A 57,671-nucleotide genomic window follows, 5' to 3' on the forward strand; every position below is an offset into this window, starting at 1 on the left:
TACCTGACGCTGACGGCCAGGAAGTCCGCGGATCAGACGCGCTACGTGGCCGATTATGACCTGACCTGGCTGGACGACAGCGGCCGGGCGCACGGGATGTTTACGATTGCCGGTGGCCTGACGGACACGATCGTCGCCGGTCTGCAAGACGTGGCCGCCAATGCCGCCACCGGCTGGGACGGCCGCAGCCTGACCAAGCAAGGCGCGGGCGCGCTGATCCTGACGGGCGAAAACGCCTACTCCGGCGGTACCACGATTGCCGCCGGCACGCTTCAGATCGGCGACGGCGGCACGCGCGGCGCCGTGACGGGCGCGATCGACAACCAGGGCGCGCTGGTCTTCGACCGCAGCGACGACATCATTCATGCGGGCAGAATCTCCGGCGCGGGCGCGGTCACCAAGAAGGGAAGCAACACGCTGACGCTGACCGGCGATAACGCCTACACCGGCCTGACCACCATCGCGGGCGGCGCGCTGCGGGTGGGCGCGGGCGGCGCCAGCGGCGCGCTGGCCGGCGACATCGCCTTCACCGGCGCTGGCGACCTGATCTTCGACCGCAGCGATGCGTCGCAGTACGCGGGCGCGATTACCGGCGCGGCCCGGCTTGCCAAGAACGGCGCCGGCACGCTGATCCTGTCCGGCGACAACGTCCATACCGGCGGCACCCGGATCACGGGCGGCACGCTCCAGTTGGGCGACGGCGGCGCCACCGGCTCGGTGACGGGCGATATCGTCAACAACGGCGCGCTGGTCTTCGACCGTGGCGACGCGGCGACGTACGGCGGCATGATTTACGGCGCGGGCGCGGTGGCCAAGAACGGCGCCGGCGAGCTGACGCTGACCGGCGCCAATGCTTACAACGGCGACACCACGGTCGCCGCCGGGACGCTGAAGTTCGGCGATGGCAAGCAAGCGGCCAACACGCTGGGCGGCGGCTTGAGCGTGGCCGGCGCGGCCACGCTGGGCATCCATGCGCCGGCCGTCGTCAATCTGGCCGGCACCGCCACCTTCGAGGATGGCTCGGCACTGTCCATGCGCGACCCGCTCAGAAGCGGGGCGCCGTTTGGCAACATGACGGCCGCCAAGATGGTTATCGGCAAGAACGTCACCCTGGATCTGTCCGGCATCGCCGACAGACCCAACCAGAGCAAGGTGCTGTTCAGCGCGGACGGCGGCATTGAGGGCGACTTTGCCCGCCTGGTCTCGGACGGATACGAAAGGCCGGTCGATTATCTGATGCTGACCGCCAAGAAGTCCGCCGACCAAAAGCGCTATCTGGCCAATTACGGCCTGAGCTGGCTGGTCGATAACGGTCAGGCGCACGGCACCTTCACGATCGGCGACGGCCAGCAGGATACGGTCGCCATGACGCTGATGAACGTAAAGCCCGTCAACAAGTGGGATGGCAGGAGCCTGACCAAGCAAGGGACGGGCACGCTGATCCTGACCGGCGACCACATCTATACCGGTGACACCACGATCGCCGCCGGCACGCTGGCGCTGGGCGATGGCGGCGCAACCGGTTCGGTAAGAGGCAATATCGTCAACCGCGGCGCGCTGGTCTTGAACCGCAGCGATGACATAACGCTGCCGGGCACAATCTCCGGCTCGGGCACGGTGACCAAGAAAGGGAGCAACACGCTGACGCTGACCGGGGACAATGCCTACACCGGCCTGACCACCATTGAGGGCGGCGCGCTGCGCGTGGGCACGGGCGGCGCCAGCGGCGCCCTGGCCGGCGACATCGCCTTTACCGGCGCCGGCGATCTGATCTTCGACCGCAGCGATGCATCCCAATATGCGGGTGCGATTTCCGGCGCGGCCCGGCTTGCCAAGAACGGCGCCGGCACGCTGATCCTGTCCGGCGACAACGCCCATACCGGCGGCACGCTGATCTCGGGCGGCACGCTCCAGTTGGGCGACGGCGGCGTCACCGGCTCGGTGAAGGGCGATATCGTCAACAACGGCGTGCTGGCCTTCAACCGCAGCGATAACGTGACGTACGGGAACCTGATCTCCGGCACGGGCTCGCTCATCAAGCGAGGCAGTAACACCCTGACCCTGACCCGCGCCAATACCTACAGCGGCGACACCCTCATCGAAGCCGGCACGCTCAAGACCGGCGTGGCCGATGCGTTCGCGAAAGCCTCCGGCCTGACGATCGCCAGCGGTGCGCGCCTGAATCTGGGTGGCTTCAACCAGACCATCGCCCAACTGGACAATCGCGGCGTCATTCTGTTCAACGATCTGGGCGCGCCCGCGAAGCTCGGCGGCCTGACCGTGACCGGCAGCATGAAGCACAGCGGCATGCTGGTGCTGAACACCTGCGCCGACTGCGCCGGCCAGGTCCTTACCCTGAGCGGCGACTGGGTCGGCGACGGCGGAACCCTGGGCTTCGGCGTGGTGCTGGGAGGCGATGACAGCAAGGCCGACAGACTGGTCATCGGCGGCGCGGCGAGCGGCACCACCTACGTTGCGGTGACCAACGAGGGCGGCTCCGGCGCGCAAACGGTGGAGGGGATCGAACTGATCCGCACGGCCGGCTCCACGGACGATGCCTTCGTGCAGCAAGACCGCATCGTGGCCGGCGCCTATGAATATCACCTGCAAAAAGGCAGTGCGACCGGGAACAATGAAAACGTTTGGTATCTGACCAGTTTGATTGCGCTGCCTGAAATCCCGCAGGTGGATCCCGTGCCCGACGTTCCCGACAACCCGGCTCCCCCGGCCGGCGACGGTGAAGCCGCGCCTGATGTCGGCGACACCACCAAGCCTGGAGGCGATGTTCCCGCGACCGGCGATGCACCGGTGACTGGCGCCGTTACGGGTGGCGATGTTGCGAAGCCTGATGCTGGCGATACCACCAAGCCTGGTGGTGATATCCCTGCGACTGGCGATGTCCCGGTAACTGGCGGCGGCACGGGTGGCGATGTCGCAAAGCCTGATGCTGGCGACACCACCAAGCCTGGTGGCGATGTTCCCGTGACCGGCACCACTCCTGACGTGGGCGGCGGCACGGCCGGCGATGCTGCCAAGCCTGACGCTGGCGACACCACCAAGCCTGGAGGCGATGTCCCTGCGACTGGCGATGCACCGGTAACTGGCGGCGGCACGGGTGGCGATGCTGCGAAGCCTGATATTGGCGACACCAGCAAGCCCGGTGCTGATGTCCCTGTGACTGGCGATGCACCGGTAACTGGCGGCGTTGCGGGTGGCGATGCTGCCAAGCCTGACGTTGGCGACACCACCAAGCCCGGTGGTGATATCCCTGCGACCGGCGATGCACCGGTTACTGGCGGCGTTACGGGTGGCGATGTTGCCAAGCCTGACGTTGGCGACACCACCAAGCCCGGTGGCGATGTTCCCGCGACCGGCGACACCCCGGTTACTGGCGGCGGTACGGGTGGCGATGTTACGAAGCCTGATGCTGGCGATACCACCAAGCCTGGAGGCGATGTCCCTGCGACCGGCGATGCCCCGGTGACTGGCGGCGGCACGGCCGGCGATGTTGCCAAGCCTGATGCTGGCAACACCACCAAGCCTGATGCTGGCGGCACCACCAAGCCGGGAGGCGATGTCCCTGCGACTGGCGATGCCCCGGTAACTGGCGGCGGTACGGGTGGCGATGTTGCCAAGCCTGATGCTGGCGACACCACCAAGCCCGGTGGCGATGTTCCCGCGACCGGCGACACCCCGGTTACTGGCGGCGGTACGGGTGGCGATGTTACGAAGCCTGATGCTGGCGATACCACCAAGCCTGGTGGTGATATCCCTGCGACTGGCGATGTCCCGGTAACTGGCGGCGGCACGGGTGGCGATGTCGCAAAGCCTGACGCTGGCGACACGACCAAGCCTGGAGGCGATGTCCCTGCGACTGGCGATGCCCCGGTTACTGGCGGCGTTACGGGTGGCGAAGTTACGAAGCCTGACGCTGGCGACACGACCAAGCCCGGTGACGATGTTCCCGCGACCGGCACCACTCCTGACGTGGGCGGCGGCACGGCCGGCGATGCTGCCAAGCCTGACGCTGGCGACACGACCAAGCCTGGAGGCGATGTCCCTGCGACCGGCGATGCACCGGTTACTGGCGGCGTTACGGGTGGCGTTACGGGTGGCGATGCTGCCAAGCCTGACGTTGGCGACACCACCAAGCCTGGTGGTGATGTTCCCGCGACCGGAGACACCCCGGTTACTGGCGGCGTTACGGGTGGCGATGCTACGAAGCCTGATGCTGGCGACACCACCAAGCCTGGTGGTGATATCCCTGCGACCGGCGATGTCCCGGTTACTGGCGGCGGCACGGCCGGCGATGTTGCGAAGCCTGATGCTGGCGACACCACCAAGCCTGGTGGCGATGTCCCTGCGACTGGCGATGCCCCGGTAACTGGCGGCGGCACGGCTGGCGATGCTGCCAAGCCTGACGTTGGCGACACCACCAAGCCTGGAGGCGATGTCCCTGTGACTGGCGATGCACCGGTAACTGGCGGCGGCACGGCCGGCGATGTTGCCAAGCCTGACGCTGGCGACACCACCAAGCCTGGTGGTGATATCCCTGCGACTGGCGATGCCCCGGTAACTGGCGGCGTTACGGGTGGCGATGTTGCCAAGCCTAATGCTGGCGACACCCCGGTTACTGGCGGCGGCACGACCGGCGATGCTGCCAAGCCTGACGTTGGCGACACCACCAAGCCTGGAGGCGATGTTCCCGCGACCGGCGACGTCCCGGTGACTGGCGGCGGCACGGCCGGCGATGTTGCCAAGCCTGATGCCAGCGATACCCCAAAGCCCGAAGGCGACATGCCCGCGACCGGCGGCGCGCCGGTTGCCGGTGGCGGCAGCCCAGGCGCGGTGCATGTCTACCGTCCGGAAATCGGCAGCTACGCGACGAATCTGGCGGCGGCGAGCACGTTGTTCAACACCAGCCTGAGCGATCGTGAAAGCGCTGAATCCGTCGACCCGGTGACGGGCGCGCGCAGCCAGACTTGGGCCAGAGCGGCGGGCGGGCGCAGCCACGGAAAGATGGCGGACGGGCAGAATGGGTACGTGGCCGACCGCAGCGTGCTCCAGTTGGGCGGTTCCGTGGCGGGCGGCAGCTTCAGCGGTACTGACGCCTGGCGCCTGGGGGTGATGGGCGGCTACGGCAGCCAGCGCAGCAAGACCCGCAGCGCCTTGTCGGGCTATCAGTCCCGCGGCGACGTTGCAGGCTATAGCGCGGGTCTGTATGGCTCCTGGCGCCAGGATGCGCAAACGCGCAGCGGCTTGTACGTGGACGGCTGGGCGCTCTATAACCGGTTCGACAACACGGTCAAGGGCGATGGGTTGGCGAAGGAGACGTACAAGAGTCAGGGCATCACCGCGTCCGTGGAGTCGGGTTTCCTGTTCGAAGTCGACTCATACACGACAGACGGCGGCAGGGAAAACCGCTTTTACATCCGACCCCAGGCGCAGGTGCTGTGGTCCGGGGTCAAAGCCGACGGCCACACGGAAAGGGGCGGCACGAAGGTGCAAGGCGTGGGCGGCAACAACGTTCAGACCCGTCTGGGCGCGCGGTTCTCGCTGGTCAGCAGCCCTGCATCCCAGCGCGTGGGTGGCGCCGAGGGCTTCCTGGAGGTGAACTGGCTGCACACGCCCAAGGCATATGGCGTGACCATGGACGACACCCAAGCCTTGATCCAGGGGAGCAAGAACGTGGTGGAACTGAAGGCGGGCGTGGAAGGCAATCTGAGCGAGCGCCTGAGCGTATCGGCGAACGTGACGCGGCAGCAGGGCAGCCAGGGGTTCCAGGATACGCAGGGCTCGCTGAACGTGAAATTGCGCTTCTGAGTCCCTTTTGCGGGGAGCATGACGTCAGCCCCGGACGATTCGCGTGCGGATTATCAACCGCATGCGGGCCGCCCGGGGCCGCACTGCGCCAAGGCGTAATTACCTGCCCTTAATCATCTGCCCGTATTCGCCTGCCCGTATTCGCCTGCCATGTGCCGAACGGCGCGGGATTTTCCCGCATCGTGCCTAGCACGATATTTTCAGGTATTCCGGCCGCTATCCGTGACTTGAAGTTGCAATAAAGACATTTTCCCCAGGGCGTCCAAAGATCCCCCGGGCGGGTACTCATTTCTTGCGGCTTGATTAATCGAAGATAAGAAAACGACTTTATATATTTGCTAACAAGACAAACAATCTCAGTTATTTCCAGTTGTATGGAAAAAGAGATTATTTGAGGGATTTCCCCACGTTTATTACGAGCACGCCGACTTATTTCCACAGCAACGAAAACTTTTAGAAAAAAATTTGCCGTGAGCGCGGCCTACGATTCGTTGGCTCGCTGCCCATAAGTATGACGGGGTATCGAGTTGTAATTAATTCTGAGCAACGCGTCCACCCCAGGCGGGAATAAGCCATTTGATCGCGGCATCGATTCTTGGTTCCTGGGCGTCGGTTTCTAGTGTCTTCGACATGACGAAAACAGTGAGGTCCCCCTTGGTAAAGAGAATCGCAGTGTGCGGTCTTGGATATGTCGGCCTGCCCGTGGCCGTGGCATTTTCCAGGCGTTTTGATGTCGTCGGCTTCGATGTGGACAAGCGACGGATCACGAGCCTTAAACAGGGAGAGGACTGGACCGGCGAGATCGAGCGCGATGCCTTGCTGGCTTCGCCCATGCAGTTCACCGATCAGGTCAGCGAGCTGCAAGGGTGCGATTTCTTCGTCGTCGCGGTGCCGACGCCGGTCGACGAGAAAAACAACCCCGATTTTTCCCTGCTGGTGCGCGCCTGCCGTTCGATCGGCCCGGTGCTGCGTCCTGGCTGCATCGTGGTCTTCGAATCCACGGTGCATCCCGGCGCGACCGAGGAAATCTGCGGACCGGAGCTGGAAAAGGCCTCGGGCCTGCGCTGCGGCGTCGATTTCAAGCTTGGCTACAGCCCCGAACGGATCAATCCGGGCGACCGCGAGCATCCGCTGGAGAAGATCGTCAAGATCGTGTCCGGCCAGGACGAGGAATCGCTGGAGGTCATCGCCGGCGTCTATGAGCAGATCATCGACGCGGGCGTGCATCGCGCCTCCTCCATCAAGGTGGCCGAGGCCGCCAAGGTGCTGGAGAACACGCAGCGCGACATCAACATCGCGCTGATGAACGAGATGTCGAAGATCTGCGACCTGGTCGGCATCCGCACCGCCGAAGTGCTTGCGGCCGCCGGCACCAAGTGGAACTTCCTCAAGTTCACGCCCGGGCTGGTCGGCGGCCACTGCATCGGCGTGGATCCGTACTACCTGACATCCAAGGCCCAGGAGCTGGGCTACCACCCGGAAGTGATCCTGTCGGGCCGCCGCATCAACGACGGCATGGCCAGCCACGTGGCCTCGCGGGTGGTGCAGACGCTGGCCCGCAATGGCCGGCTGAACGCTTCGACCCGGGTCGGCATCCTGGGCATGACGTTCAAGGAAAACGTGCCCGACATCCGCAATTCGAAGGTGGTCGACCTGTACCGCGCCCTTGGCGAGTACGGCATTACCCCGGTGGCCTGCGACCCGATGGTCGACGCCGAGCAGATGCGGCATGAGTACGGCATCAGCCTGGTCAATCGAGAGGAGTTCCGCGACATGGATGTGCTGATCCTGGCGGTGCCGCACCGCGAAACCATGGACACCCTCTGGGAAGACCTGCCGCAATTGGTCAAGGCCGACGGCATGGTCTGCGACCTGAAGTCCGTGCTGGACAGCCGCCGGCTGCCGTCCGGCCTCTTGTACTGGACGCTCTGAGTCCAGGCCCGCAACCCATCAAACACAGGAGAGGCCCGGAATGACCGCCTTTACCATTGCCCCGATTGGAACCTGCCGCATCCACACGCCGTTGCGTGATGCCGTGGGCCGCTATCCGATCAAGCAGCAGCTTGGTCGCAATTACGGTTTCGTCCACACCAGCGCCGAGGCGCTGCAGCAGGCCCGCTTCATGTTCGGCCAGACCGAGATTCCCGCCGACGTGCAGCGCGTGATCTTCCGTCCGTCCAATGGCGAGCAGGCCCGGCGCGGCGTGCACAAGCCGGCCGACCTGTACATGGTCGAACTGTCGTCGCGCAAGCTGCTGACCGTTGACGGCTATCCCATCCAGTCCAACTACCTGGTGCGCTACTTCAGCGAATTCTTCGCCGACCGCGCGCGCACTCGCACGTTCTGGTCCCAGGCCAGCGACGAGCGGCTGGCCGAGCGCCGCGCGTGGCTGGACCAGGACGCCGTCTTCAAGAGCCTATCGACGGATAACCGCGACCTGCTCGCGCGCATCGTCAAGCGCGAACAGACGGACGACGAGATCGCGCAGCAGATGCAGGCGCTGGTCGACCTGCTGGGCCGCGACAAGGTGGTGTTCGTCACGCACGTCAACGCCATGACGCCCGACAACGTGCCGATCGAGCAACGGGCGCAACTGATCGCCGCCGTGACCGCCAGCGCGCAGCAGATCGGCGTGCCTTGCTACGACCCGACGCCGCTGATGAACAAGATTGGCCAGGCCGATGCGCTGGAAGACGGCGGGCTGGACCTGACGCACTACACCCCGCTGTTCGCCGAGCGCCTGTACACCGAGTGGTTCAAGACCTTCGTGCGTCCGCGCATGAGCGCCTCCACGCCGCAGGCGGCCGTGCCCAAGCTGGGCGCCGAGGAAAGCGCCGAGCGCATCGAGAAGCTCTGGGACGCGGGCGAACTGCGCGAGGCCTCGCGCCGCCTGCGCGACGTGCTGCGCCGCCATCCGGGCCTGCCCGACCACACGCTGCTGTTCGCCCGCATCCAGGAGGAACTGGGCGACTACGAAGGTTCGCTGGCGCTGCTGGAGGGCGCGGACGGCGCGCTGGCCACGGGCAGCAAGGCCGAGCAGATCCTGATGCGCAACCATTTCAAGCTGGGCCGCCACGAAGTCGCGCACTCGCTGGCCGCCGGCCTGCTGGGCGACGAGATCGAGACGCCGGAAATCGTGCGCATCGCGGCGATTTCCGCCGGCCACCTGGGGTTCGTGGACGAGGCGCTGGGCAACTGGAAGCAGCTGTTCCGTATTTCCTCGCCGCAGGACGCGACCGCGACCGAGGCGGCCGACACGGTGCTGTCGCTGCTGCAGGCGGGCAGCGACATGGACGCCGCCTTGCGCTGGGTGCATGAAGTGCGCGAGGCGATTCCGTCGCATGGCCGCAGCTTCGCGATGCTGTGGCGCGACCGGCTGATCGCGGGAGACCGCGCGGGTCTGCGCGCGCTGGCCGCCGAATCGCCGGCGCTCAAGGACTTCGAGGCGCTTGAACTGGTCAAGGAAGCGACCTGGCGCGGCTGCATCATGGCCGCGGCCGCGCTGGCCGTGTCGTGCAAGCTGGCCGACAGCGAGCAGGAGGATATTTCCGGCTGGCTGCGCACGCAGTCCGCGGCCTGGGCCGAGGAGGGCGCGCAGGCGCTGGAGGAAGGCCGCCTGCGCGACGCCGCCGAGCGCATCTGCGCGCACCGCCTGCTCAATCCCGACGCCCTGGCCGGCGTGCGCGCGCAGCGCGCCTTCGAACGCGCCATGCGCCTGGGCGTGCGGGCCGCGCTGGTGGCGGGCAACCACAAGGAAGTGATCGACCTGACCGACATCGCGCTCGATACCCAGGTCGAGTTCCCCGAGCTGCATGCCATGCGGGGACGCGCGGCGGACGCGCTGGGCGACAAGCAGACCGCCATGCGGCATCTGGAGCAGGCCGCGGCGAACGAATCCGCGCCGTTCAGCACGCAATTGCATTTCGCGCGCGTGGCGTTCAATGGCGGCTGGTTCGGCGAGGCCATCGATGCCTACAAGATGGTCCTGGCCCATGCGTCGGCGGACCAGAGCGCCAGGGACGAGGCCGAGCGCCAGCTCGGGCGACTCGGACCGCGCGCTATTCGCGGCGCCCGGGAAATCCTGTCCGGCGGCGATCCCAAGGCGGCCTGGAACCTGCTGGAGCGTGTCGCGCAGTCGTGGCCGGGGATGCCGGAGGTCGATCACGAGAAGCGCCGCATCCTGGCCGTGATGTACGCGGAGGCGCGCGCGCTGGAGTCGTCCAGCACCACCGAGCGCCTGGCGCTGGGCGAGCGGATTCTGCAACTGGTGCCCGACGATCCCATCGGCCTGCGCCTGGCCGCGGTCGGCGCCATGCGCCTGCATCGCTTCGAACAGGCCTTGCCTTACTGGCGCGCGTTGCAGGAGCGTTCCGACAACCCGGCCCAGTACGACCACTACATCGAGCGCTGCCAGGTGTGGATCGACAAGGCCAACCGCAGGAAGGCCGCATGAATCCGCCCCTGATCACCGAGCGCAAGAGCGCCGCGTCGCCGGACCTGCAGGCGGTCCAGGCGCGGCTGGAGGAAATCGTGGCGGCATCGGCGCGCGTCCAGGTGGCGCAGGCCAACCTGGCCGACGCGCAGGCGCTGGCGCGCGGCCACATGGCCGATTCCAAGGTCCGCTTCCTGCTGCTGCGATTGAAGGAGGCGGCGGGCCTGAACGAAGGGATGTCCGAACAGTGGGCCACGCTGTTGCGCGAATGCCCCGATGACCTGGAAATCGTGCGTTATCGCGCGACGCGCCTGGTCAAGGAGCGCCACGTCGAGGAAGCGCTTGCCCTGGTCGAGCGGCATCTGCCAGAGTCCACGGACAACCCCACCCGGCTGTTCGCCCGCGCCAAGCTGCTCAGCGACATCCGCGCGCATGAGCAGTCGGACGAGCTGTTCCGCCGGCTGATCCTGCAGCATACGGACCGCAACATCCGCGTCGAGTTCGCCAAGCGCCTGCGCAAGCGCGGCCTGTTGGCGGACGCGTTTGACGTGATCGCGCCCGTGGCCAAGCACCTGGCGCCGGGCAGCAAGGCGGCCGAGCTGGCCAATGGCCTGGCCAGCGACTACGCCTTTTACCAGCGCCTGGAGCCCGAGAGCGCGCTGGCGGGCAAAGACATCCGGATCGTGTCGATGAAGCACGCGATCCTGCACTTCCGCCATCGAAAGATCCCGGAATATTCTCCCGAGAAACCGGTGTCGGTCGCCCTGGTGACGGGCAGCCTGGGGCCCGGCGGGGCCGAGCGCCAGTTGACGCGCCTGGCCGGAGAGCTGGCCCGCATGGCGGACAAGCCCGAAGCCGGGGTGGCCGATGCGCCGTTGAAGCCCGAGAAAGTCGAAGTGCTGGTCAAACAGCACACCGAGCCGGCCGGTTCCACCAAGAAGCAGGGCCTGGACTTCTTCCTGTCGGTGCTGGTCAAGGCGCGGATTCCGGTCACGGAGATCAACAAGCTGCCCGCGATTTCGGTAGCCCACCAATCCGTGCCGGACGGCAGCCTGAGCCGGTTGCTGGAGCAGTTGCCGCCGCCGGTGCACTATGGCGTGACGCGCCTGGCGCCCGTGCTGCGCGCCAGCACCTTCGACGTGGTGAGCCTGTGGCAGGACGGCACCTGCCTGTTCGGCGCCCTGGCGGCGCTGCTGGCCGGCGCGCCGACCATCCATCTGGTGTTCCGCGGCTTGCCGCCGAACATCCGCAAGGATCGCTTCCGCGAAGAGTATCCCGAGCTGTACCAGGCCCTGGCCCAGGTGCCCGGCGTGCATTTTGTCAGCAACAGCCGCAAGGCCGCCGAGGCCTACGCGGAGTGGCTCGGCATTCCCATCGTGCGCTTCCACGTGCTGTACAACGGCGTGCCGGACCTGACCACCGACGCCGCCGAGGCGGACCAGGAGAAGTGGCGCGCCTTCGAGGAGAGCACGGCCGATGCCACGGAAACCATCGGCGGCGTGTTCCGCCTGGAGCCGGACAAGCGGCCGCAACTGTGGATCAAGCTGGCGGCGCTTTACCTGAAACAGCGGCCGCGGGCGCGCTTTGTCATCGTCGGCGACGGCCGGCTGCACGAGAACATCGTGGCGCTGGCGGAAGAACTGCGGGTGATGGACCGGCTGCTGCTGGTCGGCTTGTCGAACCACGTGGGCTACTGGTATTCGCGGATGGACGCCAAGGTCCTGCTGTCGCGCTACGAGGGCTTGCCCAACGTGTTGATCGAGGCTCAGCTGCTGGGCGTGCCCGTCGTGTCGACCCCGGCCGGCGGGGCGGGGGAGTGCTTCGAGGAAGACCAGACGGGCCACCTGCTGGGCGATGTGGAGCATCCTGACTTGCACGAGGCCTGCGACAAAGTGGTGTCGATCGTCGACCGGGTGCGCGCCGACGAGAGCCTGAGGGCGCAGAGCCGCCAGCGGGCGCAGACCCTGTTCTCGCTGGACGCCATGCTGGCCAAGTTCCTGAGCCTGTGCATGCCGCTCATGCCCGTGTCGGAGAACGACGAACGCATGGATATGCCGCCGATGCGCCTGATGCAGGCCTGAGCCCGCGTCCGACCCTGGTATTGAAGATAAAGGAAACTATGCAAATGAATGTCCCGGCCGCGGGCCCGCGCCGCCTGGCGGCGCCGGCCCTGCTGCTGATTACCGTGCTTATGCTCAGCGGCTGCCAGTTGCCGCGCTCCGGCCCCATGCTGAGCGAGATGACCGGCGCGCACGACGACAAGGACGTGATCGTGATGCCTGCCTCGCGCGAGCTTGCGCGCGCGAGCCGGGTGCCCGAGGTCGCCGATTTTCCGGTGCGCTACCGCGACCTGACCCAGGCCGGCTTCGACAGCCTGGTGCCGGGCGACGGCATCAACGTGAAGGTGTGGGAGCGTGGCGGGCTGGGCGTGTTCGCGGCGGATCCGTCCGGCGTGAGCGACCTGGGCAACCAGGAACTGGACCGCAATGGCAACGTCTCCTTTCCCATCCTCGGCAAGTTCCAGGCCGGCGGCATGACGCTGGGGCAACTGCATGACGCCATCGTGGCGCGCCTGAGCCGGCTGGTGGCGGGCGCCGACGTGAGCGTGACGCGGGTGGCGGATGCCCGCGGCCAGATGGTGACGGTGCAGGGCAACCTGACCAAGCCGGGCATGTATCCGATCACACAGACCTCCCAGCGGCTCAGCAGCGCGCTGGCGCAGGCGGCGCCGGTGCAGACCAATCCCGAGCAGCTCGTCATCAGCCTGCGGCGCGACAACCAGATTGCCTCGGTGCGCCTGTCGGACATCTACCGCAACCAGAACAACGACATCCTGCTGCGCGCCGGCGACGTCATTACCGCGTACGAATCGCGCGAGTTCCTGACGGTGCTGGGCGCGGCCGGCAACCAGGGCCGCGTGGCCATCAGCAAGCGCAACTACAGCGTGCTGGACGCGCTGGCCGATGCCCGGGGTCTGGATGACAAGACGGCCGATCCGCGTTCGGTTTTCCTGTTCACGCCCGCGCAGGCCGGCGCGGAGGGCAAGCCGGACCTGCTGCCCGTGGTGTACCAGTTCGACCTGACGCGTCCGGAGCAGGTGGCGCTGGCTCGCGAATTCAGCGTGCACGAGGGCCAGGCGATCTATATCTCGGACGCGCCGTTCACGCAGGTGCAGAAGGTGCTGTCCGCGTTCCGCGTGACCATGAGCGCCGGCTTCAGCGCCACGCGAGCCATCGATTCCGATTCGGGCGGGTCCAGTTCCTCCAGCGGCGTCAGCCAGTAGCGCGTCGATGAGCAACGAGGATCGGATCAAGGGGTGGCGCGCGCGGAGAAAGGACAGCAGCTACGCGGTGGGATCGGGCGTCGATGCCTGGCGCCTGGACCCCGCCGCGCTGTTCGAGGCCAAGGCCGAGCCGGCCGTGCTGTTCAAGCCTTTGCTGGCGCGCCTGCAGGGCGAACCGCATGACTCGGTGGCCGCGCGGCGGGCGGTATACGAGGCCGTGCAGGCCGAGCTGGACGCGGAGATCGCGCGCGCCGGGGTCGACGAGACGCTGGCGGATTTCTCCCGGCGGCGCCTGCGCATCATCGTGCGGCTGCTGGAGCAGGACATTCGCGCGGGCGTCGAGGTGTTCGCGCCCGGCTACATGCCCGCGCGGCTGGTGGCGGAAGACCGGCGCCTGGCCCAGGCGCATGCGCGGCGCGAGGAGCGGCGCAGGCAGGACGAGGCGCGCGACGCGCGACGCCACGCCTCGCGCAACGATATCGCGCTGGAAATGGAATTGCCGCCGGGGGAGGCCGGCGACCTGGCGATCCTGCGCGACCGTGTGCGGGGGTTGCATGCCGGGCACCATCCGCGCATGGCCGGCCGTGGCTGGCCGGGCGGACGCACGCTGCTGGCGCTGTTCGTCTACCAGCTGAACGTGATGCATGGCGAGAGCCGGATCGCCCTGTTGTGGGCGTTGGTGGGGCCGGTGGTGCTGCTGACGCTGATTTCGTCGCTGTACATCCTGATGGGCACGCACTACATCCTGGGGATGGACGTGCAGACCTTCTCGCTCTTGGGCGCGACGACCTGGATCATGTTCCGGCAGATCATCTTCCGCAGCAGCACGGCCTACGTATCGGCGCGCGGCCTGCTGAACTTCCAGGGCGTTTCGCCCTTGATGTGCGCGCTGGTGCAGGCGGTGCTGTATGTGTCGGTGTACCTGGTGGTGTTCGTGGTGCTGATCAGCGCCGGCCATGCGCTGGACCTGATCACGCTGCCCAGGAGCTGGCCGGGCTTCATGCTGTACGTGGTGTTGATGGCGTGCTGCGCCGCGGCGATGGGCCTGCTGTTCGGCGCGATCGCGACGTTCTGGCACTTCTTCCTGCGGCTGGCGCCGGTGATCGAGCGCTTTCTGCAGATTTTCTCGGGCGTCTTTTTCGTGTCGGAGCAGTTGCCCGAGCAATTGCGGCCCTGGATGCTGTGGCTGCCGTTCGCGCATGGCATGCAGCTGCTGCGCTCGGCCTACTTCGACGCCTACACGTCGCAGGACGCGAGCCTGGGGTATTTCCTGACCAGCATGGTGTTCCTGATGGTGGTGGCCCTGGCGGCGGAACGGCTGGCCCGTCCCAACATCCAGCCGATGTGAGCAATGACAATGATTCATCTGAACGGCGTGACGGACACCCCCCTGGCCTTTGGCCATCGGCAGGCGTTGCTGGCCCACGCGCAACTCGACATTCCGGTTGGTCGCTACGCCTTGCTTTCGCCCACGCCGGAGCTGCATCGCCAGATCATCGACCTGCTGTGCGGCCTGCGTCCGCCGCGCCAGGGCTTCGTCCACCATGACGGCAACGTCTCCTGGGCGATCGGCCGGCAGGGCTTCATCCGTGGCAAGGCCAACGGCCTGAGCATGATCGAACTGGTGAGCCAGATGTACGAGATCGACGCCGACGCCACCTATGAACTGGTGGCCGACCTGGTCAGTGATCCCAAGAGCCTGAGCCGGCCGATGGAGCATTGGCCGCTGTATGCAAGGCAGGAGTTTTCGTTCGCGCTGGCGCTGGCGCCGGCGTTCGACGTTTACGTGATCGAAGGGGCCATTCCCTTCGAACCCTGCCGTTTCACCCGTCTCTGGCTGGCGCTGTTCGAAGAACGGCTGGTCGGCAGGACGCTCATTCTTTCCAGTTATCGCCAGAATCAATTGGCGGACTATTGCCTGAAGGGCCTGATTTATGAACGAAGCGCACTCCGCATCGAAGACGACCTCGACCAGTGCATCCAGAAGTTCCCTCCGCGACGATCACGAAGCGAATCCGGAACAGGCGACGACGTTTTCGGCGGATTCGACGAGGGCCAGCTCGGCTTCTGAGAGCGGTTCCGAGATCGAGCGCCGGCGCCGCGAACGCGAGGCGGCCTTGGCCGAGCGCCGTCGCCGGCGCTGGGTCAATGCGCTGATCGTGATCGCCCCGGTCGCGCTGGCGCTGGTGTACGTGCTGTGCGTCGCCACACCGCGCTACGAGGCGGAATCGCGCTTTTTCGTGCAGTCGGGGTCGGGCCAGCAGGGCGGCGGCGCCATGGCGGCCAGCCTGCTCACCACGGGAAACTCGGGCGGCATGCTCGGCGGCTTCGTCGACGGCTGGGCGGTCAGTGACTTCCTGCGGTCGCGCGACAGCATGCGGCAGCTGGACAAGAAGGTCGGCCTGCGGCGCTACCTGCTCAACAACGGGCTGGACCCGGCGAACCGTCTGTCGGAGGATTCCAGCGAGGATGACCTGTATCGCGCCTATCGGGCCTCGGTCCAGGTTTCCTTCAATGCGCTGGAGCAGATCGACGTGCTGCGGGTGCGGGCCTATTCGCCCGAAGACGCGGAAACCCTGTCCAGGGCCTTGATCGGCCTGGCCGAAGACTTCGTCAGTTCCATGAACGAAAAAGGCGTGGCGGACAAGCTGAAGGTCAGCGAGGAATCGGTCAGGCAGGCCGAGCAGAAGGCGCTGAGCGCCCGCGAAGCGCTGACCGCCTGGCGTACCACGCATGGCAACATCGACCCGACCGCGACGGTGGCCATGCTGCTGAATCTGTCGAGCCAGCTGGAAGCGGAGTTGAGCACCGCCCAGATCAACCTGGACAAGATCCGCGCGTTGAACAACAAGGATCACTTCATGCTCAAGCCGGCCGAAACGCAGGTCGTGGCCCTGAAAAAACGGCTCGCCGCCGTGCGCCAGCGCCTGAGCGGCGAGGGCAACACGGAAGCGAAGCAACTCAAGTCATACGAGGCGCTGCGCAATACCCAGGCCTTCGCCGATTCGAATCTGACGCTGGCGCAGCAGTCTTACCAGCAGGCCGTGACGGACGCCCTGCGCCTGCAGCGTTACTTGTCCATCATCGCCCAGCCGGTCTCCACCGACCGGCCCAGCAGCCCGCGCACGGGGGTGTTGCTGCTGCAGGCGCTGGCGCTGGGCTTCGTGCTCATGTTCGTGCTGCGCGCGGCGATGGCTTTGTTGCGAGGATTGCGCCATGGTTGATACGACGATAGAACGCCCCGGCGCCGCCGCGGCGCCGACGCGGACCGCCACCGCCGCGAGCGATGCCACCAGCCGCCTGCGCGGGGTCATCAAGCGGATCCTGGAGGCCGACGACCCGTTGGAGGCGATGGCCGAGTTGGGGCCGGCGCTGGCCAGGGTGGAAGAGGGCTGGCGCGATGCGCGCCGCTTGCTGGTGTCGCCATTCGTGCGGGTGGGGCGGCTGGAGCCGGCGATTGCCGCGCTGGAATGCCTGGTGGCGGCCTACCCGGCGCGCACCGACGACCGCCGCCTGCTGGCCAGCCTGCTGGGCCGCACCGAGCAGTGGGAGCGGGCCATCGCCCAGGCGGACGCGGCCGCCGCCATCGCGCCGGATTCCGCGGCGCTGCAGGCCGCGCGGATACAACTGCGCGTGCAGGCCGGTCGCATCGCCGAGGCCGCCGCCGTCGCGCGCCAGACCGCTGCCGTGTCGCGCGTCGATCCCGGCGAAGCGCACTGGTGGATGCTGGCGTATTCACGCAATGGCGACGCCGCCGAGGCGGCCGGCGTTGCCTTGGCCCTGGACGGGGCTGGCCTGCCGAACGCGCGCGTGGCGACAGTGGCCGTGCGCGCGCTGCTCGACGACGACCGGGTCGAGGCGGCGATCCAGCTGGGCAATGCGGCCCTGGACGCGGGACATGACGCGCCGGCGCTGCGCGCTTCGCTGGGACTGGCGCACCTGCGCCGCGCCACCGAGGACGACCGCAAGCAGCATGCCCTGGCACATTTCGAGGCGGGCCTGAAGGCAGCGCCCGCCGACGTACGGCTGTTGACCCTGCATGGCGAAACGCTGCTGCGCGCCGGCCGCTACAAGGAGGCCGAGGCGCCGTTGCGGCAGGCCGTGGAACTGGCCCCGGAGCTGGAGCAGACGCGCGCCCTGTATGCGCGCGCGCTGCGCTACACGCTGCGGTACGAGGAGGCCGCCGACCAATTGCTGCGGCTGGTCGAGAAATCGCCCGACAAGCGGCTCTGGCAGCGCGCGGCCATCGGCGCGCTGTCGCAGGCGGGCCGCAAGCAGGAAGCCGAGGCCCTGTTCGAACGCTACGTCGCGCAGCGCGGCCAGGCGCTGCCGGCGACGTTCCAGCAAGCCCTGGAGCAGCTGGAGCAGAAGCTGGACAGCGCGCCGATCCCGCAGGCGCGCCTGGACTGGGCCTGGTCGCTGCGCGGCGACGCCACGGCCGACCGCGAGCAATGGGAGCGGCGCGCGCGCTGGGGGCATCTGGTCGATCATCTGCTGTTCGACTGGCTCGAATGCCGCGAGGACAGTGTCGAGGAAGCCATGCAGATGCTGGGCGAGCTGGACACCGGCGAACGTTTCTTCGCGCCGCTGCTGGCGGCCGGCCGGGGCGTGGTGGTCGCCACGGCGCACGTGGGGCCCATGTATGCCGGCCTGATGGCGCTGGAATTGCTGGGCATTCCGTCGCGCTGGCTGGCGACCGCGCCCAGCATTGCCCAGAGCAGCTATGCCGCCGCCCTGATTTCCACCGCCGACCAGACCGAGGCGCAGGTCGCCAAGGCCTGCATGCGCGCGCTGGCGTCGGGCAACGTGCTGTGCCTGGCCGTGGACGGCGCCGCCAATCCGGCCGCGCCGCGCGTGGATTTCGAAGGGCAGTCCGTGACCTATTCCAGCTTCGCGGCGCACCTGGCGCATCGCCAGGGCGTGCCCTCGGTGTTCTACACGCCGCGCTGGGAAGACGGCCGCGTCGCCTACACGCTGGAGATGCTGCCCGCGGTCGAACCCGGGGAGGACGCCGACGCGTATGCGCGGCGTTGGCAGGAAGCGTATTTCAAGCACCTGCGGGCGCACGTGGCCGGTCCGCCGGAGAACCTGCGCCTGAGCGGCGGCATCTGGCGCCATGTGCAGTCCGCGGATCGGTCCGCGCAGCGGTAGGGAGTGAATGGGCATGAAAGCAGGAATGAATGCAACGGAAGGCGCGGCGGGCAGGGCGCCGCGGCGCGGGCGCGGCCGGCTGGGCGCGCTTGCCTGGTTGCCTGTGTCGGGCATGCTCGTGGCGGCCATGCTGTATGGCGGCGCGGCCACCGCCAGTGAGTCCTGCGCCAGTCCGGACGAACGCTGCCCCTTCGTTTCCGAACTGCTGCAGCAGCGCGAAGGCTATGGCGCCCAGGCCACGGGCGGCCTGGGCGGCCGCTTCATCGAGGTGACCTCCGACCAGGATTCCGGCCCCGGCACACTGCGCGCCGCGCTGGCGCAAGCCAAGAAGGGGCCGACCTGGATCCGCTTCGCCTCGGACATGACGATCGTGCTGGACTCGCAGCTGCGCGTGCCGTCGAACACGACGATTGACGGTCGCGGCAAGCACGTAGCGCTGATCGATGACGGGCTGGGCGTGTATGGCAGCACGAATGTCATCCTCACGCACCTGACCATCGACGGCCGCCTGAACCGGTTGACGCAGGCCGTGAACATCGCCAACAACAGCCGCGACGTCTGGGTCGACCACATGGACCTGTCGCGCATGTCCGACCGGTTGCTCAACGTCAAGAACGGCTCCACCGACGTGACGATCTCGTGGACGAAGTTCCACAATTCCAACAAGGTCATGCTGCTCAACAACATTACCTCGAAGAACCTGTTCGCGAACTACGAACGTGATTCCATCGCGCGGGTGACGCTGCACCACAATTATTTCTTCAACACCGTGCAGCGCAATCCGCGGGGCCAGTTCGGCACCTTTCACCTGTTCAACAACCTGCTGGAGAACTGGGACTTCTACGGCATGAGTTTCAGCCTGGAGGCCAAGGCGCTGGTCGAGGGCAACATCTTCAACAATGATGCCAAGCGCCAGTGCGTGGAGCCGGAGTTCTTTCCCACGGTGGAAGGCGTGAAGGTCAATTACTGCCGCTATATCCCCACGGCCGCCAAGCGCAGCGCGCTGGACAACGGGGCCTCGGACGAGGGCGCCTACCAGGATCTGAAGGCGGTGCACGGTTATACGCGGGACTTCAAGGCGTTCCTGCGCCTGAAGGACAACCTCTATCTGGGAGACGCGAAGCCCGTGCTGCAGGACTACCGCCCGGAGGCCGCGCCGACGCCGCCGTACTGCTATGGCTATGAGAAGCCGTCGGCCGAACTGGCGGACCGGATCCGCAAGCACGCGGGCAACACCAGCGGCGATACGCCGCTGCCCGCGACGCGGGTGGGCGCGGGCTGCCCAAGATAGCGGCGGTCGGCGAGGCCGCGGCGCGCGGGGCACAAAAGCGGGGAGTCAGGCCTGGTGCGACAGCGGCCGCTCGGGAATCGGCGCGATGCGCTCGGGCGGCGGCGAGACCCGCCACGAGGCGCGCCGGCGCAGCGCGCCGAACAGCTTGAGGCCCTGCGGCCAGTCCTCCAGCCCGCTGTCGGCGTTGAGATGGCCGGCGCCCGGGATCACCACCACCCGGCTGCCCCAGCTTTCGGCGAAAGCGCGCGCGCGCTCCAACCGGCAATAGGGATCGTTGTCGCTGGCCACCACCACGCTCTGGAAGGGCAGCGAGTGGCGCGGCACCGGCGCGAACCCGCGCAGACAGTCGGGCGCATCGGGCCTTTCGACGTCGGCGGGCGCCACCAGCAGCGCGCCGGCGACCTTGGCGCGCAGCGGCACCGGCAGCGCCGCGCTGATCAGGCAGCCCAGGCTGTGGGCCACCAGCAGCACCGGGCTGCGGGCCTGGTCGACCAGGCCCGCCAGGGTCGATATCCATTCCGCGCTGACAGGGTTCTCCCAGTCGCGCTGCTGCACCCGCACCGCGTGTGGCAGCAGGGCGGCCCAGCGCGTTTGCCAGTGGTCGGGTCCGGAGTCTTTCCATCCGGGGACGATGATCGGTTGGAGTCTCATGGCGGCCATGATGCCGCGCAGTCTTAGTAACGCAAACGAATAAATCCGCTTTTGCATATACGGGGATGGGCATAAGGGCGGCCGCCCCTTGATGCGGCACCGCAATATCGAAACCCCCGCCCAAGTCGGGCCGGAACCCCTGCAAGAGCCGCTATTTTTCAGTGTATGCTTGCCGTGCTAATGCAACGTAACGGGGCGTGACCATCGCGTTTTCCGGCCGTCCGCCCGTACATAAACCAACGATTACAAGCCATTAAGGGAGTCCACTCATGAAGCAAGCATTTCGTCTGACCCCGGTCATCGCGGCCCTGGGCGTCGCCGCCGGATTGGCGTTCAGCGCCGGCGCGCAGGCGCAGACCATCAAGATCGGCGTGGTGGGCCCCACCACTGGCGCGGTCACCCAGTACGGCGACATGGTGCGTGAAGGCGTCGACACCGCGGTGGAACGCATCAACGCCGCCGGCGGCATCAATGGCAAGAAGCTCGAAACCGTGGTCATCGACGACGGCTGCGAACCCAAGCAGGGTCCGGTCGCCGCCAACCGCGTGGTCAACAGCAAGATCGGCTTCGTCGTGGGCCACGTCTGCTCGGGCGCCACCATCGCCGCCGCCGACATCTACAACAACGAAGGCGTGGTCATGGTCACGCCCTCGGCCACGTCGCCGGCCCTGACCGACGGCAAGAACTACGAGTTCATCTTCCGCACCATCGGCCGCGACGACCAGCAGGGTCCCGCCGCCGCCAAGTTCATCCTGGAAAAGCTCAAGCCCAAGAAAGCCGCCGTGCTGCACGATAAGCAGTCGTACGGCCAGGGCATCGCCACCGCCGTCAAGAACGACCTCGAAAAGGGCGGCGTGCCCGTCGCCATCTTCGAAGGCATCAACGCCGGCGACAGCGACTACTCGGCGGTCATCACCAAGCTCAAGAGCCAGGGCGTGGACTTCGTCTACTACGGCGGCTACCACCCCGAAATGGGCCTGCTGCTGCGCCAGGCGGCCGAGCAGGGCGTGAAGGCCAAGTGGATGGGTCCGGAAGGCACGGGCAACCCGGACATCAACGCCATCGCCGGCGACGCCGTCGAAGGCATGCTGCTGACGCTGCCGGCCGACTTCACCCAGAACGCCGCCAACGCCGAAATCGTCAAGGCCTTCGCCGCCAAGAAGCGCAACGCCAGCGGCGCGTTCCAGATGACGGCCTACACCGCCACCCAGGTCATCGCCGACGGCATCAAGGGCGCCGGCAGCGAAGACCCGACCAAGGTCGCCAAGTATCTGCACGCCAACTCGTTCGACACGCCCATCGGCAAGGTCAGCTGGAACAAGCAGGGCGACCTGACGAACTTCCAGTTCGACGTGTTCGTGTGGCACAAGGACGGCTCCAAGTCCGTCTACAAGTAAGGACTTGGCGCGTCCCGGGCGGCCTTGCCGTCGCGGGCGCGCGCCACGCGCCAGACCCCTTCGGCCGGGCCGGAAGCAGCGTCTTCCCGCCCGGCTTTTCCGTGGGCGGCGCCAGCCGGGAACCGATCCGCCGGCCCCCCGGTCGAACGCCGCTTGCGCCGTATTGCGTAGAATGCGGCCAAATCGAACTCTCTTTTCCTGTCCGGACATTCCATGACCAAGGCCTTGCTTGTCGAAGACGATCCGAAGCTGTCGCGCCTGATCGCGCAGTTCCTGGAGCAACACGGGTTCCAGGTCGCCCAGGCCTACCGCGGCGACCATGCGGTGGAGGCGTTCCGCCGCCACGACCCGGCCATCACCATCCTCGACCTGATGCTGCCCGGGCGCGACGGCCTGCAGGTCTGCCGTGACCTGCGGGCCTTCTCGTCGGCGCCGATCCTGATGCTGACCGCTCGTGAAGACGACCTGGACCAGATCCTGGGCCTGGAGTCGGGCGCGGACGACTACGTCATCAAGCCGGTCGAGCCGCGCGTGCTGCTGGCGCGCATCCGCGCGCTGCTGCGGCGCCATAGCCAGCTGGAAGAGCCGCCGGAGCGCCTGGAATTCGGCCCGCTGGTCATCGACCGGCGCACCCGGGCGGTGGTGCATGGCGGGGCCGAGGTCGACCTGACCACGATGGAGTTCGAGATGCTGTGGGCCCTGGCCAGCCAGGCCGGCCAGGTGCTGACCCGCGACGACCTGCTCAACGCGGTGCGCGGCATCGAATTCAACGGCCTGGACCGCAGCGTCGACGTCTGCGTCAGCAAGCTGCGCCGCAAGCTGGACGACGACCCGCGCGATCCGGCGCGCATCAAGACCGTGTGGGGCAAGGGCTATCTGTTCTCGCCCAAGGCGCACGAGGGCAGTGATGATTAAATTCGTCCTGCGGCTCTTTGTGGTGCTGGCGGTCGGTTTCGTGATTTCCAACGAAGTCGTGGACCGTTCCGCCAATTACCTGTTCGAGCCGGTCAGCGACGCCTATACCCGCGAGTCGGTGCGCGGGCAGATCCACTCGCTGGTGCTGGAACTGTCGAAGGTCGAGCCGGGCGCGCGCGCCGCCTACATCGAGCGACAGCTGGCGCCATACTACGGCCTGGGCCTGCGGGTCTTCAACGCTTCGGACTACAACGCCAGCGACAAGGAACGGCGCATCGTGGCGCGCGGGGATTTTTTCATCCGCGACAAGATGCAGACCTTCGTGGCGGCCATTCCCGGCCCCGGCAACCAGTGGCTGGAGGTCAAGCTGCCGCCCGAGCCTTCGTTCGGCCCGTGGGTGGTGGCGGCGGTCTATTCGGCCCTGGGGCTGCTGCTGTGCGCCTTCATGCTGGTGTGGGCGCTGCCGATCTGGCGCGATCTGGAGGCCCTGAAAACCGCGGCGCAGCGCATGGGGCAGGGCGACTTGCAGGCGCGCGCGCGGCTGTCGCGCCATTCCAGCATTGGCAACCTGGGCGACACCTTCAACCAGATGTCCGAGCGCATCGGCGCCCTGATCGGCAACCAGCGCGAACTGACCAACGCCGTCTCGCACGAACTGCGCACGCCGATCGCGCGGCTGTCGTTCGAGCTGGACATGATCGGCCGCGCCGAGGAACCGGCCGAGCGCAAGCGCCTGATCGAGGACATGAAAAGCGACGTGGCCGAACTGGACAGCATGGCCTCCGAGTTGCTGATGTACGCGCGCCTGGAGCACAAGGGCGATGGCGTCGCGCTGCAACCGCAGGACGCGCGAAGCTGGCTGGATTCGGTGGTGCAGCATGCCGGTTTCCAGGCCGAGCAATCCGACGTGCGCTGCGAAGTGGTGTTGTGCCAGGTGCGCGAAGTGCACCTGCACCAGCGCTACATGACGCGGGCCTTGCTGAACCTGCTGCAGAACGCCATCCGCTACGCCGGCCGCCGGGTGCAGGTCAGCCTGGTGTCGCCGGCGCCGCGCGAATACGTGCTGATGGTCGACGATGACGGCCCCGGCATCCCCCAGGCCGATCGCGAACGCATTTTCGAGCCCTTCATCCGCCTGGACGAAAGCCGTGACCGGGGCACCGGCGGCGCCGGCCTGGGGCTGGCCATCGTCAGACGCGTGGCGCGCTGGCACAACGGCACCGCCGAGGCCAGCGACAGCCCGCTGGGCGGAGCCCGCTTCATCATCAGCTGGAAGGCAGCCTGAGGCGTCCGAGCCAGGCCTGGCCCTCCCTTGCGGCCCGCCTTTAACAAACTTCACAATCGGCCCGCCGAATCTTCACAAACTCCCTACAAAGCAGGAAAGATCGGCGCGTTGCCCCTGACTAGCATGACGGCAGTTCTCCAAAGAGGAAGCCGCGTCCGTCATGTTCTCGCTCACCCGCCTGGCCGCCACCGCCATGCTCCTGATCGCCGCCGGCGGCTGCCAGGGCGTGGCCCCGGCCGCCCCACCCGCCATCGCCAAGGGCGATTACCCGGCGGTGGTGGCCTATCTGAAGCAGCGCATCGCCTATGACCTGGGCGCGCAGGGGGTGCCGGGCCTGTCGATCGCCATCGTCGATGACCAGCGCACGGTCTGGAGCGGCGGCTTCGGCTATGCCGATTCGGCGCGTCATCGCAACGCCACCGGCGACACGCTGTACCGGGTCGGCGCTATCTCCAAGGTCATCACCGCGGCAGGCGTGTTGCGCGCCGCCGATGATGGCCGCCTGTCGCTCGACGTGCCCGCCGCGCAGGCGCTGCCGCCCTGGCAGGTCGAACCGCGCCGCGCCGCCATGCACTGGATGGGGACCTATCCCTTCACCGCCCGCCGCCTGCTGGCGCTGCGTCCCGACACGCCGCAAGACACCATGGGCCGGGCGCGCGCCGACATGGGCTATGCGATGTTGGGCGAGATGCTGGCCTACGTGGCCGACGAGCCGTTCGATGCCTACGTGCGGCGCACGCTGCTGCGGCCGCTGAACATTTCCCGCGCGGGCTTTCGTATCGCCGGCGCGGGCGACGATGCGCGCGAGTTGCGCGCGGCCGGCTATCGCCGCGGCCTGCCATGGAAGGAACAACCGCAGCCGAACGAGGCCGCCGAGGGCCTGTGGGCCAGTTCGGCGGAGATGGCGCGCTTTTCCAGCATGCTGTTCGCCGGCGGCACCTACCAGGGACGCCGCATCCTGAACGACGAGTCCGCGCACACGCTGCTCAATCTCGAAACCGTGGCCAACGGCATGGAGCTGGAGTGCCGCCTGGCGCTGTCCTGGCTGGCGGCGCCCTGTGACCAGGACGACATCGCCGGCGACACGCTGCGCGAGCATAGCGGCGCCACCGAGGCGTTCCACGCCCGCTGGCTGCTGGCGCCGCGCGAAAAGCTGGCGGTGCTGGTCATGAGCAACGCCGACAGCGCCGAGCCGCTGGTGGCCTCGGTCTCGGCCCTGGCAATGAACCTGATGCGCCAAGCGAAGGGCGCGCCGCAAGAGTAGTGCCGCGCCGCGCGCGACGCGGCGCATCCCTGTTTTCCTCCAACCTCGTTTCCCGGATGTATTTATGAAGCGATATCCCTCAATGTCCTCGATGCAGCGCCGCGCCGGCGCGGCCTGTCTTCTGGCAGGCCTGCCGGCGCTGTCTTTCGCCGCGGGCGGCCTGCAGGTCGCCGACAACTCGGTCTATGGTTCACGCGGCGCCAGCTCGCGCGGCATCGAGGTGTCCACCGGCACCGAAAAGCCCGCCGACGAGTGGAAGTTCTACGGCACCCTGGGCGTGGGCTACGCGCCGCGCTACAGCGGCAGCGACGAAAGTTCGGCGCTGCCCGTCTTCGGGCTGGGCATCCGCAGCCCGGGCGGCTTCTTCCTGGATACGGCGCACGGCCTGGGGTGGCAGACCGAGGCGCTGAGCAGCACCTTCCGCTTCTATCTCTCGCCCAGCGCCTCGCGCAAGGACCACAAGAAGGGGTTCGAAGGTTCGAACAAACTGCGCGGGATGGGGGACATCAAGAGCCGCGCGCAGGTGGGCATGGACGTTGAGACCCAGGTGGGTCCGGTGACGTTGTCGGCCACGGTGGCGCACGCGTTCAAGAAGGGCGACGACCGCGACGTGGGCAGCGCCTACACGCTGTTCAACCTGGGCGCCAGCACCACGGTCTACGAAGGGTCGGCGGGCTCGCTGTCGCTGGGGCTGACCGGCAACTTCGGCGACGGCAACTACATGCGCACCTGGTACGGCGTCAGCGATCGCCAGTCGGCCAACTCGGGCTACCGCCGCTACAACCCCAAAGGGGGGCTGGAAAGCATCGGGCTGGGCGCGACCTGGGCGCTGCCGTTGAGCAAGGAATGGTCGTGGTCGGTCGCGGCCGAGGCGCGCCGGCTGTATGGCGACGCGGCCGACAGCCCGATCGTGAAGGAGCGCAACCAATACTCCATCGGTACGATGATTACGTACACGTATTGATCGTCTGGCGGGAATCTCCCGCCCCGAGCGGGGCGGGGGAGGCCGGGGGGCGCGGCGGGCTATCTGGCCGCCGAGCCCGCCCCGCGGGGATCACAGTCCCTGGACGCGGCGGCCGGTGTCGGCCTCGAACCAGTGCAGCGGGTGGCGGCCGTCGGGGCCGACGTTGACGCGGTCACCGACCTTGGCCGAGGACTCGGACAACTGGCGCGTCGTGCAGCGCACCACCAGCGTCGACTTGCCGCAGCGGCAATGCACCAGCTGTTCGGAGCCCAGCGTCTCGACCATCTCGACTTCGGCCGGCACGCCCTGCGTGTTCAGCAGCATGTGCTCGGGGCGCATGCCCATGATGACCTTGCGGCCGCGCACCTGCGACGGCACTTGCAGCGGCGAGATCTCCAGCGCCAGGCCGTCGACGGTCTGCACCGTGCCGTCGCCGGCCACGTTGACTTCCATCAGGTTCATCGGCGGCGAGCCGATGAAACCAGCCACGAAGGTCGAGGCGGGCTTTTCGAACACTTCCATCGGCGTGCCGATCTGCTCGGGCACGCCCTGGTACATGACGATCATGCGGTGCGCCAGCGTCATGGCCTCGACCTGGTCGTGCGTCACGTACAGGCTGGTGGTGCCCAGGCGGCGGTGCAGCTTCATGATTTCCAGGCGCATCGCCACGCGCAGCTTGGCATCCAGGTTCGACAGCGGTTCGTCGAACAGGAACACCTTGGGTTCGCGCACGATGGCGCGGCCCATGGCCACGCGCTGGCGCTGGCCGCCCGAGAGGGCGCGCGGGCGGCGGTCCAGCAGGTGGGTCAGTTCCAGGATCTGGGCGGCGGCGTCGACGCGCTTCTTGATCTCGTCCTTGGAGAACTTGCGGATCTTCAGACCGTACGCCATGTTCTCGAACACGGTCATGTGCGGGTAGAGCGCGTAGTTCTGGAACACCATCGCGATGTCGCGTTCGGCCGGCTCGAGATTGTTGACGACCTTGTCGTCGATGACGATCTCGCCGCTGGTCACGGTTTCCAGGCCCGCGACCATGCGCATCAGCGTGGACTTGCCGCAGCCCGAGGGGCCGACGATGACGATGAATTCACCGTCCTTCACATCCATGTCGATGCCATGGATGACCGGCACGTTGCCGGCGTAGGTTTTCTTTACGTTGCGAAAGCTGAGAGTAGCCATGAGTTATTCGTATCGGAGTCGTTGTCGTGGGGGCGGCAGGCCGAAGGCGCGGCGTGGGGGCCTCATTTTTCAGTGTCGACCAGCCCCTTGACGAACCATTTCTGCATCAGGATGACGACCAGCGCCGGCGGGATCATCGCCAGCATGGCGGTGGCCATGGTGATGTTCCATTCGGTCACGCTGTCGCCGCCGCTGATCATCCGCTTGATGCCGATGACGACGGGGTACATGTCTTCCTGCGTGGTCACCAGCAGCGGCCACAGGTATTGGTTCCAGCCGTAGATGAACTGGATCACGAACAGCGCGGCGATGCTGGTCTTGGACAGCGGCAGCAGCACGTCGCGGAAGAAACGCACCGGGCCGGCGCCGTCGATGCGGGCGGCCTCGATCAGCTCGTCCGGCACCGTCAGGAAGAATTGGCGGAACAGGAACGTGGCCGTGGCCGAGGCGATCAGCGGCAGGGTCAGGCCGGCGTAGCTGTTGAGCAGGCCGAGGTCCGCCACCACCTTGTAGGTGGGCGCGATCCGCACTTCGACCGGCAGCATCAGCGTGACGAAGATCATCCAGAAAAAGAACATGCGGCCGGGGAAGCGGAAATACACCACCGCGAAGGCCGACAGCAGCGAGATGGCGATCTTGCCGATGGAAATCGCCAGCGCCATGATCAGGCTGACGTACATCATGCGGCCGACCGGCGCGCCGGACGAGCCGCCGGAGGAGCCGCCGAACAGCGCCTGCATGTAGTTGTCGACGAAGTGCGGACCGGGGATCAGCGACATCGGCGCGGAGGCCACTTCCTGCGCGGTCTGGGTCGACGCGACGAAGGTGACGTAGAGTGGAAAGGCCACCATGGCCACCCCGCACAGCAGGATGACGTGGGCCAGGATATCCAGCCAGGGACGGCGTTCAACCATTGTTATCTGCCTCGAAAATCAATACTGCACTTTGCGGTCGACGTAGCGGAACTGCACGACCGTCAAGGCAATCACAATGAACATCAGCACCACCGACTGGGCCGCGGACGAGCCGAGGTCCAGGCCGCGGAAGCCGTCGCTGTACACCTTGTAGACCAGGATCGAGGTCGACGTGCCGGGACCGCCCTGCGTGGTGGTGTCCACCACCGCGAAGGTGTCGAAGAAGGCGTAGATGATGTTGACCACCAGCAGGAAGAAGGTGGTGGGCGAGAGCAGCGGGAACACGATGCTCCAGAAGCGGCGCGACGGGCTGGCGCCGTCGATCGCGGCGGCCTCGATGAGCGAGCGCGGGATCGACTGCAGGCCGGCCAGGAAGAACAGGAAGTTGTACGAGACCTGCTTCCAGACGGCGGCGATCAGCACCAGGATCATGGCCTGGTTGCCGTCCAGGCGCGGGTTCCAGTCGACGCCGGCCTGGCGCAGGGCCACGGCCAGGATGCCGACCGAGGGCGAGAACAGGAACAGCCACAGCACGCCGACCACGGCGGGCGCGACGGCGTAGGGCCAGATCAGCAGGGTCTTGTAGAGCCCGGCGCCGCGGATCACGCGGTCGGCCATGACGGCCAGCAGCAGCGACACGCCCAGGCCGACCACCGCGACCAGGATCGAGAACACCGCCGTGACACGGAAGGAATCGAGGTAGGCCTGTTGCGAGAACAGCTCCATGAAGTTGTCGAGACCGACGAACTCGGAGGACAGGCCGAACGCATCTTCCAGCCGCATCGACTGCCACATGGCCTGGCCGGCGGGAAGGAAGAAGAAGACCACGGTAATGACGATCTGCGGCAGGAGCAGCAGATAGGGCAGCGTCTTATGCCCGAAGACAACACGTTTTTCCATAGGGGGGACCCAAGGTACGAAAAGCGGCGGTTGGATTAACCGCCGCCTGGTGAAACAGCCGCCGGGGTGGGCCGGCCGGCCTGCGGCGCGAATGCGCCGGAACTCATAAAAACACGATAGGCTTAAAGCCCCAAAAAAACCAGGGCTTTAAGCCTTGTTCGCCTTGGGCAAGTCCTTGTCGCACAAAGGGAATTGTGCGGCGCGGGACTCGCCGGCAAGCCCTGCAACGGGCGTTACTTTACACTCTTCTCGAACTTTTCCAGCAGCTCGTTGCCGCGCTTGACGATGTTCTCGGCGCCATCCTTGGCCGAGACCTTGCCCGATACGATACGTTCGATTTCAGCGTCCTCGATTTCACGGATCTGCGGCAGGAAGCCCAGGCGCAGGCCGCGCGACTGCGCGGTGGTTTCGACGTTCAACTGCTTGACGCCGACTTCGGTGCCCGGGTTCTTGTCGTAGAAGCCTTCCTTCTTGGTCAGCTCGTAGGCGGCCTTGGTGACGGGCACGTAGCCGGTCTGCTGGTGCCAGCGGGCGGCGATTTCCGGGCTGGCCAGGAACTTGAAGAACGCGGTCACGCCCTTGTAGGTTTCCGGCTTCTTGTTGGCGAAGACCCACAGCGAGGCGCCGCCGATGATGGTGTTCTGCGGCGCGCCCTGCACGTCGGCGTAGTAGGGCAGGGTCGAGGTGCCGAATTCGAACTTGGCGTTCTTGGCGATGTTGGCGCGCAGGCCCGACGAACCGGTGATCATGGCGCACTTGCCGCTGATGAACAGCGAGTTCGGCTCGTCGCCGCGGCCGCCGTACATGAAGATGCCTTCCTTGCCCAGCTTGGCCAGGTTTTCCAGGTGGCGCACGTGCAGCGGGGTGTTGATGGCGATGCGGGCGTCCAGGCCGCCGAAACCGTTGTCCTTGGTGGCGTACGGCACGTTGTGCCAGGCCGAGAACGTTTCCAGTTGGACCCACGACGGCCACGAGGTGGTGTAACCGCATTCCTGGCCGGCGGCCTTGAGCTTCTGGCCGGCGGCGGCCAGCTCTTCCCAGGTCTTGGGCGGCTTGTCGGCGTCCAGGCCGGCCTTCTTGAAGGCGTCCTTGTTGTAGTAGAACACCACGGTCGAGCTGTTGAAGGGCATCGACACCAGCTTGCCGTCGGCCGACGAGTAGTAGCCGGCCACGGCGCCAATGAATTCCTTCGGGTCGATCGGGTTGCCGGCTTCTTCCGACATCTGCTGCACCGGCTTGATGGCGCCCTTGGCGTACATCATGGTGGCGGTGCCGACTTCGAACACCTGGAGGATGTCCGGGGCGTTGCCGGCGCGGAACGCGGCGATGCCGGCGTTCATCGATTCACCGTAGTTGCCCTTGTAGACGGCCTTGACCTGATAGTCGGGGTTCTTCTTGTTGAACTCGTCGACCAGACCGTTGACGCGGTCGCCGAGCGCGCCTTCCATCGAGTGCCAGAACGTGATTTCGGTGGCCGCGTGCGCGGAAGCGCCGGCGAAGGCCGCCATGACGGCGGCGAAGGTAAGGGCAATTCGGTGGGATCGCATGAGAGGTTTCCTCCAGTTGGGCGTGTCGCGACCGGGGTGTCCGGGCGCGGAAAACACGTCACCTTATGAATTGTTTGTGACAAAAACGTGACTTTCACATCACTTAAAACGCCTGTCAAATTGCGCGTTTTAGGCGCGAACGAACATTTTCTTTTTTTTCCCGCCGGAACAGGCCGGTTTACAATCGCACGCTATGAAAAACGAACTTTCGATTGCGTTCATCGGTGGCGGCAACATGGCCGCCGCGCTGGCTTCCGGTCTTGCGGGCAAAGTATGCCCCGCCGGCAGCATCCACGTCATTGACATTAACCAGGATTCGCACGCCGCTTGGCAGGCGCGCGGCATGACCACCGCGACCGCCCCGGACGAGGCCCTGGCGCGCTGCCGCGTGTGGGTGTTCGCGGTCAAGCCACAGAACATGAAAGACGTTGTGGCTTCCACGCGTCAGTGGTTGCGCGACGACACTTTGGTGATAAGCGTGGCGGCCGGGATCCGCGCCGACACCCTGGCGGGCTGGCTAGGCACGCCCGAGGCGCCGTGGCGCCGCCTGGTGCGCTGCATGCCCAACACCCCGGCGCTGGTGGGCGCCGGCATCACCGGCCTGGCGGCGCTGGATGGCGTGGGGCAGGCCGACCGCGACCTGGCCGCCACCATGCTGGCCAGCGTTGGCGAGGTGGTCTGGGTGGCCGACGATGCCGCGCTGGACGCCGTGACCGCGCTGTCGGGCAGCGGTCCGGCCTATGTCTTCCTGTTCCTCGAGGCCCTGATCGCCGGCGGCCAGAAGGTCGGCCTGACGGCCGAGCAGGCGCGCCAGCTGGCGCTGGGCACGTTCGCGGGCGCCACCAAGCTGGCGGCCGAATCGCCCGAGCCGCCGTCGGTGCTGCGCGAGCGCGTCACCTCCAAGGGCGGCACCACCGCCGCGGCGCTGGCCGCGTTCAATGCCGCCGGCTTCGCCGGCATCGTCGAGGACGCCATGGCCGCGGCCGCGCGGCGTTCGCGCGAGCTGGCCGAGGAGTTCGGCAAGTGAGCGTGGCCAAGGCGCGCTTTGCCCCCATGAGCCGGGCGCAGTTCGGCATCGCCGTGCTGTGCATGCTGCTGGTGGTGGTGGGGTCGAACATCCTGGTGCAGGTGCCGCTGAACGATTGGCTGACCTGGGGTGGCCTGTCGTATCCGGTGGCCTTCCTGGTGACCGACGTGCTCAACCGGCGTTTCGGCCCCGCGGCCGCGCGCCGGGTGGTGTGGTTCGGTTTCGCCGCCGCGCTGGCGGTGTCGGTGTGGGTGGCGTCGCCGCGCATCGCGCTGGCCTCGGGCCTGGCCTACATTTGCGCGCAACTGGTCGACATCCAGGTGTTCGACCGCCTGCGGGACCAGCGCTGGTGGCGCGCGCCGCTGGTCTCGGGCGTGCTGGGCGCGATCCTGGACACCGCGGTGTTCTTCAGCGTGGCCTTCGCCGCCACCGGCACGCCCTGGGTGACCTGGATGATGGGCGACCTGGCGATCAAGCTGGCCGTCAATATCAGCATGCTGGCGCCGTTCCGCGCCCTGATGTGGAATCTGGCCAAACCGGCCAACGCCTGATTTTCGAAAATCGCTGATTATTATTAACGGGATAATCATTATCCGTAAGACTCGCGTAAGCACTGTATGAAAATGCGAAGTCAAACGATGTATTAATGATTATTCATATAAATCACCTGCCATGTTTTTGCCCGCGGCGCCATGCGCTATCGCAGGCGCCGCGCGGATTTCTCCTGCGTTTTCACGCACTTGTCGCGGTAATCCGTCACGATTAAAGGTTTGTCGTGAAATATTGGGGATTACACGCAGTGACAGTATGTCGGCTTGCTTCCAGAATACCGCCCACACCGTGTTTTTGCCCAAGAAGCCGGCGACGCGCGATTCGGGTTGCGGGGTATCCACCCGACAGGCCGGATCGAACAGAGCCGCTCAAAACCTCGCTGGAGAACTCCGCATGAAGTTTCTGCATCGCCTTACCCCGGTAGCTATGGCATTCGGGGCGCTTGCCCTGGCAGGTTCCGTGCACGCCGCCGATACGATCAAGATCGGCATCCCGCAGCCCATGACGGGCCCCAACACCCAGTACGGCGACCAGATCCAGGCTGGCGCGCTGACTGCCATCGAGACCATCAACGCCAAGGGCGGCGTGAAGGGCAAGAAGCTCGAACCGATTCTCATCGACGACGGCTGCGAACCGAAGCAGGCCGTGCCGGCCGCCAACCGCGTGGTCAATTCCGGCGCCAAGTTCGCCGTGGCCCATGCGTGCTCGGGCGTGACCGTGGCCGCCGTCAACGTCTACGAACAGGAAGGCATCGTCGGCATCACCCCGGGCGCCACCTCGCCGCTGGTCACCGACACGATCAAGCCGCACTTCTTCTTCCGCACCATTGGCCGCGACGACCAGCAGGGTCCGTACGCCGCGCGCTACATCGCCAACACCCTCAAGCCCAAGAAGGTCGCCGTGCTGCACGACAAGCAGACCTACGGCTCGGGCGTGGCCACCCAGGTCAAGGACACCCTGGCCAAGGAAGGCGTGAACGTGGCGTTGTTCGAAGGCATCAACGTCGGCGACAGCGATTACTCGGCCATCATCACCAAGCTCAAGTCGGCCGGCGTCGACCTGGTCTACTTCGGCGGCTACCACCCCGAACTCGGCCTGCTGCTGCGCCAGTCGCGTGAACAGGGCCTGAAGGTCCAGTTCATGGGCCCGGAAGGCACCGCCAACCAGGATCTGGTGGCGATCGCCGGTCCGGCCATCGACGGCCTGCTGGTCACGCTGCCCGCCGACTTCACCAAGCTGCCGGGCAACGAAAGCATCGTCAAGGCCTTCAAGGACGCCAAGCGCGATCCGGACGGCGCCTTCCAGATGCCGGCCTACGCCGCGGTGCAGATCCTGGCCGACAGCATCAACGCCGTGGGCGAAGACCCCGCCAAGGTCGCCGACTACATGCACAAGACCACCTTCAACACCGGCATCGGCAAGGTCGAGTACGACGCCAAGGGCGACCTGAAGAACTTCGAGTTCGCCGTTTACAAATGGGACAAGAACGGCAAGAAGACCCAGCTGTAAACTCCCGCGATTCCGCCGGCGTGTTGCCGGCGCGCAGGGCCTGTCGTCGTCGTTGTGTCGTAATCCGCGTAGCGATGCGCCAAAAGCGCTGTGCGGCCGGCATGCGGTGACCACAGGCCCTTAAAATACGCCCAGGTTTCCGGCTCCGGGTCTCTCTACCGGAGCCGGAACTATTTGGAGCAAGAGAAATAATGTCCGACCTCATACCCCAACTTACCCAGCAATTCTTCAACGGATTGTCTCTGGGCGCGATCTACGCGTTGATTGCCATCGGCTACACAATGGTCTACGGCATCATCGGTATGATCAACTTCGCTCACGGCGAAATCTACATGATCGGCGCCTATGTCGGCCTGGTCACCCTGACGGCCATCGGCACGGGCAGCGGCCTGCCGGTTCCGTTCATCATCGCCGCCATGCTGTTGGTGGCCATCGTCGTCACCGGCATCTACGGTTTCAGCGTCGAGCGGGTCGCGTACCGCCCGGTGCGGGGCAGTCCCCGCCTGGTGGCGCTGATCTCGGCCATCGGCATGTCGATCTTCCTGCAGAACTGGGTCGCCCTGGGCCAGGGCGCGCGCGACATGGCGGTGCCTTCGCTGGTGTCCGGCGCGGTGCAGTTCCACATGGGATCCGACTTCGACGTGACGGTGCCGTATTCGCGCATCATGATCATCGTGGTGACCGTGGTGCTGATGATCGGCCTGACGCTGTTCATCAAGTATTCCCGCATGGGCCGCGCCTCGCGCGCCTGCTCGCAGGACATGCACATGGCCAACCTGCTGGGCATCGACACCAACCGGGTGATCTCGTTCACCTTCGTGATGGGCGCGATCCTGGCGGCGGTGGGCGGCGTGCTGATCGCCATCACCATCGGCAAGCTCAATCCCTTCATCGGCTTCCTGGCCGGCATCAAGGCCTTCACGGCGGCGGTGCTGGGCGGCATCGGCAGCATCCCCGGCGCCATGCTGGGCGGCGTGCTGCTGGGCCTGGCCGAAACGTTCGCGGCAGCCTATATCTCGTCGCAGTACAAGGACATCGTGGCGTTCTCGCTGCTGGTCCTGATCCTGCTGTTCCGTCCCACCGGGCTGTTGGGCAAACCTGAGGTGGAAAAAGTCTGATGTCGAACAACAATCTCAAAAACGCCACCATGGCGGCGGTGCTGACCGCCGTCATCGTCACCCCCGTCTTCGGCCTGCAACTGATCCGCCAGGGCGCGCGCACCTCGATGGAGTCGCACTGGTCGCTGGTGGCCATCGCCGCCGCGGTCGTGTTCGTGTTCCAGTTGCTGCGGCCCTGGATCGCCAAGCCGTTCCAGAAGCTCAAGAAAGACCTGCCGACGCTGCCGTCGGCGCCGGCCAAGAACCACAAGCTGTTGATGCTGCTGATCCTGGCGGTGGCCGTGACCTGGCCGTTCTTCGCCGGCCGCAGTTCGGTCGACATCGCCACGCTGGTGCTGATCTACGTGATGCTGGGCCTGGGCCTGAACATCGTGGTCGGTTTCGCCGGGCTGCTGGATCTGGGCTTCGTCGGCTTCTATGCCGTCGGCGCCTACACCTACGCCTTGCTGTACCACTGGGGCGGCTGGAGCTTCTGGGAGGCGCTGCCGTTCTCGGGCGCCATGGCCGCGCTGTTCGGCTTCATCCTGGGCTTCCCGGTGCTGCGCCTGCGCGGCGACTACCTGGCCATCGTGACGCTGGGCTTCGGCGAAATGATCCGCCTGCTGCTGATCAACCTGAACACGCTGACGGGCGGTCCGGACGGCATCTCGGGCATTCCCAAGCCGTCGGTGTTCGGCCTGGAAATGACGCGCCGCGCCAGCGAGGAGGGCGCGACCACGTTCCATGACTTCTTCGGCCTGACGTTCCAGAACCAGCACATGGTGATCTACCTGTACATGATGGCGCTGCTGCTGGCGCTGATCACGCTGTTCGTCTCCACGCGCCTGATCCGCATGCCGGTCGGCCGCGCCTGGGAGGCGCTGCGCGAGGACGAGATCGCCTGCCGTTCGCTGGGCCTGAACCCGACCCGCATCAAGCTGTCGGCCTTCACGCTGGGCGCGACCTTCGCCGGCTTCGGCGGCGCCTTCTTCGCGGCGCGCCAGGGCATGGTCAACCCGGAATCCTTCACCTTCATCGAGTCGGCGCTGATCCTGGCCATCGTGGTGCTGGGCGGCATGGGCTCGCAGGTCGGGGTGATCCTGGCGGCGGTCCTGCTGACGGTGCTGCCCGAGCTGGCGCGCGAGTTCGCCGAGTACCGGATGCTGATGTTCGGTCTGGTGATGGTATTGATGATGATGTGGCGTCCGCAGGGGTTGTTGCCCATGAAGCGTCCCCACGTGGAGCTGGCTAAATGAGCGAGGCATTGCTGAAAGTATCCGGACTGACCATGCGCTTCGGCGGCCTGCTGGCCGTCGATAGCGTGGCGTTCGAAGTCAAATCCGACGAGGTGTTCGCCATCATCGGCCCGAACGGGGCCGGCAAGACCACCGTGTTCAACTGCGTGGGCGGTTTCTACGCGCCGACGGCGGGCGATATCCTGATGGACGGCAAGTCCATCACCGGCCTGCCCAGCCACAAGGTGGCGCGCCACGGGCTGGTGCGCACGTTCCAGAACGTGCGGCTGTTCAAGCAGCTGACGGTGCTGGAGAACCTGCTGGTGGCCCAGCACACGCAGGTCGAATCGCGCCTGCTGCCTGGCCTGCTCAAGCTCAAGTCCTACCGCCAGTCGGAGGCCGACGCGCTGTCGCGCGCGGCGCAGTGGCTGGATTTCATGGGGCTGCGCGAGTATGCCAACCGCGAGGCCGGCAACCTGGCCTATGGCCACCAGCGCCGCCTGGAGATCGCGCGCTGCATGATCACCAAGCCGCGCCTGTTGATGCTGGACGAGCCGGCCGCCGGCCTGAACCCGCAGGAAAAGCGCGATCTGCAGTCGCTGATCGACCAGTTGCGCCGCGAGTTCGGCGTGGCGGTGCTGCTGATCGAGCACGACATGAGCCTGATCATGGGCATTTCCGACCGCATCCTGGTCATGGAGCACGGCAAGCCCATCACTACCGGCACCCCCGAGCAGGTGCGCAACGACGAGCGCGTCATCAAGGCGTACCTGGGGGAGGAATAAATGCTTAAGCTGGAAAACATTCACACGTTCTACGGCGCCATCCAGGCGCTCAATGGCGTGTCGGTGGACGTCAACAAGGGCGAAATCGTGACCCTGATCGGCGCCAACGGCGCCGGCAAGACCACGCTGCTGATGACGGTCTGCGGCAATCCGCGCGCCAAGGAAGGCAAGATCACCTTCGAGGGCGAGGACATCACCAACAAGGACACGCACCACATCATGCGCAATGGCATCGCCATTTCGCCGGAAGGGCGGCGCGTGTTCAAGGACCTGACGGTGGCCGAGAACCTGATGATGGGCGGCTTTTTCTCCAAGCGCGAGGAGATCCAGGCGGGCATCGACCACGTCTATGGCTTGTTCCCGCGCCTGAAGGAACGGGCCAGCCAGCGCGCCGGCCTGATGTCGGGCGGCGAGCAGCAGATGCTGGCGATCGGGCGGGCGTTGATGACGCGGCCGCGCCTGCTGCTGCTGGACGAGCCGACGCTGGGGCTGGCGCCGCTGGTGATCGCGCAGATCTTCGACATCATCCGCGAGATCCGCGAGCAGGGCGTGACGGTGTTCCTGGTCGAGCAGAATGCCAACAAGGCGCTGCAGGTGGCGGATCGCGGATATGTGCTGGAGAACGGGCGGGTGGTGCTCCAGGATACGGGGGCGAATCTGCTGGTCAATGATCAGGTGCGGAAGGCTTATCTGGGCGGGTGATCCGCTTGAAGGTTTTATTCCCCGCGAAGGGAAATTTGGGCGCTACTGCGAAGGGCGCCCTTTTTTTTCGTCTTGATGGAGGGAGGGGGCTTCGTGGGTCGCCCGAGGCGGGCGGCGCCCTGGCGAGGCGCGCCAACGATTGCGGTCCGGAGCGTTCGCTCCGGACTGCCCCGTCGTCATCTTCGTCCGCCTTCGGCTCCCTTCAGATTCCCTCGGGCGCATCGACGGCGCGCCTCGCCAGGGCACCACCCGCCTCGGGCTGCGGATTGCGAGGCTTGTCGCGCTGCTGGAGCGTGGGGTAAGGGGCGGGTTTTGCGGGGCCCGCAAAGATCGGCCGCGCGGGCGGCCCATCTTTGCATACGCGGTGGGTTTGCGTCGGGAGGATGACGCTGTGCGCTGGGGGAGGGGGTGACCCGCTGCGGAGGGAGAGAGGGGAACGAACTGCGCCAGGCATGAAACCCGGGCGGTGGCGATTTCGCAAGATTGGAAGCCTCTAATCCCTGGCATTGGGAACAGGGGCATCGAGCCTTCAAATGGCAAAACTAGACCACCCCGGAGCGCGTCGCGTATTACTTGTCCGCGGGGCCTAGCGCTTCTGCCCAGTTCTTTTTCATGGCGGCGATGCGGGCCTCATAGGCGGATTTCAGGCAGGCGGTGTCGGGGCAATGGTCGCGCACGGTGGTGCGCCATTGGGTCTGCTCTTTCGCCACGGGATCGCGCCAGTCACCGGTTTCGCCGTCACGGCCTGCGGTTTCGGCCTGGATCTTGTCGTAGAGATCCTTCACCTGATCGTCCAGCCTGGACAGCGATGGGTCGGCGCAGATCAGATGTTCGACATGGGTTTTCGCGGCCTTGCAGTCGAAGCCGGCGGCGTGGGCGGCTTTGACTGGCAGGAACGGGGCGCTGGCGAGGACGGCGCAGATTGCCGCGTGCAGGATCGCATGTCTGCCTTGAGCGCTTTGCCGGCGCCGGCCTTTCATGATGCCGGTCGGCATTGCCGCGAGAACGGGGTTGCGCACGTCCTTCACTCCTGGATAGTCCGGGGCCACCGACAGGGTGGCCCACGGATCGATTCTCCCGGTTGTCGCGCGGTCGCGCAACTCGCGGGCCTTGTCTATGCCGCGATGCGTTGCTCGGGCTGGTCGGCCAGGTAGTGGGCGATGGCGGCGCGGGCCAGGGCGTCGATGGAGTCGGTCAGGGTGATTCCGAGGCTGGGACGCAGGGCGTGGGGCACGGCCAGGGGCAGTTCGGTGCAGCCCAGGACGACGGCGTCGGCGCCGCGGGCCTTGAGGCGGGCGATGCAGTCGGCGGCGGGGGCGAAGGCGGCTTCGAGCTGGTTGCCCTTGACGGCGCGGATCGAGGCCATGCAGTAGCGTTCGACTTCATCGTCGTCGGGGACGATGCATTCGTAGCCCTGGGCTTCGAGGTGGCGCTGGTAGAGGCCGAGCTTGAGCGTGGCGGCGGTGCCCATCAGGCCGATGCGGCCTTGCTGCAGGCCAAGGCGGCGCAGGTCGTCGATGACGGCCTGGATGATGTGCAGCACCGGCAGGCGGGTGGCGGCGGCGATGTCGTCGTACCAGAGGTGCGCGGTGTTGCAGGGGATGGCGATGAGCTGGGCGCCGGCGCGTTCCAGGAAGCGCACGCCTTCGACCATGTAGGGCAGGGGATTCTCGCCGCCGGCCATGTAGGCGCTGGAACGATCGGGGATGCGCGGATCGTTGCGAAGCAGGGTGGGAATGTGCTGCTGGTCCGCGTCGGCGGGCGTGAGCGCCGCGAGGCGGAGCGCGAAGGCGGCGCCGGCCATGGGGCCCATGCCGCCCAAAACACCCAGGTAACAGCCCTGGGAATAGCTATTCACTTTGTTGACTCCAAGGTATTGCATCACCGGGCGCCAGTACCTGGCCCGGGCGTTCGGCGCCGGTCCGTTCCCCATCCCACACCTGCCTGCCATTGACCCACACGGCGTGGATGCCCTGGCTGACCTGAATGGGAGCTGAAAAAGTGGCCGTGTCTGTGACGTTGGCGGGATCGAACAGCACCAGATCAGCATGATACCCCTCGCGCAGCAGGCCGCGCTCGGTCAGGCCGTATTGGGCCGCCGCCAGGCCGGTCATCTTGTGGATGGCGGTTTCGAGCGACAGCAGCCGTTGTTCGCGCACCATGGTGCGCAGCACGTTGGTGAAGGTGCCCCATTGGCGCGGGTGCGGGTGCGGGTCGAAGGGCAGGCCGTCCGAGCCGACCATGGTCAACGGATGGCTGAAGATACGGTTGACGTCGGCCGGGTCCATCAGGAAATAGATGGCGCCGGCCGGCGCCAGGCGGGCGATGGCGGCTTCGTCGTCCAGGCCCAGTTCGGCCATGACCTCGCTGAAGTCGCGGCCGGTGGCCTCGGGGTAGCCCTTGGACCAGGTGATCAGGGTGCGGCTGGCCAGGCGGGCGCGGTCCAGCCGCAGCATGGTCGAGGTGGCCGGATACGGATGGCAGTCGAGGCAGACGCGCTGCGTGGCGGCGGCGCGGCTGATCATGTCGAGCGTTTCGCGGCTGCGGCCGTGGTTGCGTTCGCCAGCCAGCTTGTGGTGCGAGAACACCACGCGGCAGTCCAGTTCGCGGCCGATCAGCAGGGCCTCTTCCATGGCCGGCACGATGTGGTCGGCCTCGTCGCGCAGGTGGGTGGCGTAGATCGCGCCGGCGCGGCCGCGCAGCGGCTGGCAGACGTCGATGATCTCGTCGGTGGGCGCGGCGCTGGCGGGCGGGTAGAAGGTGCCGGTGGAGACGCCGAAGGCGCCGGCCGCCAGCGCTTCGTCGAGCAGGACGCGCATGGCCTGGCGTTCGGCGTCGGTGGCGGCGCGGCCGGTGTCGTCCATGACGGCCACGCGCAGCGTGGTGTGGCCGACCAGCGGGATGACGTTGACCGCGGCGGGCGTGTCGGCCAGGGCCTGGAGCCAGGCGCGGAAAGTGCCGAAGCGGAACAGATCCGGCGGGCCGAGCAGGTCCAGCGGCTGCGGGATCTCCTGGCGCGACAGCGGCGCCAGGCTGATGCCGCAGTTGCCGGTGACCACCGTGGTGATGCCTTGCGACACCTTGGGCAGCATGTCCGGATGCGCCAGCAGGTAGCCGTCGTCGTGGGTGTGCGAGTCGATGAAGCCGGGCGCCAGCGCCAGGCCGCGGGCATCGATCACCGGCACGTCCGGCGCGTGGGCGAAATCGCCCAGCGCCACGATGCGCCCATCGCGCACCGCCAGGTCGCCCTGGCGCGACGGCCCGCCGCTGCCGTCGATGAGCGTGGCGCCGGCCACGATGAAGTCGGCTTGCGGAGCGGGGGGCATCCGGGTGCTGCGGTCCGTCATGGCGGGGCTCAGTCCAGTTTCTCGATACCGGCGGTGTCGATGATCTGCTTCCATTTGGCGGTTTCGCGATCGATCAACTGCTTGAATTCATCCGGCGTGCCGCTGGCGGGCACGGCGCCCAGCGTTTCCAGGCCGGTGCGCACTTCGGGCGCCCGCAGCGCCTTCTGGATGTCGGCATTGAGCTTGGCCACGACCTCGGCCGGGGTGCCCTTGGGCGCGACCACGCCGCCCCAGGCCACGGTTTCGTAACCCTTCAGGCCGGCTTCGTCCAGCGTCGGCACGTCGGGCATCAGCGCCAGGCGCTTGAGGCTGCTGACGCCGATGGCGCGCACCTTGCCGCTCTTGACCAGCGGGGTGGCCTCGGAGGTGTTGACGAACAGGTAGTCCAGGCGGCCGCCCAACAGATCCTGGATGGCGGCCGGGCCGCCGTTGTACGGGATGAACATGACGTCGACCTTGGCCATGCTCTTGAACAGCTCGCCGCCCATGTGGCCAGTGGTGCCGACGCCCGAGGCGCCATACGACAGGCGGCCGGGCTCCTTGCGGGCGCGGTCGATCAGGTCCTGCACGCTCTTGATGGGCGAATCCGCCGGCACGATCAACGCGTTGTACAGGTCGAACATGTGCGCCACGGGTGTCAGGTCCTGGTCGACGTCATAGGGCAGGCGCTTGAACAGCGAGCGGTTGACGGCCAGCGTGTTGATGTTGCCGTAGCCCACGGTGTAGCCGTCGGGCGCGGCGCGCTTGACCAGCGCGATGCCGATGTTGCCGGCGGCGCCGGGGCGGTTCTCCACCACCAGGGTGGCGCCGGTGTCCTTGGCCAGTTGCGTGGTGATCAGGCGCGACAGCACGTCGGGCGATCCGCCGGCGGCCGAGGGCACGATGAAGGTGATCGGTTTGTCGGGATAGGCGCCGGCGGCCTGCGCGCCCGCGCTGAAGGTGGCGGCCAGCGCCAGGGCGGCGAGGCTGCGGAAAAAGGTGCGTTGCATGCTGGATTCCCCTTGTTTTGTTGTGTGGAGGCGGGCAGATTAGCACCGGGATTGCGGCACTGCGTCATCGAAAAATGTCGAAAACCTATAATCCGCCGTTATTGATCAAGGGGAACCAACATGGATGAGCAGGCCTACGCCGACGAGGTCGGGCCCAGCGCCGGCCGGCCGCTGAACCTGCGCCAGATCGAGGTGTTCCGCGCCATCATGATGGCCGGCTCGATCAGCGGCGCCGGCCGCATGCTGCATGTGTCGCAACCGGCGGTGAGCCGGGTGCTGGCGCTGACGGAGACGCGCCTGGGCTACCGCCTGTTCGAGCGGGTCAGGAGCCGGCTCTCGCCCACCGCCGAGGCGCGGCGCCTGTACGCCGAGGTCGAGCAGGTCTATGGCGGCATCCAGCGCGTCAACGATCTCGCGGCCAGCCTCGGGCAATCGGGCGCGGGCATGCTCAGGATCGTGGCCAGCGCCAGCTATGGCCAGCGGCTGGTGCCGATGGCGCTGCGGCGCTTTCGCGATCGCAACGGCGCGGCGCGGGTCGACTACCGCAGCGTCACGTTCGACGAACTGGCGGCCTATTTCCTGTCGGGGCAGGCCGATATCGGCATTTCGATGCGGCCGCCCGACCATCCCAACCTGACGTCGGTCCGGCTGGCGACGGTGCCGGTGGTGTGCGTGCTGCCCAGGGGCCATCCGCTGGCCGCGCACGAGGTGGTGCATCCGGAGGATTTCGCTTCGGCGGCGTGGATCGGCTATCCGCACGACACGCCGCTGGGCCGCGCGCTGCAATCGTTCTTCGGCGGCGCGCCGGCCTGCGCGGCGGCGGTGGAGGTGCATTCGCCGGTGACGGCCTGTTCCTTCGTGCAGCAGGGCCTGGGGCCGGCGCTGGTGGACGCGTGGTGCGTGTCGCCCGACCAGACCGACAGCATGGTGCTGCGGCCGATCGCGCCGGGCGCCAGCGTCGAAATCTGGGCCACGCATTCGAACCTGAGCGCGCCGCCGCTGCTGGCGCGGCGCTTCCTGGCGGCGGTCAGAAAGACCCTGGAAAGCGCGGCGCCGGCGCTGGCCGGCGGCTGAAGGCAATCAGGCCGGCGCGCAAGAGAAAACGCCCCGGCGCGCAAGGGCGGCGGGGCGTTCGGGGCGGCCGCTCATGCCGGCCTGGCGGGCTTACTCCAGGCCTTCGGCCTTGAGCGCGGCCTTGACGCCGGCGTTGTCCTGCATGCGCTTGAAGAACGCGGCCAGGTGGTCCTGGCCCGACAGGTCGACCTGCTTGGCATGGGCCCAGCGCAGCACCACGTACAGGTAGGCGTCGGCGACCGACGGCGCTTCGCCGCCCAGGTAAGGCTGGTTGATCAGCTGGGCGTCCAGCAGCGCGAACAGGCGCGTCAGCAGCTTGGAGGCGGAGGCGGCCAGTTCCTGCTGCGGCGCTTCCTCGGCGAGCAAGCGACCCGCGCCGAAGATCATCGAGAAGGTCTTGTGGATGTCGGAGTTGATGAAGCCGAGCCAGCGGCGCACGTCGGCGCGCGAGCGGGCCGAGCCGTCGCCCAGCAGCTTGGCCTGCGGCGCCTGTTCGGCCAGGTATTCGAGGATCGCGACGTTCTGGGTCAGCGTGAAACCGTCGTCGTCCAGGGCGGGCACGGCGCCCAGCGGATTGACCTTGAGGAACGCGGGGCCCTTGAGTTCATCGCGGCTGAGTTTGTGCGCGTCGTAGGGCTTGCCGATCCATTCCAGCACGATGTGGGAAGCGAGCGAGCACGCGCCGGGCATGTAGTACAGTTTCATGTAAGGGAGTCTCCTGAGAGAAATGGACGGGAGGCCACCCGTCGCTGGCTCCTATGGTACGCCACCCGCGCGGCGCCGCCGAGCGCCGCCGCGCCCACCCAGCCGCCGGAGATGTCCATGCCGTCACGCCCGTCCGCGATCCGTCGCGCCTCGTCCCTGATCGCCTTCGCCGGCGCCGCCTTGTGCGCGGCCGCGGCCTGGGCCACGCCGCAGAAAAGCCCCGAGCAGCCGCCCGCCGCGCGCGCGCAGGTGACGGTGGTGGTGGGCGGCCTGGATCATCCGTGGTCGATGGCCTTCCTGCCCGAAGGGGGCGTGCTGATCACCGAGCGGCCGGGCAACCTGCGCCTGCTGCGCACGCCGGGGGGCCTGTCCAAGCCGCTGGCCGGCGTGCCCAAGGTGGCCGCGCAAGGGCAGGGCGGCCTGCTCGACGTGGCGCTGTCGCCGGATTTCGCGCAGGACCGCTACGTCTATCTTTCGTATGCCGAATCCGACGGTTCGCGCAGCGGCACCGCGGTCGGCCGCGGCCGCCTCTCGGCCGATGCCAGCGCGCTGGAGGATTTCCAGGTGCTGTTCCGCCAGACGCCCAAGCTGTCGCAGGGACTGCACTTCGGTTCGCGCCTGGTCTTCGACGGCAAGGGCTACCTGTTCATCTCGCTGGGCGAGAACAACCAGCGCCCCACCGCGCAGGACCTGGACAAGCTGCAGGGCAAGGTGGTGCGGCTGAAGGTCGACGGCTCGGTGCCGCCCGACAATCCCTTCGTCGGCAAGGCCGGCGCGCGTCCCGAGATCTGGTCCTACGGGCATCGCAACCCGCAGGGCATGGCGCGCAATCCCTGGACTGGCGCGTTGTGGGAGAACGAACACGGCCCGCGCGGCGGCGACGAGATCAATCTGGTGCAGCCCGGCAGGAACTACGGCTGGCCGCTGGCGACGTATGGCATCAATTACTCCGGCCAGCCGATACCCGAGGCCAAGGGCGAGACGCTGCCCGGCATGGAGCCGCCGCTGTACTGGTGGGCCAAGTCGCCGGCCATCAGCGGCATGGCGTTCTATGACGCCGACCGCTTCCCGGTCTGGCGCCACTCGCTCTTCATCGGCGCGCTGGCGGACCAGGACCTGATCCGCCTGACGCTGGATGGCGACAAGGTGGTGGCCGAGGAACGCCTGCTGGGCGAGCGCAAGGCCCGCATCCGCGACGTGCGGCAGGGGCTCGACGGCTATGTCTATGTGTTGACCGACGCTTCGCCGGGCGAGTTGCTGCGGCTGGCGCCGGCGCAAACGGGAGGGTGACCATCATGAAGACGTATGAACTGATCGGCTCGCAGGGCTGCGGCTCGGCCGTGGTCGAAATGGCGCTGGCGCTGGCCAACGTGCCGCATACGCTGACCGACGTGCCTTACCTGAAGCCCGGTCCCGAACGCGACCGGCTGCTGCACCTGAATCCGCTGGGGCAGGTGCCGACGCTGATCACGCCGGACGGCGAGGTGATGACGGAAAGCGCGGCCATGGTGCTGCACCTGCACGACGTCGCGCCGCAGGCGGGCCTGGCGCCGGAGCCTGCGCGGCCTGAGCGGGCGCGCTTCCTGAACCTGCTGGTGCGCCTGGTGGCGGCGATCTATCCCACTTTCACGTATGGCGACGACCCGCCGCAATGGACCACCCCAGGCGCCCCGGCCGAGCTGCTGCGCGAGCGGATACATACGCGGCGCGCCGAGCTGTGGCTGGAACTGGAACGCCAGGCCGGTGCGCCGCACATGCTGGGCCGCCGTTTTTCCGCGCTGGACCTGTACGTGACGGTGATGACGCACTGGCGGCCGGGCCAGGCCTGGTTCGAGGCCAACTGTCCGGCGCTGACGGCAGTGGCGCGCCAGGCCGCCCAGGAACCGGACGTGGCGCGCGTGCTCAAGCGCAATTTCCCGCCGCCGACCGAGTAGGCATCGCGCCGCGCCAGGCGACGGGCGCGGCGCGATCGCTGACCCGGTTGGTGGTTGACCGCGCCACGGCACGCTAGGCTGTGGCGCGCCGTTTCTGCGACCCGCGCGCCTCGCGCAGCGCGATGTAGACGCCGCTGCCGGCGATGAACAGCGCGCCCAGGTAGGCGTAGGCATCGGGCGCCTCGCGCCAGAAGATCCAGCCCAGCAGCGTGGCCCAGATCAGGCCGGTGTAGTCGAACGGCGCCACCACGGAGGCCGGCGCGATGCGAAAGCCCTGCGTGATCAGCGCCAGCCCCAGCGTGCTGAACAGCGCCACCGCCGCGAAATAGGGCAGGTCGGCCAGAGCCGGCGCGTGCCAGACCCAGGGCAGCGCCAGCGCGCTGCAAACCAGTTGGCCCGCGACGATGTAGAAGGTGGTGGTGAGCATGCCTTCGCCGCGGCCGATGCCGCGCGCCGTGATCATCATCACGGCGTACAGGAAGGCGGTGGTCAACGGCAGCAGGGTCGCGGCCTGGAACGCGTCGGTGCCGGGCCGCACGATGATCAGCACGCCCGCGAAGCCGGCCAGCACCGCCAGCCACCGGCGGCCATCGACGCGCTCTTTCAGGATCAGCACCGACAGCGCCGTCACGAACAACGGCGCGGCGAAGGCGATGGCGGTGGCCTCCGCCAGCGGCAGCGCGCGCAACCCCAGGTAGAAACAACAGGCCGAGACCACATTGATGGCGCCGCGCGTCAGGTGCAGGCCGGGATGGGCGGTGCGCAGCACCCGGCGCCCGCCCAGCCAGATGGCCAGCGCGGTGACGAACGGCAGCGCGATCAGCGCGCGCAGGAACAGGATCTGCAGCGGGTTGTAGGTGGTGCCGAGCCACTTGGCGTTGGCGTCGCTGAGCGTCAGGAAGAAGATGCCGCCGGCGACACAGGCGATGCCTGCGAAGGCGGAATGGTCACGCGCGGCGGGAAAAACGGTAGAGGAGGACATCGGGGTTCAGCGGGAAAGGCGGCCGAGGCCGCCAGGGAAGGTAATGCGGGGTTGCCGGGCGGCGGCCCGGCGAGGGCTCAGCCCTGGGCGCGGTAGGCGGCCAGCGCCACCATCGCCCAGGCGGCCAGGAAGGCCGCGCCGCCCACGGGCGTGATCGCGCCAAGCCAATGGGTGCCGGTCAGGGTCAGGACGTACAGGCTACCTGAAAATAGGACGATGCCGATGAACATCACCAACCCGGCGGCCGACAGCAGCGGCGAACCGTAGCGCGCGCCGAGCAGCGCGATGACGAACAGGCCCAGGCCATGGACCAGATGGTACATGACGCCGGTCTGCCAGACCGACAGCAGCTCGGGCGTCACCAGGCGCTTGAGGCCGTGGGCGCCGAAAGCACCGGCGCCGACCGCGATCAGCAGGTTGATGGCCGCGAGAATGGTGAGCTGGCGGTCGGTCATGCGAGGTCCTTTGTACGGGCGGGGGAAGGGGAGACTGGCGTCTATGATAGGCCCAATCGAAATCCCCCGCCGGCCGACACGGCTCACTCCACCGTCAGCACCGCGCGGCCCAGCACCTTGCCGGCGCGCAGCGAGGCCAGCACGCTGTCGGCCTCGGCCAGCGGATGGCGGTGCACCGGCATCGGCGGCACCTTGCCGGCGCGCACCAGGTCCATCAGCTCGCGCAGCTCGGCCAGGTTGCCGACGTAGCTGCCGATGATGGACATGGCCTTCATCGGGATCAGCGCGATCGGCCACGACGAAGCGCCGCCGAACAGCCCGACGATGATGAGCTTGCCGCCCTTGGTCAGGAAGTCGAAGGCCAGGGCGGTGGTGGACGGCGCGCCCACCAGGTCGATGGCGGCCTGCAGCGGCTTGCCGCCCGCGGCCTTGATGACCTGCTGGGCGGCGTCGGGCGCGGCGCCGTCGATGGCGGCCAGGGCGCCGGCCTCCAGCGCGGCCTGGCGCTTGGCCGGGTCGATGTCGACGACGATGCCGCCCTTGCCGCCCAACGCTTTGATCAGCGTAAGACTCATCAGGCCCAGTCCGCCGGCCCCGAAGATGACCACCGGATGCTCGCGGTAGACGGCTTCGCCGATCTTGCGCAGCGCCGAATAGGTGGTCAGGCCCGAGCAGGCGTAGGGCGCGATGCGGGCCGGGTCCAGGTCGCCGATGTCGATCAGGTAGCGCGGGTGCGGCACCAGGATGTGGTCGGCGTAGCCGCCAGCCCGATGCACGCCCAGGCAGGCGGGCGCGGTGCAGTGGTTTTCCTGGCCCGACAGGCAGGTCGGGCAGGCGCCGCAACCGATCCACGGATAGACCAGGTAGTTGCGGCCGGACTGCACCCCTTGCGCATCGGGGCCGGCCGCGACCACGCTGCCGACCGTCTCGTGGCCCATCGTCAGGGGCAACGACACGCCGCGCTCCTTGAGCGACAGGGTGCGGCCCTGGCCCAGGTCGTAGCCGCCCTCCCACAAGTGAATGTCGCTGTGGCAGACGCCCGCCGCGCGTACCTTCAGCAGCACCTGCGACCCTTGCGGCGTGGGGGTGGCCTGCTCCATTTCCTGCAGCGGTTCGCGGAAATTGACGACGCAATAGCACTTCATGGGATGTCTCCTCCGGGATGGACTTATTTCTTGATCAGGGGGCATTCGCTGTCGGCCAGCGAGACGAACACCTTCTCGCCAGGCACCGTGGACAGGATGCGGTAGAAGTCGCCGGGGTACTTGGATTCGGCGGGCTTTTTCACTTCCACCAGATACAGGTCCATGATGACTCGCCCGTCTTCGGGGCGTATGCGGGCATTCTTGATCAGTTTGGTGGTGATGGGCAACTCGCGCATCTTCTGGTTGACAGCCGCACCCTCGAAGGTGCCGGCGGCCTGCGCGGCCTGCAGGTAATGCGTGGTGGCGACGTAGCTCAGGGCCTGCACGATCGACGGCGGCCGCGTCACGCCCATCTTCTGCTGCCAGCGGCGGGTCCAGGCGCGCGTATCGTCGTCGGCATCCCAGTAGAAGCCGGTGGGAAAGGTCAGCCCCTGCGCCACCGGCAGGCCCATGGCCTGCACGTCGTTGATGAAGGTCAGGAAGGTGAGAAGGCGCTGCTTGCCGCCGGTCAGCCCGAATTCCTGGGCCTGCTTGATCAGGTTGACCAGGTCTCCGCCGGCGCTGGCCAGGCCCACCACGTCGGCCTTGGAAGCCTGCGCCTGCACCAGGAACGAGGCGAAGTCCATCGCGCCCAGCGGGTGTCGCGTGCTCCCAAGCACCTTGCCGCCGGCGGCCTGCACGAAGCGGCTGGCGTTGGCCTCCAGCGACTTGCCGAAAACGTAATCGGTGGTGATGAAGTACCAGGACTGGCCGCCGCTTTCGACCACGCTCTTGACCACCGCATTGGCCAGCGCGTAGGTGTCGGGCGCCCATTGGGTGCTGAGCGGGCTGCATTGCTTGCCGCTGAAATCGCCGGCGAAGCCGCCGCTGATGAGGGCGGTGCCGCCTTTCTCGCGCGCCACGCCCTGCGCCGCCAGGCCGGCGGAACTGGCGCCGCCATCGACCACCGCCACCAGCTGCTGCGTATCGAACCAGCGCCGCACCAGGGCCGAGGCCACGTCGGCCTTGTTCTGGTTGTCGGCGCCGACCACTTCGACCGTCTTGCCGGCGACCTTGCCGCCGAAATCCTCCACCGCCATGCGCACGGCCATTTCCGATCCCAGGCCGCCCAGGTCGGAATAGATGCCGGATCGGTCATTGGATACGCCCAGCCTCACGACATCCTGGGCCAGCGCGGAAGCGGTCGGCGCGCTCACGGCGGCCAGCGTGGCGGCCGCGGCCGCCAACAGGGGTTTGATACGCATCGGTTTGTCTCCACGGCCCGTCGGGCGAGCCGAATATCGAGTTTTGGGTATGACGCGAATGTTGGGGCCGGGCGCCGGTTCTCCATCCGGCTGAAAATTTATTCTTATTGGTGAATAAAAATTCCTGTGCAAGAATTTATGTTCACAGATACGAAAAGTCAACGTCCATTGACGAGGTCCCCACGATGGAAGTGAAACTGGTCGTCCGCACCCTGGAATTGATCGAGCTGTACGCGCAGGCGCGCCGTCCGCTGTCTCTCACCGAGCTGGCGCAGGGCCTGGGCGCGCCCATGTCGAGCTGCCTGGCGCTGGTGCGCACGCTGGTGGGACGCGGCTATCTGTACGAGGTGCGACGACGCGGCGGGTACTACCCCACGCCGCGCCTGCAGGCGCTGTGCGGCCTGATCCAGGCGGGCGATCCGTGGCTGGAACGGGTGCGGTCGTCACTGGCGGCGCTGCGCGACGATACCGGCGAAACGGTGATGCTGGGCAAGATCCAGGACGGCGGCGTGCTGTTCCTGGAGGTGGCGCAATCCGCGCAGCCGGTGCATTACGCCACCCGGCCGGGCGAGCGCCGGCCGCTGCATACCAGCGCGGTGGCCAAGGCGATCCTGGCGCGCCTGGCGCCCGGCGAGCGCGACGCGGTGCTGGCGGCGGCCGACTTTCGCCGCTACACCGACCATACGCGCACCACGCGCGCGGCGCTGCTGGCCGACGTGGCCGAAGCCGAGGCGCGCGGCTGGGCCGAGAACGCGGGCGAAAGCGTGGCCGACCTGACCGGCCTGGCGGTGGCGCTGGACCGCGCGGGGGAATGGTATGCGCTATGCCTGGCCGGGCCGACGCCGCGGGTGCGGGCGCGGCGCGACGAGCATGTCCGATGCCTGGCGGCGGCGGCCAGCGCGATCCGCCGCGAGGGCGAAGCCTGACGCGTCAGGCGCCGCGCCGCACCAGTGTCGACTTGCCGAACAGGCTCTCGATCAGGTCCACCGCCAGGTCGGCGGTCTTGTTGCGCACGTCGAAGGCGGGGTTCAATTCCACCACGTCCAGCGAGCGCATCAGGCCGGTGTCGGCGATCATCTCCATGCACAGCTGCGCTTCGCGGTAGGTCGGCCCGCCCATTACCGTGGTGCCGACGCCGGGGGCGATCTCGGGATCGAGGAAATCGACATCGAAGCTGACGTGCAGGTGAGTGTCCTCGTCCAGCCCGGCCAGCGCCGCTTCCATCGTGGCGCGCATGCCCATTTCGTCGAGGTAGCGCATGTCGAAGACTTCCAGGCCGGCCTGGTGCACCAGGCGCTTCTCGCCCTCGTCGACGCTGCGGATGCCGATCTGGCGCACCCAGGACGGATCGATGTCGGGCGTCTGGCCCGACATGCCGGTGATCTGCGCCGGGCCGTGGCCGCACAGGCAGGCCACCGGCATGCCGTGGATATTGCCGGTGGGCGTCAGGGCGTTGGTGTTGAAGTCGGTGTGCGCGTCCAGCCACAGCACGCGCAGTTTCTTGCCGACAGCGCGGCAATGGCGGGCCACCGCGCTGATCGAGCCGATGCCCAGGCAATGGTCGCCGCCCAGCAGGATGGGCAGCGTGCCTTGGGCGAGGGCCTCGTACATGGCGTCGTGCACGGCCTGGTTCCAGGCGGCCACTTCGTCCAGGTGCCGGTAACCGTCGACCGGGGGCTGCCACGGATTGGCCGGGCCGTAGAGATTGCCACGGTCGGTGACGGTGAAGCCCTGGGCTTCGATGACCGGGCCGATGCCAGCCACGCGCAGGGCCTCGGGGCCCATCGACGCGCCGCGCGCGCCCGCGCCGATGTCGGTGGGGGCGCCGATCAGGGTGACATGGGTGGGCAGGGTAACGGTGTTTTGCAAGGCGGGCTCCGTGATGCAGGGTTTCAGTGCCGGGGGCCAGTGTAGCGCCGTGGCGCCGCGCGATTGCCACGGCGGGCGCGCGGCCTTTGGCCATGGCGGCAGCCTGCTGCGGCACAATACGCGATGTCGACCGTTTTCCGAGTGGATGATTCCATGTCCTTGCTTTCCGTGTTTCCGTCCCTGGCGCGCACCTTGGCCGTCGCCGTCCTCGGCCTGGCCAGCGCCACCGCGGCGCTGGCTGCCGACAAGCCGCTGCGCATCGGCCTGATTCCGACCGTGGCCAACGCCGCCACCGAAATCGCGGTCGCCGAGGCGCGCAAGGCCGGCCTGGAGGTGCAACTGGTCGAATTCAACGACTGGGTGCTGCCCAACATCGCCGTGGCCGATGGCTCGGTTGACGCCAATTTCTTCCAGCACGAACCGTTCCTGCAACTGTTCAATGCCCGCCGCGGCGCCAACCTGACGCCCATCGCCTACGGCTATTCCACCACCATCGGCCTGTTCTCCAAGAAGCTCAAGAAGGGCCAGCCGCTGCCCGAAGGGGCCACCGTGGCGGTGCCCAACGATCCGGTCAATACCGGCCGCGCCTTGCTGCTGCTGGAATCCATCGGCCTGATCAAGCTCAAGCCCGGCGTGGCGCACCAGGCCACGCTCGAGGACGTGACCGACAATCCCAAGCGCCTGAAATTCGTGCAGATCGAAGGCTCGCAGTCGGCGCGGGTGTTCGACGACGTGACGGCCTCGGTCACCTACACCACCTTCGCCAAGCAGGCGGGCCTGGACGAAAAGGACGGCCTGGCATTCGACAACACCGATCCGGCCAACGTGCGCCGCTACGCCATTCGCTGGGTCACCCGGCCCGATCATGCGCAGGATCCGCGGCTGCTGAAGTTCATCTCCATCTATCAGCAGTCGCCCGAGGTCAAGGCCAAGCTGCGCAGCCTGTACGGCGACCTGATCACGTTCCCCTGGTAAGCGACCCTGCCCGCGCGTTGGCGGGCGCGACTTGACGCTTCTTGGCAATTGCCGGGCGGGCTTGAACGTATACTGGCCGCGCCTTTCACGCCCCGGCCCGCAGCGGCGGCCCGGGCCGCGCCGCCTTTTCGCCTGCGACCCCATGCGACTCGTCTCTTCGAATGACGCTTTGATTGCCTCGCAGCAGCGAGGCGCCAGCCACGAACCCGCCGGCGTGCCGGATCCGCGCGATGCCGAGCTCGCGCACCTGCGCCAAATGGTCGCGCAGTATCAAGCCTTGTTCCAGAATGCGCCCGTGCTGATCAACGCCTTTGACGAACAAGGCAAGTGCCTGCTCTGGAACGAGGCCTGCGAGCGCCGCTTCGGCTGGACCCGCGACGAGATCAATCGCCACGCGGAGCCGCTGGCCCTGTTCTATCCCGACCCCGAGGTCCGCGCCCGCGTCATCGACAGCGTGGGCCGCGCGCCGCACCCGTCGTTCCGCGAATGGCAGCCGCTCGCGCGCGACGGCGAGCGCCTTTCCGTCATGTGGTCCAACGTGCGCCTGCCGGACGGCAGTGTGATCAACATCGGCATGGACATGACCGAAAACCGCCGCAACGAGGCCGCCCTCGCTCGCATGGCCAAGGTCGACGGCCTGACCGGCTGCTGGACCCGGGCCGAGATCCTGCAGCGCATGAAAGGCCTGCTGGAATCGGCCAAGCGCGGCGCCTGTCACACGGCGTTGATGCTCGACCTGGACCATTTCAAGCAAGTCAATGACCGCTATGGACATCTGGGCGGCGACGCCGCGTTGCGCCATTTCTGCGACCAGCTGCGCGCGTGCCTGCGCGAGCAAGATGCAGTGGGCCGTCTGGGCGGCGAGGAATTCGTGGTGTTGCTGGCCGACGCCGACAAGGACGTGGCCCTGGCGATCTGCGACCGGTTGCGCGGCGGTCTGCGCCAGCATCCCGCGCAGATCGACGGCCACGCGCTGGTATTGTCGGCCAGTGGCGGCATCACGCGTTTCCTGGAGACCGACGCCAGCATGTCGGATGTGCTGCGGCGCGCCGACCAGGCGCTGTATCAGGCCAAGCGCGCCGGGCGCGATTGCGCGGTGGTGCTGCCGGGCTGAGGCGGCCTCAGGCGGCGGCGCGGCGCTCGCCGGCGCGGCGGCCGTTCAGGCGCCAATGCAGCGTCAGCGCGGCCAGCGCCACGGCGGCGGCCGCGGCCAGGCCCAGGACCTCGAAGCCCGCGTGGGTGTACAGCGTGCCGGCCACCGCGGTGCCGAGACTGGCGCCCAGGTAGGTGGTGCAGGTATTGAGCCCCAGCACCGCGCCGCGCTCGTCGGGGCGGGCCCGCGACAGCAGCAACACCAGCAGGTTCAGGCTCAATTGCGAGGCGGCGCCCCACAGCATGGCAATCGCCAGCACCGCCGCCAGCGCATGCGCGGCCGGCAGCAGCGCCAGGTAGACCGCGGTGATTGTCGCCAGCGCCAACGGCAGCGCGCGGCGCGGACCGAGGCGCTCGATCAGGGGCGCGCCGGCCAGGCCGGCCAGCAGGAAGCCGGCGCCGTAGGCGAAGGCGATGAAGCCCACCTGGCCCGCCGTCAGGCCGAGCAGCGTGCGCACATGGTCGGCCAGGAAGGCATAGACGCCGTAGAAGGCGCTCGAAAACGCCAGGCAGCCCAGCAGCAGCACGGGTACGTCGCGGTACGACAGCGGCGCCAGCAGGCGCGACAGTCGCGGCGGCGCGGCATGGGTGTTGCGGCGTTCGGGCAGCGTGCGCAGGCCGGCCAGGGCCACTGAGGCGCACAGCGCCAGCACGCCGTAGGTGGCGCGCCAGCCGATGGCGTCGGAAATCAGCGCCGACAGCGGCACGCCGGCCACCAGCGACACCGACCAGCCCGAGATGACGCGGCCCAGGGACCGGGTTTCCTGGCCGGCGGCCGCCACCAGCGTGGCCGAGCCATAGGCGGCCGGCAGGATCACGCCGGCGGCGGCGCCGGCCAGGGCCTGGGCCACCGTCAGCACGATCCAGTGCGGCGCGCTGGCCGACAGCAGCAGGGCGGCGATCAGCACCGTCATGGCGGTCAGCAGCGCGCGGCGAATGCCCCAGCGGTCGATGCGGGCCGCCAGCAGGAAGGCGCTGGCCGCGGTGGCGGCGCCATAGGCGGAGATCGCGGTGCTGACGGTCAGGGGCGTGCTGGCGAACGAGCGCGCCACGTCGGACAGGATGGGACTGAGGGCCAGGCCGTTGGAGCCGACGACGCTGACGGCGAACATCAGGGCCGGGATGGCGGCCGGCAGGGGGGAATTGCGCGATGTGTCTTGCGCGGTGTCGCGGTTCTGCATGCCGGGCATTTTATTGGAATAAAATAAGGGTTAATACCGATATTCCCTTATCCCGTAAAAGTTCGAATGCCGTTAGGCAGAACCTGATTCCGATGCCAGATCTCGACGACCGTGACCGAAAACTATTAACGCTGCTGGCCGAGGACGCCTCGCCGAGCTATGCCGATCTGGGCAAGTTGCTGAACCTGTCGGCGCCCGCCGTGCATGAACGGGTCAAGCGCCTCAAGCGCGATGGCCTGATCAAAGGCATCGCCGCCAAGCTCGATGGCGCCCGCATCGGCCGTCCGCTGCTGGCGTTCGTGCATGTCGATACCAACAACTGGAGCATCACCCAGCAGGTGTTGGGGCTGGCCGAACTGACCGAGGTGGAGGAGATCCACACCATCACGGGCAAGAGCGCGATGCTGCTCAAGGTGCGTGTCCGCGATACCCAGGCGCTGGAGGCATTGCTGGCGCGCATCCACCAGATCGAAGGCATCACCAACACCACCAGCGATATCGCGTTGACCAGCTACCTGGAGCGCGGCCCGTTGCCGGAAGCGGCCTGAACGGCGCCGCCAGCCGTGGCGCGTCGGGCGGTCAGCGCGCCGGGCGCAGCCGCAGGCGGGTGATTTCCGACGGCGCGCCCAGCCGCTTGGGCGGGCCCCAATAGCCGGTGCCACGGCTGATGTAGATCCACATGTCGCCCAGCCGGTGCAGGCCGGCGGTGTAGGGTTGCTGGAAGCGCACGAAAAACCCCCAGGGAAAGAACTGGCCGCCGTGCGTATGGCCGGACAGCTGCAGGGTGTAACCCAGCGGCGCGGCGGCGGCCGCGCTGCGCGGTTGGTGCGCCAGCAGGATCCGCGCGACCGCGTCGGGCGGCGCGCCCGCCAGCGCCGCGGCCGGGTTGCTGCGCTGGCGCGGATCGAAGGCGCCGGCGCTGTAGTCGGTGACGCCGGCCACCACCAGCGGCAGGCCGGCCGGATGGACGACCGCGTGCTCGTTCATCAGCACCCGCAGGCCCATGCGGCGGAATTCCGCCACCCAGGGCGCCGCGCCCGAATAGTATTCATGGTTGCCCGTCACCAGGTACACGCCGAAGGGCGCGCGCAGGGTGCCCAGCGGGCTGGCCTGGGCCGCCAGTTGTTCGACGCTGCCATCGACCACGTCGCCGGTGATGGCGATCATGTCCGGCGCCAGTTCGTTGACCGCGTCGACGATGGCCTGCACGTAGCGCCGCTTGATGGTGGGGCCGACATGGATGTCGCTGATCTGCGCGATGGTGAAACCGTCGAGATCGGCCGGCAGGCCGCGCACGGGCACGTCCACCGTGACCACGCGGGCGCGCCGGCGGGCGTTGTGGAAACCCACCAGCGTGGCCGCCAGCGCCAACCCGGCCACCGCCAGCGCGGTGGCGCGCCGCAGCGCGAGCCAGGGCGGCGCCAGGCCCGTGGCCAGGTCGACCAGCCACGCAACCAGCAGCAGCACGTCGCGCAGCACCGTCAGCACGAACAGCGACGAGAACAGGCCCATCGCGATCAGGCCGACCCAGGCGATGCGGTCGCCCCAGGGCGGATGCACGGACGAGCGCGCCAGCATGCCCAGCGGAATCAGGATGCAAGACAGGATCAGCAGCAGGATGGCGCCGGCGCTGCCCGGATCGGAGAGTCCGGCGTCGGGGATCAGGCGGGCGCCGACGTAGACGTGGGCCAGCGCGCCCAGGGTCAGGAAACGCAGGAAGAACGAGGATTGGCGCAGGGACACGGGCGGTGGGGCGGGGGCCGGCGAGAGCGGAGGAACCGCCATTCTATGCCCTGCCGGATCGTATCCGGCCGTCATGGGCGGGGCGGATCGACGCGCGCGATCTCAGGCCGGCGCCAGCAGGTCGGCGTCCAACTGGTCCAGGCGGTTGATGCCCAGCATGGCCATGTTGCGGTCGACCTCGGCCCGCAGCAGGCCGATGGCGTGCGCCACCCCGGCCTGGCCGCCGACGGCGGCGGCGTAGTTGAAGGGCCGGCCCACGAACACGAAGCGCGCGCCCAGCGCCAGCGCCTTGAGCACGTCGCCGCCGCGGCGCACGCCGCTGTCCATCATCACCGGCATGGCGCCGGCCGCGGCGACCACGCCCGGCAGGGCGCGCAGCGGCGAAATGGCGCCGTCCAGTTGGCGACCGCCATGGTTCGACACGATGATGCCGTCGGCGCCGTGCTCGCGCGCCAGCCGCGCGTCCCGGGGATGCAGGATGCCCTTGATGATGAGCGTGCCCGGCCACTGGCGGCGGATGCGCGCCACGTGCTCCCAGTTCAGGTGGTCGCGCGCGCTGAAGTCGCGCAGCACCGACGCCGACACGATCGGCGCGCCGCGCGTGGCGAACGAGTTTTCGAAGTGCGGCATGCCGTGGGCCAGCAGCGTGCGCAGGAACGTGCCAGCCAGCCAGCGTGGCCGCGTCAGGCCGTCCCATGCCAGCCGCAGGCTGGGCTTGAGCGGCGTCGAGAAACCGGTTCGCACATTGTTTTCGCGGTTGGCGGACACCGGGATGTCCACCGTCAGCACCAGGGTTTCGTAGCCGGCGCGCGCGGCGCGCGCCACCAGCGCGTCGATGCGCGCCGGGTCGCCGGGCAGGTAGGCCTGGAACCACGTGCCCGGCGCTTCCTTGATGACGTCTTCGAGCGCGATCAGCGCGGTGCCGCTGAGGATGGCGGGAATGCCCTGTTCGCGCGCGGCCCGCGCCAGCACG

General features: G+C 67.5%; 47 protein-coding genes (1 of these 47 running past the window's edge). 29 read left to right on the forward strand and 18 right to left on the reverse strand.

Annotated features, from left to right (window positions below):
• The first annotated feature begins 45 nt into the window (after positions 1-45).
• From HV742_RS27225 to HV742_RS27270, 10 genes are all read left to right on the forward strand, one after another.
• The gene (locus tag HV742_RS27225) at positions 46-5,823 is read left to right on the forward strand and encodes an autotransporter outer membrane beta-barrel domain-containing protein (RefSeq protein ID WP_217482426.1); all 5,778 of its coding nucleotides are present in this window, start codon (positions 46-48) and stop codon (positions 5,821-5,823) included.
• A gap of 672 nt (positions 5,824-6,495) precedes the next feature.
• Positions 6,496-7,755: a nucleotide sugar dehydrogenase gene (locus HV742_RS27230; RefSeq protein WP_175146862.1), complete on the forward strand. Its 1,260-nt coding sequence runs from the start codon at positions 6,496-6,498 to the stop codon at positions 7,753-7,755.
• 40 nt (positions 7,756-7,795) lie between these two features.
• The gene (locus tag HV742_RS27235) at positions 7,796-10,276 is read left to right on the forward strand and encodes a hypothetical protein (protein WP_175146863.1); all 2,481 of its coding nucleotides are present in this window, start codon (positions 7,796-7,798) and stop codon (positions 10,274-10,276) included.
• Positions 10,273-12,336, forward strand: coding sequence for a glycosyltransferase (locus HV742_RS27240; protein WP_175146864.1), 2,064 nt, complete (start codon positions 10,273-10,275; stop codon positions 12,334-12,336). The genes HV742_RS27235 and HV742_RS27240 overlap by 4 nt, the downstream gene beginning before the upstream one ends.
• A 38-nt stretch (positions 12,337-12,374) precedes the next feature.
• Positions 12,375-13,538 carry a polysaccharide biosynthesis/export family protein gene (locus tag HV742_RS27245; RefSeq protein ID WP_049073537.1) on the forward strand — a complete coding sequence of 388 codons (1,164 nt, stop codon included), beginning with the start codon at positions 12,375-12,377 and terminating at the stop codon, positions 13,536-13,538.
• 7 nt (positions 13,539-13,545) lie between these two features.
• Complete coding sequence (locus HV742_RS27250; protein WP_175146865.1) at positions 13,546-14,886, forward strand: ABC transporter permease; 1,341 nt, start codon at positions 13,546-13,548, stop codon at positions 14,884-14,886.
• A gap of 9 nt (positions 14,887-14,895) precedes the next feature.
• Positions 14,896-15,609 (forward strand): P-loop NTPase family protein, encoded by a 714-nt coding sequence (locus tag HV742_RS27255; RefSeq protein ID WP_054416645.1) that lies wholly within the window; start codon positions 14,896-14,898, stop codon positions 15,607-15,609.
• 121 nt (positions 15,610-15,730) lie between these two features.
• On the forward strand, positions 15,731-16,762 hold the full coding sequence (locus tag HV742_RS27260; protein WP_054416734.1) for a KpsE/RkpR family capsule polysaccharide export protein: 1,032 nt from the start codon (positions 15,731-15,733) through the stop codon (positions 16,760-16,762).
• Complete coding sequence (locus HV742_RS27265) at positions 16,755-18,689, forward strand: Vi polysaccharide transport protein VexE (protein WP_175146866.1); 1,935 nt, start codon at positions 16,755-16,757, stop codon at positions 18,687-18,689. Before HV742_RS27260 ends, HV742_RS27265 begins: the two co-directional genes overlap by 8 nt.
• A 112-nt stretch (positions 18,690-18,801) precedes the next feature.
• The gene (locus tag HV742_RS27270; RefSeq protein ID WP_419715829.1) at positions 18,802-19,980 is read left to right on the forward strand and encodes a pectate lyase family protein; all 1,179 of its coding nucleotides are present in this window, start codon (positions 18,802-18,804) and stop codon (positions 19,978-19,980) included.
• A 45-nt stretch (positions 19,981-20,025) separates the two neighbouring features.
• On the opposite strand, the gene HV742_RS27275 is transcribed toward HV742_RS27270, so the two are convergent.
• A complete protein-coding gene (locus tag HV742_RS27275; protein ID WP_054416733.1) occupies positions 20,026-20,631 on the reverse strand; it encodes an RBBP9/YdeN family alpha/beta hydrolase in 606 nt (201 codons plus the stop codon).
• 269 nt (positions 20,632-20,900) lie between these two features.
• On the opposite strand from HV742_RS27275, the gene HV742_RS27280 reads away from it, so the two are divergent.
• From HV742_RS27280 to HV742_RS27300, 5 genes are all read left to right on the forward strand, one after another.
• Positions 20,901-22,028, forward strand: a complete 1,128-nt coding sequence (locus HV742_RS27280; protein WP_049073541.1) for a branched-chain amino acid ABC transporter substrate-binding protein — start codon at positions 20,901-20,903, stop codon at positions 22,026-22,028.
• Positions 22,029-22,241: 213 nt separating this feature from the next.
• Positions 22,242-22,943 (forward strand): response regulator, encoded by a 702-nt coding sequence (locus HV742_RS27285; protein ID WP_054416643.1) that lies wholly within the window; start codon positions 22,242-22,244, stop codon positions 22,941-22,943.
• Entirely contained in the window at positions 22,936-24,228 is a 1,293-nt protein-coding gene (locus HV742_RS27290; protein WP_175146867.1) for an ATP-binding protein, read from the forward strand. The genes HV742_RS27285 and HV742_RS27290 overlap by 8 nt, the downstream gene beginning before the upstream one ends.
• A 160-nt stretch (positions 24,229-24,388) precedes the next feature.
• Positions 24,389-25,492, forward strand: a complete 1,104-nt coding sequence (locus tag HV742_RS27295) for a serine hydrolase domain-containing protein (protein WP_175146868.1) — start codon at positions 24,389-24,391, stop codon at positions 25,490-25,492.
• 64 nt (positions 25,493-25,556) lie between these two features.
• Positions 25,557-26,456, forward strand: a complete 900-nt coding sequence (locus HV742_RS27300) for a MipA/OmpV family protein (protein ID WP_231891631.1) — start codon at positions 25,557-25,559, stop codon at positions 26,454-26,456.
• Between the two features lie 90 nt (positions 26,457-26,546).
• Here HV742_RS27300 and HV742_RS27305 read toward each other — a convergent pair whose 3' ends face one another.
• The 4 genes from HV742_RS27305 to ugpB all read right to left on the reverse strand — a co-directional run bounded on the left by HV742_RS27305 (position 26,547) and on the right by ugpB (position 30,996).
• On the reverse strand, positions 26,547-27,635 hold the full coding sequence (locus tag HV742_RS27305) for a sn-glycerol-3-phosphate import ATP-binding protein UgpC (RefSeq protein WP_006386444.1): 1,089 nt from the start codon (positions 27,633-27,635) through the stop codon (positions 26,547-26,549).
• Positions 27,636-27,697: 62 nt separating this feature from the next.
• On the reverse strand, positions 27,698-28,549 hold the full coding sequence (gene ugpE / locus HV742_RS27310) for a sn-glycerol-3-phosphate ABC transporter permease UgpE (protein WP_006386445.1): 852 nt from the start codon (positions 28,547-28,549) through the stop codon (positions 27,698-27,700).
• 18 nt (positions 28,550-28,567) lie between these two features.
• Positions 28,568-29,449: a sn-glycerol-3-phosphate ABC transporter permease UgpA gene (gene ugpA / locus HV742_RS27315; protein WP_006386446.1), complete on the reverse strand. Its 882-nt coding sequence runs from the start codon at positions 29,447-29,449 to the stop codon at positions 28,568-28,570.
• Positions 29,450-29,682: 233 nt separating this feature from the next.
• Positions 29,683-30,996 carry a sn-glycerol-3-phosphate ABC transporter substrate-binding protein UgpB gene (gene ugpB, locus HV742_RS27320; protein WP_049073546.1) on the reverse strand — a complete coding sequence of 438 codons (1,314 nt, stop codon included), beginning with the start codon at positions 30,994-30,996 and terminating at the stop codon, positions 29,683-29,685.
• A gap of 193 nt (positions 30,997-31,189) precedes the next feature.
• Between ugpB and proC the strand changes: the two genes are divergently transcribed.
• From proC to HV742_RS27355, 7 genes are all read left to right on the forward strand, one after another.
• Positions 31,190-32,023, forward strand: a complete 834-nt coding sequence (gene proC / locus HV742_RS27325) for a pyrroline-5-carboxylate reductase (protein WP_175146869.1) — start codon at positions 31,190-31,192, stop codon at positions 32,021-32,023.
• A gap of 26 nt (positions 32,024-32,049) precedes the next feature.
• The gene (locus HV742_RS27330; protein ID WP_049077771.1) at positions 32,050-32,574 is read left to right on the forward strand and encodes a queuosine precursor transporter; all 525 of its coding nucleotides are present in this window, start codon (positions 32,050-32,052) and stop codon (positions 32,572-32,574) included.
• Positions 32,575-32,968: 394 nt separating this feature from the next.
• Positions 32,969-34,084 carry a branched-chain amino acid ABC transporter substrate-binding protein gene (locus HV742_RS27335; protein ID WP_049073548.1) on the forward strand — a complete coding sequence of 372 codons (1,116 nt, stop codon included), beginning with the start codon at positions 32,969-32,971 and terminating at the stop codon, positions 34,082-34,084.
• A 191-nt stretch (positions 34,085-34,275) separates the two neighbouring features.
• The gene (livH, locus tag HV742_RS27340) at positions 34,276-35,202 is read left to right on the forward strand and encodes a high-affinity branched-chain amino acid ABC transporter permease LivH (protein ID WP_068949968.1); all 927 of its coding nucleotides are present in this window, start codon (positions 34,276-34,278) and stop codon (positions 35,200-35,202) included.
• Positions 35,202-36,437, forward strand: coding sequence for a high-affinity branched-chain amino acid ABC transporter permease LivM (locus HV742_RS27345; RefSeq protein ID WP_049073550.1), 1,236 nt, complete (start codon positions 35,202-35,204; stop codon positions 36,435-36,437). The genes livH and HV742_RS27345 overlap by 1 nt, the downstream gene beginning before the upstream one ends.
• Positions 36,434-37,201 carry a high-affinity branched-chain amino acid ABC transporter ATP-binding protein LivG gene (livG, locus tag HV742_RS27350; RefSeq protein WP_068949967.1) on the forward strand — a complete coding sequence of 256 codons (768 nt, stop codon included), beginning with the start codon at positions 36,434-36,436 and terminating at the stop codon, positions 37,199-37,201. Before HV742_RS27345 ends, livG begins: the two co-directional genes overlap by 4 nt.
• Complete coding sequence (locus tag HV742_RS27355; RefSeq protein WP_049073552.1) at positions 37,202-37,903, forward strand: ABC transporter ATP-binding protein; 702 nt, start codon at positions 37,202-37,204, stop codon at positions 37,901-37,903.
• 569 nt (positions 37,904-38,472) lie between these two features.
• Here the strand turns inward: HV742_RS27355 and HV742_RS27360 are convergent.
• From HV742_RS27360 to HV742_RS27375, 4 genes are all read right to left on the reverse strand, one after another.
• Positions 38,473-38,922 carry a lysozyme inhibitor LprI family protein gene (locus HV742_RS27360; protein ID WP_254601275.1) on the reverse strand — a complete coding sequence of 150 codons (450 nt, stop codon included), beginning with the start codon at positions 38,920-38,922 and terminating at the stop codon, positions 38,473-38,475.
• 95 nt (positions 38,923-39,017) lie between these two features.
• Positions 39,018-39,761, reverse strand: a complete 744-nt coding sequence (gene cuyB / locus HV742_RS27365) for a cysteate racemase (protein WP_063583092.1) — start codon at positions 39,759-39,761, stop codon at positions 39,018-39,020.
• Positions 39,754-41,250, reverse strand: a complete 1,497-nt coding sequence (locus HV742_RS27370; RefSeq protein ID WP_175146870.1) for an N-acyl-D-amino-acid deacylase family protein — start codon at positions 41,248-41,250, stop codon at positions 39,754-39,756. The genes cuyB and HV742_RS27370 overlap by 8 nt, the downstream gene beginning before the upstream one ends.
• 8 nt (positions 41,251-41,258) lie before the next feature.
• Entirely contained in the window at positions 41,259-42,239 is a 981-nt protein-coding gene (locus tag HV742_RS27375) for a Bug family tripartite tricarboxylate transporter substrate binding protein (protein WP_049073555.1), read from the reverse strand.
• A 120-nt stretch (positions 42,240-42,359) separates the two neighbouring features.
• On the opposite strand from HV742_RS27375, the gene HV742_RS27380 reads away from it, so the two are divergent.
• Positions 42,360-43,313 (forward strand): LysR family transcriptional regulator, encoded by a 954-nt coding sequence (locus tag HV742_RS27380; protein ID WP_175146871.1) that lies wholly within the window; start codon positions 42,360-42,362, stop codon positions 43,311-43,313.
• A gap of 90 nt (positions 43,314-43,403) precedes the next feature.
• Here HV742_RS27380 and HV742_RS27385 read toward each other — a convergent pair whose 3' ends face one another.
• Positions 43,404-44,018, reverse strand: a complete 615-nt coding sequence (locus HV742_RS27385; RefSeq protein ID WP_049073557.1) for a glutathione binding-like protein — start codon at positions 44,016-44,018, stop codon at positions 43,404-43,406.
• 117 nt (positions 44,019-44,135) lie between these two features.
• Here HV742_RS27385 and HV742_RS27390 point away from each other — a divergent pair, with 117 nt between their 5' ends.
• On the forward strand, positions 44,136-45,308 hold the full coding sequence (locus HV742_RS27390; protein WP_175146872.1) for a PQQ-dependent sugar dehydrogenase: 1,173 nt from the start codon (positions 44,136-44,138) through the stop codon (positions 45,306-45,308).
• A gap of 5 nt (positions 45,309-45,313) precedes the next feature.
• A complete protein-coding gene (locus tag HV742_RS27395) occupies positions 45,314-45,952 on the forward strand; it encodes a glutathione S-transferase family protein (RefSeq protein ID WP_175146873.1) in 639 nt (212 codons plus the stop codon).
• Positions 45,953-46,025: 73 nt separating this feature from the next.
• On the opposite strand, the gene HV742_RS27400 is transcribed toward HV742_RS27395, so the two are convergent.
• The 4 genes from HV742_RS27400 to HV742_RS27415 form a co-directional block, all read right to left on the reverse strand.
• Positions 46,026-46,934, reverse strand: coding sequence for a DMT family transporter (locus tag HV742_RS27400; RefSeq protein WP_068953521.1), 909 nt, complete (start codon positions 46,932-46,934; stop codon positions 46,026-46,028).
• A 77-nt stretch (positions 46,935-47,011) separates the two neighbouring features.
• Positions 47,012-47,389, reverse strand: coding sequence for a DUF423 domain-containing protein (locus HV742_RS27405; protein ID WP_049073560.1), 378 nt, complete (start codon positions 47,387-47,389; stop codon positions 47,012-47,014).
• Between the two features lie 83 nt (positions 47,390-47,472).
• Complete coding sequence (locus HV742_RS27410) at positions 47,473-48,534, reverse strand: alcohol dehydrogenase (RefSeq protein WP_049073561.1); 1,062 nt, start codon at positions 48,532-48,534, stop codon at positions 47,473-47,475.
• Positions 48,535-48,557: 23 nt separating this feature from the next.
• Positions 48,558-49,778 carry an ABC transporter substrate-binding protein gene (locus HV742_RS27415; RefSeq protein ID WP_175146874.1) on the reverse strand — a complete coding sequence of 407 codons (1,221 nt, stop codon included), beginning with the start codon at positions 49,776-49,778 and terminating at the stop codon, positions 48,558-48,560.
• Between the two features lie 185 nt (positions 49,779-49,963).
• On the opposite strand from HV742_RS27415, the gene HV742_RS27420 reads away from it, so the two are divergent.
• Complete coding sequence (locus HV742_RS27420; protein WP_175146875.1) at positions 49,964-50,704, forward strand: IclR family transcriptional regulator; 741 nt, start codon at positions 49,964-49,966, stop codon at positions 50,702-50,704.
• A gap of 4 nt (positions 50,705-50,708) precedes the next feature.
• Here HV742_RS27420 and rocF read toward each other — a convergent pair whose 3' ends face one another.
• Positions 50,709-51,647, reverse strand: a complete 939-nt coding sequence (gene rocF, locus HV742_RS27425; RefSeq protein ID WP_049073564.1) for an arginase — start codon at positions 51,645-51,647, stop codon at positions 50,709-50,711.
• Between the two features lie 153 nt (positions 51,648-51,800).
• Here rocF and HV742_RS27430 point away from each other — a divergent pair, with 153 nt between their 5' ends.
• Positions 51,801-52,622, forward strand: coding sequence for a MetQ/NlpA family ABC transporter substrate-binding protein (locus tag HV742_RS27430; RefSeq protein ID WP_100509592.1), 822 nt, complete (start codon positions 51,801-51,803; stop codon positions 52,620-52,622).
• 142 nt (positions 52,623-52,764) lie between these two features.
• Positions 52,765-53,736 carry a GGDEF domain-containing protein gene (locus HV742_RS27435; protein WP_049073565.1) on the forward strand — a complete coding sequence of 324 codons (972 nt, stop codon included), beginning with the start codon at positions 52,765-52,767 and terminating at the stop codon, positions 53,734-53,736.
• 7 nt (positions 53,737-53,743) lie between these two features.
• Here the strand turns inward: HV742_RS27435 and HV742_RS27440 are convergent, their stop codons facing one another.
• Entirely contained in the window at positions 53,744-54,955 is a 1,212-nt protein-coding gene (locus tag HV742_RS27440; RefSeq protein ID WP_175146876.1) for an MFS transporter, read from the reverse strand.
• Positions 54,956-55,047: 92 nt separating this feature from the next.
• Between HV742_RS27440 and HV742_RS27445 the strand changes: the two genes are divergently transcribed.
• A complete protein-coding gene (locus tag HV742_RS27445) occupies positions 55,048-55,503 on the forward strand; it encodes an Lrp/AsnC family transcriptional regulator (protein ID WP_049073566.1) in 456 nt (151 codons plus the stop codon).
• 31 nt (positions 55,504-55,534) lie between these two features.
• Here HV742_RS27445 and HV742_RS27450 read toward each other — a convergent pair whose 3' ends face one another.
• Together HV742_RS27450 and HV742_RS27455 are read right to left on the reverse strand one after the other, a co-directional pair.
• The gene (locus HV742_RS27450; protein WP_175146877.1) at positions 55,535-56,698 is read right to left on the reverse strand and encodes a metallophosphoesterase; all 1,164 of its coding nucleotides are present in this window, start codon (positions 56,696-56,698) and stop codon (positions 55,535-55,537) included.
• Between the two features lie 102 nt (positions 56,699-56,800).
• Positions 56,801-57,671, reverse strand: the 3' portion of a protein-coding gene (locus HV742_RS27455; RefSeq protein WP_175146878.1) for an alpha-hydroxy acid oxidase. Its footprint extends 338 nt past the window's final position; the window shows 871 of its 1,209 coding nt (coding positions 339-1,209); its start codon lies beyond the right edge, outside the window — the gene reads right to left on this strand; it ends in the stop codon at positions 56,801-56,803.

The organism is Achromobacter ruhlandii (assembly GCF_902859695.1).
Taxonomy (GTDB): domain Bacteria; phylum Pseudomonadota; class Gammaproteobacteria; order Burkholderiales; family Burkholderiaceae_B; genus Achromobacter; species Achromobacter ruhlandii.

What these genes read in the sequence shown, in the direction of transcription:
- HV742_RS27235 (WP_175146863.1), top strand. Translation starts at nt 7,796, where the DNA reads ATGACCGCCTTTACCATTGCCCCGATTGGAACCTGCCGCATCCACACG.
- HV742_RS27240 (WP_175146864.1), top strand. Translation starts at nt 10,273, where the DNA reads ATGAATCCGCCCCTGATCACCGAGCGCAAGAGCGCCGCGTCGCCGGAC.
- HV742_RS27245 (WP_049073537.1), top strand. Translation starts at nt 12,375, where the DNA reads ATGCAAATGAATGTCCCGGCCGCGGGCCCGCGCCGCCTGGCGGCGCCG.
- HV742_RS27250 (WP_175146865.1), top strand. Translation starts at nt 13,546, where the DNA reads ATGAGCAACGAGGATCGGATCAAGGGGTGGCGCGCGCGGAGAAAGGAC.
- HV742_RS27255 (WP_054416645.1), top strand. Translation starts at nt 14,896, where the DNA reads ATGATTCATCTGAACGGCGTGACGGACACCCCCCTGGCCTTTGGCCAT.
- HV742_RS27265 (WP_175146866.1), top strand. Translation starts at nt 16,755, where the DNA reads ATGGTTGATACGACGATAGAACGCCCCGGCGCCGCCGCGGCGCCGACG.
- HV742_RS27270 (WP_419715829.1), top strand. Translation starts at nt 18,802, where the DNA reads ATGCTCGTGGCGGCCATGCTGTATGGCGGCGCGGCCACCGCCAGTGAG.
- HV742_RS27275 (WP_054416733.1), bottom strand. Translation starts at nt 20,631, where the DNA reads ATGAGACTCCAACCGATCATCGTCCCCGGATGGAAAGACTCCGGACCC.
- HV742_RS27280 (WP_049073541.1), top strand. Translation starts at nt 20,901, where the DNA reads ATGAAGCAAGCATTTCGTCTGACCCCGGTCATCGCGGCCCTGGGCGTC.
- HV742_RS27285 (WP_054416643.1), top strand. Translation starts at nt 22,242, where the DNA reads ATGACCAAGGCCTTGCTTGTCGAAGACGATCCGAAGCTGTCGCGCCTG.
- HV742_RS27290 (WP_175146867.1), top strand. Translation starts at nt 22,936, where the DNA reads ATGATTAAATTCGTCCTGCGGCTCTTTGTGGTGCTGGCGGTCGGTTTC.
- HV742_RS27295 (WP_175146868.1), top strand. Translation starts at nt 24,389, where the DNA reads ATGTTCTCGCTCACCCGCCTGGCCGCCACCGCCATGCTCCTGATCGCC.
- HV742_RS27300 (WP_231891631.1), top strand. Translation starts at nt 25,557, where the DNA reads ATGAAGCGATATCCCTCAATGTCCTCGATGCAGCGCCGCGCCGGCGCG.
- HV742_RS27305 (WP_006386444.1), bottom strand. Translation starts at nt 27,635, where the DNA reads ATGGCTACTCTCAGCTTTCGCAACGTAAAGAAAACCTACGCCGGCAAC.
- ugpE (WP_006386445.1), bottom strand. Translation starts at nt 28,549, where the DNA reads ATGGTTGAACGCCGTCCCTGGCTGGATATCCTGGCCCACGTCATCCTG.
- ugpA (WP_006386446.1), bottom strand. Translation starts at nt 29,449, where the DNA reads ATGGAAAAACGTGTTGTCTTCGGGCATAAGACGCTGCCCTATCTGCTG.
- ugpB (WP_049073546.1), bottom strand. Translation starts at nt 30,996, where the DNA reads ATGCGATCCCACCGAATTGCCCTTACCTTCGCCGCCGTCATGGCGGCC.
- proC (WP_175146869.1), top strand. Translation starts at nt 31,190, where the DNA reads ATGAAAAACGAACTTTCGATTGCGTTCATCGGTGGCGGCAACATGGCC.
- HV742_RS27330 (WP_049077771.1), top strand. Translation starts at nt 32,050, where the DNA reads ATGAGCCGGGCGCAGTTCGGCATCGCCGTGCTGTGCATGCTGCTGGTG.
- HV742_RS27335 (WP_049073548.1), top strand. Translation starts at nt 32,969, where the DNA reads ATGAAGTTTCTGCATCGCCTTACCCCGGTAGCTATGGCATTCGGGGCG.
- livH (WP_068949968.1), top strand. Translation starts at nt 34,276, where the DNA reads ATGTCCGACCTCATACCCCAACTTACCCAGCAATTCTTCAACGGATTG.
- HV742_RS27345 (WP_049073550.1), top strand. Translation starts at nt 35,202, where the DNA reads ATGTCGAACAACAATCTCAAAAACGCCACCATGGCGGCGGTGCTGACC.
- livG (WP_068949967.1), top strand. Translation starts at nt 36,434, where the DNA reads ATGAGCGAGGCATTGCTGAAAGTATCCGGACTGACCATGCGCTTCGGC.
- HV742_RS27355 (WP_049073552.1), top strand. Translation starts at nt 37,202, where the DNA reads ATGCTTAAGCTGGAAAACATTCACACGTTCTACGGCGCCATCCAGGCG.
- HV742_RS27370 (WP_175146870.1), bottom strand. Translation starts at nt 41,250, where the DNA reads ATGACGGACCGCAGCACCCGGATGCCCCCCGCTCCGCAAGCCGACTTC.
- HV742_RS27375 (WP_049073555.1), bottom strand. Translation starts at nt 42,239, where the DNA reads ATGCAACGCACCTTTTTCCGCAGCCTCGCCGCCCTGGCGCTGGCCGCC.
- HV742_RS27380 (WP_175146871.1), top strand. Translation starts at nt 42,360, where the DNA reads ATGGATGAGCAGGCCTACGCCGACGAGGTCGGGCCCAGCGCCGGCCGG.
- HV742_RS27385 (WP_049073557.1), bottom strand. Translation starts at nt 44,018, where the DNA reads ATGAAACTGTACTACATGCCCGGCGCGTGCTCGCTCGCTTCCCACATC.
- HV742_RS27390 (WP_175146872.1), top strand. Translation starts at nt 44,136, where the DNA reads ATGCCGTCACGCCCGTCCGCGATCCGTCGCGCCTCGTCCCTGATCGCC.
- HV742_RS27395 (WP_175146873.1), top strand. Translation starts at nt 45,314, where the DNA reads ATGAAGACGTATGAACTGATCGGCTCGCAGGGCTGCGGCTCGGCCGTG.
- HV742_RS27400 (WP_068953521.1), bottom strand. Translation starts at nt 46,934, where the DNA reads ATGTCCTCCTCTACCGTTTTTCCCGCCGCGCGTGACCATTCCGCCTTC.
- HV742_RS27405 (WP_049073560.1), bottom strand. Translation starts at nt 47,389, where the DNA reads ATGACCGACCGCCAGCTCACCATTCTCGCGGCCATCAACCTGCTGATC.
- HV742_RS27410 (WP_049073561.1), bottom strand. Translation starts at nt 48,534, where the DNA reads ATGAAGTGCTATTGCGTCGTCAATTTCCGCGAACCGCTGCAGGAAATG.
- HV742_RS27415 (WP_175146874.1), bottom strand. Translation starts at nt 49,778, where the DNA reads ATGCGTATCAAACCCCTGTTGGCGGCCGCGGCCGCCACGCTGGCCGCC.
- HV742_RS27420 (WP_175146875.1), top strand. Translation starts at nt 49,964, where the DNA reads ATGGAAGTGAAACTGGTCGTCCGCACCCTGGAATTGATCGAGCTGTAC.
- HV742_RS27430 (WP_100509592.1), top strand. Translation starts at nt 51,801, where the DNA reads ATGTCCTTGCTTTCCGTGTTTCCGTCCCTGGCGCGCACCTTGGCCGTC.
- HV742_RS27435 (WP_049073565.1), top strand. Translation starts at nt 52,765, where the DNA reads ATGCGACTCGTCTCTTCGAATGACGCTTTGATTGCCTCGCAGCAGCGA.
- HV742_RS27440 (WP_175146876.1), bottom strand. Translation starts at nt 54,955, where the DNA reads ATGCAGAACCGCGACACCGCGCAAGACACATCGCGCAATTCCCCCCTG.
- HV742_RS27445 (WP_049073566.1), top strand. Translation starts at nt 55,048, where the DNA reads ATGCCAGATCTCGACGACCGTGACCGAAAACTATTAACGCTGCTGGCC.